Below are 42487 nucleotides of genomic sequence, written 5' to 3' on the forward strand. Positions count from 1 at the left end.
TTCACCTACGACGACATCCTCTTCACCCAGCTGGGCGTGGAGCTCCCCTTCGACATCCTCGAGGACATCGACGAGGACGACGATGAGGATGACTACGACGACGAGGACGACGACTTCATCGAAGTCGACGAATAAGAGGACATCTTCTCGCTCAGGAGATAAGTGTGGGTGACATCGACGTTGATACAGACCTCCTACGATGGCAAGCAATATCGTGGATAACGGAGAGCAGGCACTCAGCGAAGTCTGTCAGCTCATAGCGCCAGATGTTGGAAACGCATCATCGTCGTGCGCGAGCGTAGCTGCAATGTTCAATGATGCCGCAACGTGCCTCGAGCAGCGGACACGTGAACTTGCTGCTCGTATCCGAGCTGTCGCCGACGATTTTGACTCGAACGAGGGCCGCTCGACGGTGACTATCGCTGCGTCAGGTGAGGGGGGATCGTAATGGCGTCAGTGCAGGGACTTGAATGCGTGTGTCCTGTCGACGCTGCTCCGGTCTATCAGTTCGCGGAGTCTTTGAAAGACCAGAATAAGACCTTTGAAGATGCGCGTGGGGATCTGCACAATGCTCGCACAACCATCACCTCAAGTATGACAAGCCGGGCCACCGATAGCCTCATCGACGAGCTTGATCGGCAAATCGCTCGGATCGATGAGACTGTCACGCACCGTCAAACACTCATCGATGCCACAATGACATTTCACGATGAGATTGTCACGTGCAAAGCTCGTTTCTCAAATATAATATTCCAAGCTTTATGTAACGGGCTCACGGTTGATGACAATACGATTATCGACCCTGCGCTGTCCGGTACTTCGCAATCGGGTGCTGCTTCTCTTAGTCCGAGCTACGAGGTTGCTCGTGAAGCCGCCTATCACGCATACAGCGATTTTTCGGCAGCGGAAGAAACGTATCGGCAGGCCTGTTCATCACTGATTGGAGTCTTGTCGTGGCTCGACGACCACCTCGGAGTTGATGCTGATCTTAAAGCGATCCCGCCGACCATTACTGGTTACGCTTGTACTATCGCTGATGCTTCAGTCTGGGGGACTATTGCTTACCGTCATTCTGTTTTCCGTCCGAGGAATCCTGTCACTGGGACCTTCGTTAGTAAGCAAGAGATGGGAGCTGTGAGGCAGGCCTGGGAACGAACAAAGCCGAACAATTGGTCCGCCTCTCCGGGGCGTGGCAAAGACGCGTTGAAGTTTAAAGGTTGGGCGGCGCAAGGAAGCAGGTACCTTAGCCGTGCAGCCGTCGTTGGCGCAGTCGTTGATGGTGGTATCGCAGCCTGGACTCAGTGGGAAGCTGATTCTGCTAATCCCGCAATGGGGCAGGGAGAGAGAGTCGCGCGAGCTACCACATCAGGTACGTTGTCGGGTGGTGGAGCGCTAGGAGGTGCTCTAGCTGGCGCAAAGTTTGGGGCATTTCTCGGCAGTTTCACTGCGAATCCCATTGGTATCGCCGTTGGTGGTGCTGTCGGTGGAATCGTCGGAGGATTAATTGGGTCCGGCCTCGGGCAGTGGGCAGCTAACGGAATTAATTCATTTATGTCGGATCAGATTCATGGATGAACTAGTCGCTTTTCTCTTTTCCTGTGCGCTTATTGCCGTATGGGGCCTTGAGATGTTTTGCGATTCACCGCGGCTCGACTACTTTCATGCCATTCGACCGACAAAGAACATGACGGCGCTGACCATTCCGAGCTTCGCCTTTGTTATTCTTGTTGTTGCCGCAGCGAAGACTCTCGAGAAGTACTGCGGAAAACTTCCTCACGCGGTATCTGCCGGTGTTCTGGCATTGTGCGCAATTGGTATGTTTGTTTTCCTCATCTCGTTATTTCCGATCAATCTGCCACGCGCCATGTACCCCGAGTACCAAGCCGAGAGACGTCGGCTCAAACGCCTGCAGCGCGAGTACGAACACGATCCCATGTTTATGCGTCGGGGCCCCTCGCTCGCTCAAACGCGCGAATGCCACTGCACGGCGCAGCCCAGCGACGGGGAGAAGACATGGCGCGAATGAACACAGAGTTCGGACGTACCGTGGTGACGGTAACGGACGGCGAATACGCGATTATCGCGCAGATCGCCACGGCCCTGCGGCGAGGAGGTGAGGACGGTCTGCGTGCGCTCTTGTCCACGCAGACCACAGACTCGCGGATGCTCGTCTACGGCGGAGTCGCCACATACGACCACCGACTCAGCGCGCAGATCGAGCAAAACCACCCCGGCCTCGTCCAAGGAATGTACCGCATCGACCTGTACCGCTTTGACACAAACGGTCCGTCACGCGCTGCCATCTACCCCAGCGAGAACAGGTGGAGCGCCGCAACCTCACACAAAACGGAGCGACGGATCACGAGCATCGAACCCGAGGACGGCCTGTCGATGATCATCTCAATGCTCGGCCTGGCGGCACGCACGGGAGAGACCTATCCACCCCACACATTGCCCCTCAGCGTCCTTCACCTTCTCCATGAGTCAGCTGAATCTCCCGGAGGATACCCCGTGCCTGCGCCCACCATGGTACGTGCAGAAAAGCCGCTGCTTGCCATGCGCAAGAAATACCGCTCCGACACGCGAGCGGCCAGCGGTCGATACCCGAGCCGCACACCACTGTTCACAGCCATCACCGAGCGCAGCTGGAGCCTGTCGTACGCGGCACTGTGGGATAACGAAGCGGGAGACTACACGGACATTATCCACCTGTTCGCCATCCCCGATTGTCTCTACGAATACGGGGCGCCGAGCGATGTACGCAACGGTACAGAGCTCCTTGAACTCACGCCCGTGTCGAGCACCGCAGCTGTTACGCGCGTGATTTCATGGCTTCCTCACAGCCCCACGCTCGACGCACTCTACAACGCTGTATCGGAGGAACTATCATGATGGACATGCTCCCTGACGGCTGGGCACTCATCGACCCAGGCGAAGCCCGGTCGGGCAGCCCCCTCGCCGACATATCAGCGACTCCTGGCATCCAACGCGTCGGTGTCGCCGTACAGGGTTCGGACGATTGGCACGACACCGTCGTGCTCACCAGTACCGATGTCCCCGATGATATGACCGACCGGCAGTGGCTCTCCGCCGCAGTGGATGAGAGCAGTCGCACGCTCCCGGGTTCGTACGTTGTCGACGTTACCCCCTGGAGTATGGATGCCGACACAGCCATCGTGGCGACGCTCGTCTCAATCGTCGACGGCCGAAGCCTCACCACTTTCCAATGGACCTGGGTAGCAGGTGAGCCTCGCCGCGTGTCCTACTGCCTGACGGGTACATGTCGAACCGAGGACTGTGGGTTGGCGCTCGACACCTTTGTTGACATTCTTGGCACGATCGGAGAAGGCCAATGATTCACATCCTCCCGGGTGTCGACGCGCCCTACGCGCTCATGACCCAGGCTGACCTGAACGCGCTAGCAGCCGCGGGACAATCAACGCGCACCTTCGAGTCGAAACCGACAGATCAACCTGGGACCAGCGACGAGCACGTCACGGCGCACATTGGGGACACCCTGGCGAACACATGCACGGTCGTCACCTCTTGGACTGCGACGGCTACCGCCATGAGGCGCTTCCAGTTTTTCATCGGGGAAACTCACGGCGTCGTTGTTCGGTGCGAGGGAGGAAATCAATACCCACGCGGAGACGATGACATCTCTGTGTGGCGGCTGGAGGCCTGCGAGGTCCCCAGCGCTTTCCTGGCATGCAGCGAACTGCGTCGGCGAGGAGCAGACCTGCCCTTCCCGGTGATTGTGCCCTCATCGCTGATGGCGGCACTAGAGAGCGCTCACCTGCCGACAATCGCCTCCAACATGAGGTCTTTTGCGCAGGGAATGCACGAGTACGTCAGAGAAATCGGGGACGAGGCAACCGACCAGTTCGCTCATGACATTCTTGCGGATGAATGGGCAACACAGTCAATCGTGTTCGATACGAGCGCGCGCAACAGCAACGAAGACGTGAGCAGTCTCTTCCTCCTATCAACTACGCACGCGCTGTGCGCACTCATCTCCGACGATGAGTTTGCTGCCATGTATCCCGGCATGGACGCAATAGACCTGCCACGGCGATTGTTTGAGCGTCATTCCCGCGTCGTGGCCTGTGCGATGAGGCCCATGCTCGTCTGGACAAGAATCGCCGACAAGCTGGTCGTCTGATCCGGGTTGCTACTGGGCGACCTCGGACAGCACCTCGCGAATCGGGGCGGGCAGGGCCGCAGTGTACTCCAGAAGCGTGTCAAGCTGGCGCACGGTGCGTGGGCCAACGAGGGCGGAGCTGACACCCGGGTAGTCGCGCACCCACGCCAGCGCCACGTCCGCAGTCGAGCGGTCCAAGCCGGAGGCTGCACGATGCGCCGCCTCGATGACCCCTCGGGCAAAGCCCGACAGGTACGGTTCCACCATGTGGCGCAGATGCGGGGACGCGGCGCGCGAGTCAGCGGGGGTGGAATGACGATACTTACCCGTCAACGCACCCCCCGCCAGCGCGGACGCCGCTACGACACCGACCCCCCGGCTGGCGAGCTCGCCCACTGTGCCCGCGTATTGGGCATCGACCAGTGAGAAAGGCGTCTCGACGAGCGTGATCGGCGCACTGGCGCCCACAACGCCGCGCGTCACGGCCTCGGCCAACTGCCAGTGCGAAGCACGCGAGAGACCCACATAGCGGGCGCGACCGCTACGGTAGGCCAGCGTCGCAGCATCCAGTGTTTCCTCGAGCGGCACCTCGGCGCGGGGTTCCACCAACCATACGTCCACGTAGTCGGTATTCAGGCGTGCCAAAGCATCATCCAGGCTGCGCAGCAGATCCCCGCGCCCCGCGGCACCCACCCAAGCCCTATCGGCTCCGCGTCGCATGCCACCACGCCAGGCGAGAACCACGCGGTGTCTGCCCACCGAGGCCACGGCCTCGGACACAACATCCACGGCCATCCCGTCCCCGTGGGATGGAGCGCATTCAACGAGGGAGCCGCCGGCGTCCACGAAGTGCGTGAGCATTTCGATGGCCTCAGGAGCATCGGTGTCGCGCCCCCACGTGAGGGTTCCCAAACCGATCTCTGACAGATAGAGGCCGGTGCGCCCGCATTGCTTTGAATTCATGACCCCTAGCCTAGCTGAGTCCGAGCCAACCACCGCGCATGCTCAGCCGGCATCGGGGGCGTGGCGCCCCCGAAAATCGGGCAGAGGGAACGCACGCCACACCAATTGCACAGCGGATTCTTGCGCGGAGCGAAGGAATCGTTGGCTATATCGGAGGCGATGCGTGTCCACAGTTCATCGATGTGGTGTTCGAACGCGCGGATGTCCTCGGAAACCGGGTCGAAGGTAATAACCTGACCCGCGCGCAGGTACACCAGCTGCATGCGCGCTGGCAGTACGCGAGTGCGTGCCAGGAGGAGCGCATAAAAGCGCATCTGGTACAGGGCTTCGTCGACGTAACGCGGACCAGGTGCCTTACCGGTCTTATAGTCGACCACGCGCAAACGACCGTCGGGGGCTGCGTCGATTCGATCGATAAATCCGATGAGGCGCACGCCTCCCTCAGTCGTCGTGCGAACGCGCTGCTCGCGGGCGGCAGGAGCGATCCACTGGGGCTGCTCAATCGCGAAGTAGCCGTCAATGACCCCGCGGACGTCGGCGAGCCAAGCCTCGCGATCCGCATCATCGACAAAAAGCTGAGCAATCGCCGGTGCTTTCGCGACAACCGTCTCGTAAGCGGGTGTGACCCGCGAGCGGGCGGCCTCGGGGGTGCGCTCGTTCGGAGCAAGCCCAAACAGCTCCTCAAGGACAGCGTGCACGACCGTGCCTAGAGCCTTCGCGCGTGTCTCTGGTTCGCGGTAACCATCCAGGACATGCAGGCGGTACTGAAGCGGGCAGCGTTCGTATTCCTTGGCGCGCGACGCAGACAGTGCGGGCTCCCACGTACGCGGACCGGGCAAGGGGGCGATCAGGTCTGTCATGAATACCACGCTAACCCCCGCCGCCCCCATCTGCGTCCTGCAAGGGGTGCGAAGGTTCGAGGCGCTATTCTTTACGTAATGACTATTCAGCGTAATAATTTCGAAACGGCCACCGACTTTGGTCAGTCCGTCCGCCGGGGTCTCCTTTCCGAGGGCGACCGCGTTCAGGTCCGCGATCCGAAGGGGCGCTTCCACCAGGTCATCCTGGTACGTGGCGGACGCTTCCAGTCTAACCGCGGCGGATTCAACCACGACGACGTGATCGGCCGCCCGGACGGTCAAGTCATCGTGACAGACGAAGGCCGCCAGTTCCAGATCCTGCGTCCCCTCCAGGTCGACTACGTCATGTCGATGCCGCGCGGAGCCGCCGTCGTCTACCCGAAGGACGCCGGCGTCATCACCCACATGGGCGACATTTTCCCAGGTGCCACGGTCGTCGAGGCCGGGGCCGGGTCGGGTGCCCTGTCGATGGCGCTCCTGGACGCCGTCGGCCCGCAGGGGCACCTGATCTCCGTGGAGCGTCGCCAGGACTTTGCCGACATCGCCACGGCGAACGTGGACCTGTGGTTTGGACACCGTCATCCCGCGTGGGACCTGCGCGTCGGCGACGTCGATGCGGTGCTGTGGTCCGCCAAGCAGGGTAGCGTGGACCGCGTGGTCCTCGACATGCTGGCCCCCTGGGAGAACATTGAGGCGATTACCCACGCGCTCATTCCCGGCGGTGTGCTCATCTGCTACGTGGCAACCGTGACCCAGATGTCGCGCCTTGTGGAGGATCTGCGTGCGTCCGAGCGCTTCACGGACCCGATTGCGTGGGAGGACATGCGCCGCGAGTGGCACCTTGACGGCCTGGCTGTGCGCCCCGAGCACCGCATGGTCGCGCACACCGGATTCCTCGTCGTCACCCGACTTCTTGCCCCCGGCGTCACGCCGCAGGAGCGTTCGACCCGCCCCGCTAAGGCCGCGGAGGGCCAAGGTGGAGCCTGGGACGACGAGGCGGACTGGTCCCTGGAGAAGGTTGGCCAGCGCGTGAACTCTGAGAAGAAGGTCCGTAAGGTGCGCCGCGACGTCGTCGCGCAGGCCGACACGTGGGCCAGCGAAGGACGAGAGGCACAGACCGATGAATGACACCGACCAGCGCCTCTCGCTCGAACGACGCGTCGTCTCGCTGGAAGAGAAGAACGGACGCCTCACGAGCGCCCTGACGGCCGCACGCACGGAGCTGATCCGCCTCCAGGGCGAGTTGGCTGACGTGTCACGCCCGCCGCAGACGCTCGCGACCTTCGTGCGAGCCTTCCCAGCCGCGCGCCAGATCGAGGTCGTGACGGGCGGCAAGCGCATGCGCGTGGCGGTCTCGCCCAAGCTCGACGTCACCGACCTGTCCTACGGGCAGTGGGTACGCTTGGACGACACGATGATCGCGGTTGCCGCGGACGATTTCGCGCGCAGCGGGCAGGTCGTCTCCGTCCTGGAGCTGGTGGGTACCGACCGCGTGCTCGTCGCCGCCGAGGGCGGCGCGGAGACTCTCTTGGAGCTCGCCGGGCCGCTACGACACGGCAACCTGCGCCCCGGGGATTCCCTCGTCGTGGACGCACGCTCGGGTATCGCGCTCGAACGCATCGTGCGCGAGGACGTCGAGCAGCTCCTCACCCCCGAGGTGCCCGACGTGACCTACGGGGACATCGGAGGCCTCGACGCTCAGATCGCGCAGGTACGTGACTCCATCGAGATGCCTTTTAGTCACCCTGAGCTTTATCGCCGTTTCGGTCTTCGCCCACCCAAGGGCATCCTTCTGTACGGCCCGCCCGGGTCGGGCAAGACACTCATCGCCAAGGCGGTCGCGAACTCCCTGTCCCGGCGTGGCGGGGCCTCGACGTTCTTCCTGTCGATCAAGGGTCCCGAGCTGCTCAACAAGTTCGTGGGAGAAACAGAACGTCAGATTCGCGCGATCTTCGCCCGTGCGCGCACGCTCGCAGCCGGAGACACTCCCGTCGTCATCTTTTTCGACGAGATGGAGGCTCTCTTCCGCACGCGCGGCACGGGAGTATCTTCGGACGTTGAGACGATGATCGTCCCGCAGCTCCTGGCCGAGATGGACGGTGTCGAATCCCTCGACAACGTCGTCATTATCGGCGCGTCCAACCGCGCGGACATGATCGACCCCGCCGTCTTGCGCCCCGGGCGCCTGGACGTGCGCATCCGGGTGGACCGCCCCGACCGTGCGGGCGCGCTCGACATCTTCTCGAAGTACCTGACCCCTCGGGTCCCGATCCACGCCTCCGAAGTCGCCCGCTTCGGCAGCCTCGACGAGGCCGTGGCGGGGATGATCGAACGCGCCGTGGACGCGCTGTACACCCGCGATGAGACGACCGCTTTGTTCCTCGCGACGCTCGTGAGCGGCGAGCACAAGCGCATCTACCTCGCCGACCTCGTGTCCGGAGCGCTCATCGCTGGCATCGTGGAGCGTGCTAAGAAGTATGCGATTAAGGATGCACTAACGGGAACTGCGTCGGGTCTGACCATGGATCACCTGTTGCGCGGCGTGCACGAGGAAATGAACGAATCGTTAGAGTTGGCAGCGACGTCCTCGCCGGAGGACTGGGCTCGCACGAGCGGACTCGCGCCCGAAATTGTCAGCGTGAAGCCGATTGGAGCAGTGAGATGAGCAGCGAACGCATCATCGGGACCGAAACCGAGTACGGCGTCTACCGCCCGGGCGACGCGTGGGCCAACCCGATTGCTTTGTCCACCCGCGTTGTGTCCGCATACGGCGAAATTTCACGTATTGGCACCCCGTCTGAGGGCGCTGGCATCGTGCGGTGGGACTACACGGGCGAAGACCCGCTCAACGACCTGCGTGGGATGCGCATGTCGCGCGCCGCCGTCGACCCGTCTCTGCTCACCGATGACCCCTATCACTTGGCCCCTTCGGGAGGCTCCGAGCCCATCGCTCGCCCCACCGCGGAGGAGCTCGCTCTACCTGCGGCAACGACCGCGGTGCTTACCAACGGCGCGCGACTCTACGTGGACCATGCACATCCGGAATACTCGGCTCCTGAGACCCTTGGGGCGCGCGACGCCCTCCTGTGGGATCGGGCGGGCGAAGTCATTGCTCGACGCGTCATGGAGCGTTTGGATGCCCTCGGTGAGGAACCCATTGTCCTGGTGAAGAACAATACGGACGGCAAGGGCGCGGCCTACGGGACCCACGAGAACTATCAGATGCCTCGCATCACCGACCTGGACACCATCATCCGTGGCTTGATCCCCTTCATGGTTACCCGACCCGTGATCTGTGGCGCGGGCCGGGTCGGGCGCGGGCAAAAGAGCGAGGTACCGGGCTTCCAGATGTCCCAGCGCGCCGACTTCGTCGAGAACGAGGTCGGACTTGAGACGACCTTCAACCGCCCGATCATCAACACGCGCGACGAACCCCACGCCAACCCCGCACACTTCCGCCGCCTGCACGTGATCGGCGGCGACGGCAACATGTTCGACGTGTCCGCCTTCTTGCGCTTCGGGACGACCTCCTTGGTCCTGTGGGCCATCGAGCAGGGCACCGACCTGCGCTGGGATGCGCTCGTCATGGACGATCCTGTCCAGGAGACGTGGAACGTGTCCCATCACCCTGACCTTGACTACACAATCGGCACAGCTGGTGGCTCGTACACGGCAGTTGAGCTTCAACAGATCTATCTGGACCTCGTCCTCGGTGTTTTTGAAGAGACTGGAACCACACCTACGGCGGCGGACCGGGAGATCCTCACGCTGTGGCAGTCCGTCCTCGACCGCATGCGCGCTGACCTTTTCTCGGTGGCAGCAGACGTTGAGTGGGTCGGAAAGTACCAGATCGTCAAGCGCCAGAAGGAACGAGCTGGCTTGGAATGGAACGATCCGCGCCTGGCTGCCATCGACCTGCAGTGGGCGGACCTGCGTCCCAGCCACGGCCTCGTCCATCGTCTCGCGAAGGCCGGCATGGTCACGCGCCTGGTGACGGACGAGCAAGTCGAACGTGCCGCCGACGTAGCACCAACGAACACGCGCGCGCACGTGCGAGGGTGGGCGGTCGGGAACCGCCCGGACCTGGTCAAGGCCTCGTGGTCATCGCTCGTCTTCGACCCCGGGGAAGGTGACCTTCTCCGATTCCCGATCGCCGATGCCCGCGACACCTCCACACGCTGAGACGACGACAGAAAGAAGAACACACCATGTCGAACCAGATTTTTGCCGGCGGCCCCACGCCCGACGACGACGCCACCGAGGCGGCGGGCCAGGTGCAGGCACGTACCGCATCGATTGATTCACTCCTTGACGAGATCGACTCCGTCCTCGAGACGAACGCCGAAGCCTTCGTGCAGGGTTTCGTCCAGAAGGGCGGCCAGTGACGTGAGGCGGAGAGTTTTCGGCATCGAAACGGAGTACGGGCTGACGGCCGCGTCCCCGTCCGGGGCGGCGCCGATGGACGCCGAGCACGCCGCTCGCCAGCTGTTCGAGCCGCTCTTACACCAGGGCCGTTCCTCCAACCTGTTCCTTCGTAACGGCGGACGCCTCTACTTGGACGTGGGCGCCCACCCCGAGTACGCAACAGCCGAGTGCGACCGCCTGGAGGACCTTCTCGAGCAGGACCGCGCGGGTTCCGTCATACTCGCCGACCTGGCGGTCCAAGCCGACGAAGCGCTCTTAGAGCTCGGCACCGACCTGCACATACACCTGTTCCGCAACAATCTGGACTCCCAAGGCAACTCGTATGGCTGTCACGAGAACTATCTGCTGCACCGACGCCGTGACTTCCGCCAGGTCGCCGACGCGCTCGTCGCTTTCTTTGTGACACGTCAGATCCTGGTGGGCAACGGGTGGATCAACACGTCTGCTGCCACGCCGCGACTACAGTTTTCTCAGCGAGCGGACCAGATGTGGGATGCCGTCTCTTCCGCGACGACCCGCTCGCGTCCGATCATTAACACGCGCGACGAGGCCTTGGCCGATTCAGGCGCATACCGGCGCATGCACGTGATCGTTGGTGACACAAACGTTGCTGAGCCGACGACAGTTTTGAAGGTCGGCATGACCGATCTTCTCATCCACGCCATCGAAGACGGACTCCAGATCGAGGATCTCGCGCTCGCTGATCCGATGCGAGCGATCCGAGAGATCAACGCGGATCTGACCGGCTCCACGCCGATAGAGCTGGCCTCGGGCCGCACCACCTCGGCCGTCGCCCTGCAGCGCGAAATCCGCGAGCGCGTGCTCGCTCGCATCCCCGTCGCCGAGCTCGACCCGATGCGCGCCTACGTCGTCGACCTGTGGGGTCGTGGCCTCGACGCGATCGCGAGCGGCAACTGGAGCGGGGTCGACACCGAACTCGACATCGCCATCAAGCGCTCACTGCTCGACTCCTACTGCGCGCGCACCGGCGCTGCCCTGAGCGACCCGCGAGTGGCCCGCCTCGAACTGTCCTATTCGGACATCACGGCGCAGGGTCTGCGTGAGCGCATGGAACGCGCCGGCCTCATGCGACGCCTCACGACGCCGGAGGGGGTGGCCCGCGCCACCACCGTTGCGCCGACGACGACACGCGCTCACCTGCGCGGTCGCATCATCGCGGCGGCGGAGGATGCACGCGCTGACCTCAGCGTCGATTGGGTGCACGTACGCCTGGACGATTCCACGGCGATTCCGCTCTCCCTGCAGGATCCTTTGGCCACTTCCGACCCGCGCGTTGATGGACTCATCGAGCAGATCAACGCGTCGTCTCCTACGATTCCCGCATGAGCCCTGCTGCACAGACCCCTGACTCCGTGAGTCCCCGACGCTCGAAAGGCTCCTCGCGGCGTGCTGCTGCGAGAGGCGGACGCTCCCGGGGTGCCTCGCGTGCCTCATTGCTGGGACGCCTTGTGATCGCGTTGGTTCTCATTGCTGCGGGAGTCGGCGTCGCCTGGTGGGCCGTCCAATCAACGGATCGGTCCCAGGTTGAAGTCCCAGCCGAGACCAGTGCCCAGTCGACGACGTTGCCTCTCTTCGAGCGGGTGAGTGTGTCCGGTCGCGTGGGCGCAACGCCGACTATTGAAATCAAGGCTCCTTTGGAGGTTGACGGGACGAAGGCAACCACCATCGTCGACGGCAGCGGTCGCGACATTACAGAAGGGTCGCCTGTTCTCGTTGCGATTACGGCATTCGATGGAGCGAGCGGACAGACGCTGTCAGAATCGGGACGTCCCCAGCTGAGCCTAGGAATCGTCGGCACGGACGCGATCGGTGATGAGCTGACGCGCATGGTCGTGGGCAAGCGCGAGGGTTCCCGTCTGGTTGCTTTCCGGACTATTGCGGCCGGAGCGGGCGCGCCCGGCTCGAGTAGCAATATCGAGGTTGATGTCATCGACATCCTGCCCAACATTGCGGTCGGCACCAGTGTGGATGCAACGGTGGGTCCTTTGAGCGTTGAGATGAGTCCTGAAGGTCCCATCGTCACGCACTCAGCGACCGTGCCCGACGGTGTGACGACTCAAGCCCTCATCAAGGGGGACGGTGTGCAGGTGCACGAGAGCGATCGGGTCGTCGCCCAGTTCACCGTGCTGGGCTGGACAGACGGCGTTGTTCGTGTATCCACGTGGGAGACGGGCATCCCGCAGGTCATTAACCTCGGGACTGCTATGCGTGGTCTTCAGTCGGCTCTGGTTGATCAGAAGGTTGGGTCGCGTTTGGCCATCACGATTCCACCGGACCTGGCGGCCGGTGACGACACGCTGTGCATCGTTATTGACATCCTGGGTACTGAACCGAATCTGTCCGGAGCCGCACAGTCCTCCTCGTCCTGATCGTTCACCCCGTGAGAGACGGCAGGCATGGGCACTTGGCCTTGTGGGACACTGGGGGACATGCTGAGATGGATGACCGCCGGAGAATCGCACGGGCCCGCACTGCTTGCCATGATCGAGGGGCTTCCTTCGGGACTGCATGTCACGACTGATGACCTGCGACGTGCCTTGGCCAGACGCCGCTTGGGCTATGGGCGCGGTGCTCGTCAGAAGTTCGAGACCGACGAGGTGTCGATCCTCGCGGGTGTACGTCACGGGGTGACCACGGGTGCTCCCGTTGCTATTCGGATTGGAAACTCGGAGTGGCCCAAGTGGGAGACCGTCATGAGCGCGGACCCCGTGGATCCCTCGGCTCTTCTCATTGATGCCGGTGCCGGCGACGAGCGCGAGGTCGCGCGTAACCGCCCGTTGACGAGGCCTCGCCCGGGTCACGCCGACCTGCCCGGCATGCTCTCCTACGATCTGCCCGAGGCTCGCCCCGTCCTCGAGCGCGCCTCCGCCCGCGAGACCGCCGCGCGCGTCGCCCTCGGCACGCTGGCCGAGGCGCTCCTCGATCAGGTGGCCGGCGTTCGCCTCGTCTCTCACGTCGTGGCCGTGGGCGCCCAGCGTGCCACGTCGCAGGCCGTGCCCACGCCCGCCGACGAAGAAGCCCTGTGCGCCGCGTCCATGCGCACGCTCGACCCGGCCGACAACGCGCGCTTCGAGGCCGCCGTGGACGAAGCAAAGCACGCGGGGGACACCATCGGCGGCATCGTCGAGGTCATCGCCTACGACGTGCCGGTGGGCCTGGGAACGCACGTGAGCGCGCGAGAACGCCTGGATGCCCGCCTCGCGGGCGCCCTCATGTCCATCCAGTCCGTCAAGGGCGTCGAGATCGGCGATGGATTCGCCCAGGCCGCCCTGCTCGGTTCCGCCGCGCACGACGAGATCGTGCGCGGGAAGGACGGGCATCTGACACGCACGTCCAACCACGCGGGCGGCATTGAGGGCGGCACTTCCAACGGTGCTCCCGTCGTCGCGCGCGCCGGCTTCAAGCCGATCTCGACCGTCCCGCGCGCCCTGCGCAGCGTGGACCTGGCGACCGGTGAGGAGGCGGTGGGCCTGCACCAGCGCTCCGACACCTGCCAGGTCGTTCCCGGCGCAGTCATCGCCGAGGCCGAGGTGGCCCTGGTGCTGGCCGACGCCCTCTTCGATCACGCGGGCGGACGTTCGGTGGGCGAGATGCGCCGCAATCTGGCCACCTACCTGAATGCCGTGGGGGAGCGCGCATGAGCGTAAACCTACCCATCGTGCTCGTCGGTCTGCCCGGCGCCGGTAAGTCGAAGGTCGGTCGCCTCCTGGCCTCCCGCCTCGGTGTGGACCACGTGGACACCGACGATCTCGTCGAAGAGCGCCAGGGGCGACCCATCGCCGACATTTTCGCCATCGATGGCGAGGCCGCCTTCCGCGTCATGGAAACCGACGCGGTCGCTTGCGCGCTCACGCGCAGCGCGGTCGTGTCTCTGGGTGGGGGAGCGGCCGCCACGCAGGCCGTGCGCGACCTGCTCGCTGGCCACACCGTCGTCTACATTGACGCTCCCCACAATGAGCTCGTGCGCCGGACCGCGTCCAAGACCCATCGTCCTTTGCTCGCGACGGATCCCGACGGGGCGCTGCGGCGCCTGCGCGAGGCGCGCGAACCCCACTACCGCGCCGTCGCCACGCTGACCGTTCCCAGCGGTCCGGGCCCAGCCGACGGCGTCGTCACCGACATTCTCACCCACCTGGAGCACTCATGAGCACCACCATCGAGGTGACCGGCGTCCAGCCGTCGACCATCACCGTCGGACGCGATCTCGGTTTCGATCCGATCGTCGCCGCGCTCGACTCGGCGGCGACCAAGGCCCTCATCGTCCACGCCCGCCCGCTCGCCGCCCGCGCGCAGGCCCTGGCCGAGCATCTGCGCAGCCTCGGGTACGAGGCCGCCACTGCCGACCACCCCGACGCCGAGGCCGGCAAGGCCATCGAGGTCGTGGCCGACCTGTGGGACACGTGCGGGCGCCTGCAGCTGGGCCGCAAGGACGCGATCATCGCCATGGGCGGGGGAGCGACCACCGACATGGCGGGTTTCGTAGCCGCCACCTGGCTGAGAGGCGTGAGTCTCATCAACGTTCCGACCACGCTGCTCGGCATGGTCGACGCGGCCGTCGGCGGCAAGACCGGCATCAACACGTCGGTAGGCAAGAATCTCGTCGGTTCGTTCTACCCGGCCCGCGCCGTCGTCGCCGACATGAGCCTGTTGTCCTCGCTGCCGCGCGAGGACCTCGCCGCCGGGGCCGCCGAAGTCATCAAGTGCGGTTTCATCGCCGATCCGGTCATCTTGCGCATCGTGGAGGAGACTGACCCTGACGTGCTCCTCGATCCCTCCAGCGAGCAGCTGGCCGAGATCACGACGCGCGCGGTCGCCGTCAAGGCGAGGGTCGTCTCTGCCGACCTGACCGAGGGGGGCCTGCGGGAGATTCTCAACTACGGGCACACCCTCGCCCACGCGATCGAGCGCGCGAACGACTACACGTGGCGCCACGGGGACGCGGTCGCCGTCGGCTGCTGCTTCGCCGCGCGACTCGCTCACGCCCGTGGGCAGCTCAGCTCCGAGGATGTTGCGCGCCACGACGAGCTCTTCTCCCGCGTTGGCCTGCCCACGCGCTACGAGGGACACACCCTCGAGGAGCTGACGCACATCATGGCCTCGGACAAGAAGGTACGCCGAGGCGTCTTGCGTTTCGTCCTCCTGGACGGCATCGCGAACCCGCGCACCGAGGCCGTCGAACCCGGCGAGCTCACGGCTCCCGCAGAGGCGATCGGAATTCGCCCGTGAGCATGATCGTCCTCATCGGAGTGACGGGATCGGGCAAGACGACGGTCGGTCGGCTCCTGTCTGAGCGCTACGGCATGCCTCTCTACGAGGTCGACGCCGCCGTCGAGGAGAGCCTGGGCGCACCGATGCGCACCCTCGTCGTCGGGCGCGACCCGCGCCTGGCCGAGGCCGCCCGTGCGCAGGCCGCGCACCTTTTAGACGCTAACGAGGGCATTGTCACGCTCGGGGCCTCCCAACCCCTCGACTCCGCCACGGCCTCGGCAATTCAGCAAGCACGTGCCGCGGGCGCGCATGTCGTCGAGCTCGGCGCCGATCTTTCCGCGGTATCTCGCCGAGAAAACCTGGGCGCACCGCGGTCGGTGGGACTTGGCGCACCCCGCGCGGTCCTCACCCAGCTGATGACACAGGCACGCGAGGCGTATGCGGCCGTGGCCGACACAACAGTCGATACGAGTACCCGCACCCCGCAAGAAGTCGCGGATTTCGTCGCCCGCGCGTGTAAACTGACCCCTGATTACTGATTCCTTCTCAAGTGAGGTACCCCTGTGGCAACGACAAATGATCTGAAGAACGGCCTCGTCATGGTGATCGACGGCCAGCTCTGGCAGGTTGTCGAATTCCAGCACGTCAAGCCCGGCAAGGGTCCGGCCTTCGTGCGCACCAAGATCAAGAACGTGCTGTCCGGCAAGACCGTCGACAAGACCTTCAACGCTGGCCTGAAAATCGAGACCGCGACCGTCGACCGCCGCGACATGACGTACCTGTACCAGGACGGCACCGACTACGTCTTCATGGACCAGTCGACCTACGAGCAGATCAACGTTCCTGCCGAGACCGTGGGCGATGCCCGCAACTTCATGGTCGAGAACCAGGACGTCATCGTCTCCCAGCACGACGGCACCGTCCTGTTCGTTGAGCTGCCCGCCACCGTCGTCCTGACGATCACGCACACCGAGCCCGGCCTGCAGGGTGACCGTTCCTCCGCCGGTACCAAGCCCGCGACGCTCGAGACCGGCTACGAGATCCAGGTCCCCCTCTTCATGGAGGAAGGCACCCGCGTCAAGGTAGACACCCGCGACGGCTCGTACTCGGGTCGCGTGACCGAGTAATGTCGAAGCAGCATCGCTTCACCTCGCGCACGAAGGCCCGCAAGCGCGCTGCCGACGTGGTGTACGAGGCCGACCAGCGCGGAATGGGGTCAAACCCCGACGTGCTGCGCGACCTGCTGCGCGAGCGCCGTGTTATCACGGCTGCGCAGACTCCGCTCCCGGATTTTTCGATCCAGATCATCGCTGGTGTGGCCGACAATCTGCGCCGCATTGATTCCCTGATTTCGGCGCATGCCCGCGTGCCCGGCTTGGATCGTATTGCTGCTGTCGATCTGGCCGTCATGCGCGTAGCCGTGTGGGAGATGCTGGAGAACGACGAGGTGTCGCCGATCATTGCTATCGATGAGGCGATTTCGATTGTTCGCTCGATTTCGACTGATACGTCGCCCTCGTTCGTGAATGCGGTCCTGGATGCGATTCGCAAGGATCTAGCTTCTCCCGCCTGGTCGCGCAGGCGTGGTGACGACGATGAGGGACCTGTGGTTGTTTCCTCGGAGAGTGACGAGGCCGTGTCAGGACCCGTCGATCACGGTGAATCCGATGGGTCTTTGCCTGTGCAGGAGGCACCCGTCCGAGCGCTTCCTGAAGGTGCAACGCCTCTCGATGGCGGAAGCGTCGAGGACGAGCTTGACGAGCTGCTCGAGGAATACTGAGCCGACGCCTCGACGACACAAGTGCATGGGTGTGGCCGCCACGGTTGTTCGTGGCGGCCACACTTGTATGCGTCGGCGTTGTGATCCCTGGTCGGGCGCCCTCACAGGGAGACGCGCGTGGTGCGCACGTCCCAGTACTCCGGGCCATCGACGAGGACCTCGAAGGTCCATTCGCCGGGCAGCTGCATGATCTGCGCGAGCAGCGGGCGCGGCAGGTGGGGAGCGCGGATGATGAACGCCTCGCCGGCGTTCATCGACCCGGCTGCGCCCAGCACCGCCGCGTGACGGAGCCGGTGGGGGATAGCGGTCGCATCGATCGTGGGCTCGCCGCCGTCGTGTCCTCCGCACCCGCAGCCGCCGCCGTGGACACCGGGAGTGGGCAGTTCTTCAATGGTCATTGCGTGATCGTCCTGTCTGTCGACGTTGGATAGGTGCGCGTGATCGCACGGTATCAATTTTAACGGCTCTAACCCTTTCATTCCCTTCGTAGGTGACGGGCGTACTGTTTGCGCGAGGCGTCGATACCCGGTAGGGGTATGCTTCTATACCCCTACCGGGTATATCCCTCATAGCCTCACGCCCCGGCGTCCACCACGGGGACATGCCCCACACCGCGCGCACCCTCGACACGCCGCCTCATATGCCTTCCCACGTGGCCTTTCACACGTACGCCCCCTTCAACGCATTGTTTGTCCGACGCGTAGTATTGACGTGGAACACATCCTTTAATGACCGTCCTGTGAGGCGGGGAAGGAGCACGCAGTGGGATCACTGCACGCGGACCGCGCATCGCGCGGCAAAGAAGTACTCGGAGCGGGTGACGTTGCCCGCTCTCTCACCCGAATCGCCTACGAGATCGTCGAACGCAACGGCGGCAGCGACAACCTCATCATCGCCGGCATCCCCACACGCGGGGCGACCCTGGCCCGTCGTCTCATCAACAGGCTTCGTGACGTTTCCGCCGGCAATGCCGATCTCGCCATCATCGATACAACGATGTTCCGCGATGATCTGGCCAGTCAGCCTCTGCGCGCCCCCAAGGAAACACTGATTCCAGTCACCGGCATCGACGGAAAGACAGTTGTCCTGGTGGACGACGTTTTGTACACCGGACGGACAATCAAAGCCGCACTCGACGCACTCACCCGGATCGGTCGGCCCGCAGCCGTCCAACTCGCCGTCCTTATTGACCGCGGCCACCGCGAGCTACCGATCCGACCGGACTACGTCGGCAAGAACCTGCCGACCTCGCGGGATGAAAGTGTCACCATCCTGCTCGACGAAATCGATGGACGCGACGGCGTCCTGCTAGGGAAGGGCCTGTAAGCGATGAGCCTGAGCCATCTCATTTCAATCCGTGACTTGACACGCGAGGAGGCGATCCTGATCCTCGACACAGCGGAACGGATGGCCGCCACGCAGCGCCAGAGCGTCAAGAAACTTCCGACACTCCAAGGCAAGACGGTCGTTAACCTCTTCTTCGAAGATTCCACGCGCACGCGCATCTCCTTCGAAACCGCAGCGAAGCGCCTCAGTGCAGACGTCATCAACTTCCAGTCGCGTGGCTCCTCCGTCTCTAAAGGCGAATCCCTCAAAGACACTGCCCTGACACTGCAGGCCATGGGGGCCGACGCCGTCATCGTGCGTCACTCCTCCTCGGGCGCCGCACATCGGCTGGCCCACGCCGGTTGGATGAACCTTCCCGTCCTGAATGCCGGCGACGGCACCCACCAACACCCAACACAGGCTCTGCTCGACGCAATGACGTTGCGAAGGCACTTCGGTGCACCGGACTTGGCTGGCCGCGTCCCCGAACCTGGCACCGGCCTCGACGGCGCCCACGTCGTGATCGTCGGCGACATCCTGCACTCGCGCGTCGCCCGCTCCAACGTCGACCTGCTAACCCTGCTGGGCGCTCGCGTCACACTTGTGGCACCCCCGACGCTGCTGCCGCTCGGAATTGAAACCTGGAACTGCGATACCTGTTACGACTTCGACGAAGCCTTGACCACCGAACCCGACGCAGTCATGATGCTGCGCGTGCAAAGAGAACGCATGTCGAGCGCGGGCGGAGGTTTCTTCCCCTCACCAGGCTCCTACCACGCCGAATACGGCCTCACCCCCGAGCGATTCACCAAGCTGCGCGCCGACGCAGTCGTTATGCATCCTGGCCCGATGAACCGCGGCCTTGAAATCTGCGCCGCGGCAGCCGATTCTCCCCACTCTGTCATCGTCGAACAGGTCGGTAACGGCGTGTGCATTCGCATGGCTGCCCTCTACCTGCTCCTCGCATCGGAAGGACACAACAATGACTGAGCAGACCCGCGACATCCTCATCAAGGGCGCATCCCTGTTGGGCGGGGAGCCGACCGACATTGCGTTGTCCAACGGTGTCATCGTCGCAATTGGCGTCGGTACCGCAGACACGGTGCATGACCCGCGCGTTATCGATGCGGACGGTCTCATTGCTTTGCCCGGCCTCGTCGACATTCACACCCACCTGCGCCAGCCCGGCGGCGAGGACGCAGAGACCGTCTTTACCGGCACACGCGCGGCAGCCGTCGGCGGATATACCGCCGTCCACGCGATGGCGAACACGACCCCCACTCAGGACACGGCCGCCATCGTCGATCAGGTGGCGCGCCTGGGCGAGGAAGCTGACTGGGTGGAGGTGCGTCCCGTCGGCGCCGTCACGAAGGGCCTGGAAGGCAAACACCTCGCGGCCCTCGGATCGATGGCTCGCTCACGCTCGAAAGTGCGCGTCTTTTCCGATGACGGCAAATGCGTCTCAGACCCCGTCCTCATGCGTCGTGCCCTCGAATACGTCAAGGGATTCGGCGGCGTCATCGCCCAACACAGCCAGGATCCTGACCTGACTGAGGGATCCCAGATGAACGAGTCAGCACTATCCGGCGAGCTGGGACTGACTGGATGGCCGGCGGTCGCCGAAGAAGCGATTATCGCTCGCGACATCCTGCTGGCCAAGCATGTCGGCTCGCGTCTACACGTGTGCCACCTCTCCACAGCGGGGTCAGTCGACATCGTGCGCTGGGGCAAGGCTCAAGGCGTCGACATCACCGCCGAGGTGACCCCCCACCACCTGCTGCTCACGGAGCAGCTGGCAGCCACCTACGACCCGCTCTATAAAGTTAACCCGCCGCTGCGCCGCGCAGAGGACGTCGAGGCGGTACGTGAAGGCTTGGCCGACGGCACGATCGACGTCGTGGGGACGGATCATGCCCCACATCCTCTTGAGATGAAGGACTGCGAGTGGCAGGCCGGTGCTTGTGGTATGACGGGACTGGAGACGGCGCTGCCGATCGTCATCGAAACGATGGTGAATACCGGTCGTATGACCTGGGAGGATGTCGCGCGCGTCCTGTCAACGGCACCGGCGCGCATCGGTCGCGTCGAGACGCAAGGCCGGGGCCTGGTTGTAGGTGCCCCCGCCCACGTCACACTCGTTGATCCCGCTGCGCGCATCACTATTGACCCTGCCAAACAGTGGACCCGCTCGACGAACTGCCCGTTCCGCGGCATGGAGCTGCCCGGCCAGGTACGCTTCACGATCTATGGCGGCGTGCCGACGGTCGCCGATTCCACCCCGATCGCCAAGGAGGATCGATGACCACGACCGATATTGCTCTGCTCGTCCTGGAAGACGGCACAGTCTTCAAGGGGCGCGCGTGGGGGGCGCGCGGTCGCACGCTCGGTGAGATCGTCTTCTCGACCGGCATGACGGGTTATCAGGAGACGCTCACCGATCCCTCATATCACCGCCAGATCGTCGTTATGACGGCACCACACATCGGCAACACGGGTGTCAACGACGAGGACCCGGAATCCTCTCGCATCTGGGTAGCGGGCTTTATCGTGCGTGACGCGGCGCGTCGAGCGTCGAATTGGCGTGCCCGCCGCGAACTCGAGGACGAGCTAATCGCCCAGGGTATCGTCGGCCTCGCCGACGTGGACACCCGTGCGATCACGCGCCACATCCGTGAACGTGGTGCGATGCGCGCTGGTATTTTCTCGGGAGATGCGCTACCTGCGGGTGCCCAGTACATGGGGGACGAGGCCCTGGCTTCGCTCGTGCGGATCGTCTCGGAGTCGCCCGTAATGAGCGGGCAGGCCCTGGCCGCCGAAGTATCCACGGATGAGACCTACGTGGTTGAGCCTCTAGGTGACTACGAGGGTAAGGAACCCCTTGCACGCGTTGTGGCGGTCGATCTTGGCATCAAATCGCGTACGCCCTACCACTTGGCGGCGCGCGGAGCTCGGGTCTATGTCGTGCCTTCGACGGTGTCCTTCGCGGACATTGAGGCGTTGCATCCAGATGGCGTGTTCTTCTCGAATGGCCCGGGTGACCCGTCGACCGCTGACCGTGAGATTGGCGTGCTTCGCGGCGTCCTGGATGCTGGTATTCCCTACTTCGGTATCTGTTTTGGTCATCAGCTCTTCGGTCGTGCACTCGGCTACGGCACGTACAAGCTGAACTATGGGCACCGTGGCATCAACCAACCCGTGAAGGACCTGGAGACGGGACGCGTGGAGATCACCGCGCATAACCACGGTTTCGCCGTGGATGCCCCCGTGGGGGAACCGTCGGTGGCTCCCTTTGAGTCGGGTCGTTACGGTCGCGTTGAGGTGTCGCATGTGGGCCTCAACGACGGCGTCGTTGAGGGGCTTCGTGCGCTCGATATTCCCGCTTTCTCCGTCCAATACCACCCCGAGGCAGCCGCCGGCCCACACGATGCGGCGCTGCTATTCGACCGTTTCATGTCGCTCATGACCGCCGCGAAGGAGACCCACTGATGCCCCGCAGGAATGATCTGTCATCCGTCCTCGTCATCGGGTCTGGTCCCATCGTCATCGGTCAGGCGTGCGAGTTTGATTACTCGGGTACCCAGGCGTGCCGCGTATTGAAGGAGGAGGGGCTGCGCGTCATCCTGGTCAACTCCAACCCGGCGACGATCATGACTGACCCCGGTATCGCGGATGCAACCTATGTCGAACCCATCACGCCCGAGGTCGTGGCTTCGATTATCGAGAAGGAACGCCCCGATGCGCTGCTGCCCACGCTGGGCGGCCAGACTGCTTTGAACACGGCGGTCGCCCTGGCTGACATGGGTATCCTGGAACGTTTCAACGTTGAGCTGATCGGTGCCTCAATCGATGCGATCCGTGCTGGCGAGGACCGCGAGGAGTTTAAGGAGATCGTCGAGCGTTCCGGCGCCGAGGTCGCGCGTTCCTTCATCGCTCACACAATCGAGGAATGCCACGCGGCTGCCGCCGAGCTGGGTTACCCTCTCGTTGTGCGTCCCTCCTTCACGATGGGTGGTCTTGGCTCCGGCTTCGCCTACACGCCAGAGGACCTCGAGCGCATCGCCGGCCAGGGATTGGCGGCTTCTATTACGACCGAGGTACTCCTGGAGGAGTCGATCCTCGGTTGGAAGGAATACGAACTCGAACTCATGCGCGACAAAGCGGATAACGTCGTTGTCGTGTGTTCGATCGAGAACGTCGATCCGGTCGGCGTGCACACGGGCGACTCGATCACGGTTGCACCGGCATTGACCCTGACTGACCGCGAGATGCAGCGTCTGCGCGACATCGGCATCGCGGTCATTCGCGCGGTGGGCGTGGACACGGGCGGCTGCAATATTCAGTTTGCAATTCACCCGAAAACAGGCCGTATCATCGTCATCGAAATGAACCCGCGCGTGTCGCGTTCCTCAGCTCTGGCCTCGAAGGCGACGGGCTTCCCGATCGCGAAGATCGCCGCACGCCTGGCTACCGGCTACACGCTCGACGAGATCCCCAACGACATCACGGGTTCGACCCCGGCCTCGTTCGAGCCGACACTCGACTATGTGGTCGTCAAGGTCCCGCGTTTCACCTTCGAGAAGTTCCCGGCCGCTGATCCCACTCTCACAACGTCGATGAAGGCCGTCGGCGAGGCCATGGCGATCGGTCGTTGCTTCACGGAAGCACTGCAAAAGGCACTTCGTTCCATCGACAAGGGCGGTGTTCAGTTCCATTGGGATGGCCCCGCACCTACCCCCGAGGAGACGCGTGCGCTTGTCGAGTCCGCTGGCGTTGGAACCGAAGGACGCCTGGTCCAGGTCCAGCAGGCGATTCGTGGCGGCGCCACCCTGGAGGAGCTTTTTGCTTCGACCAAGATCGACCCATGGTTCCTCGACCAGATGTTCCTCCTGGACGAGGTCGCGACGCGCATCCGCGATGCGGAAGCACTGACGGGCGATGTCCTCGCTGAGGCGAAGCGCCACGGTTTCTCTGACCGTCAGATCGCGGCCATGCGAGGCTTGTCCGAAGACACGGTGCGCGAGGTTCGCGGCGCCTTTGGTATCCATCCTGTCTATAAAACGGTGGACACCTGCGCCGCAGAGTTCGCTGCCCGCACGCCCTACCACTATTCGACCTACGACCAGGAAAATGAGGTGCGCCCGCGCGAACGCGAGGCTGTCATCATCCTGGGGGCCGGCCCCAACCGTATCGGCCAAGGCATCGAGTTCGACTACTCGTGTGTGCACGCTGCCATGGCACTACGTGAGCACTACGAGACAATCATGGTTAACTGCAACCCTGAGACGGTCTCGACCGACTATGACATCTCCGATCGCCTCTATTTCGAGCCCCTCACACTCGAGGACGTCCTCGAAATCTACCGCGCAGAGTGCGCGGCGGGTCCTGTGAAGGGCATGGTTGTCCAGCTCGGTGGGCAGACACCGCTGTCGCTGGCAGCAGACCTGGAGCGTGCGGGTGTACCGATCCTGGGTACCAGCCCTCGAGCGATTGACTTGGCTGAGGACCGCGAGGAGTTCGGCAAGGTGCTTGAGGCCGCGCGGTGCCCTGCTCCAGCGCACGACACCGCGAATACAGCCGAGCAGGTGGTCACTGTGGCCGAGCATGTCGGCTATCCCGTGCTCGTGCGTCCATCCTTCGTGCTTGGCGGACGCGGTATGGCGATCATCAACGATGAGTCGGCTCTGCGCGAGTACCTCGCAAGTCACGACGCGGATCTGTTGTTCTCGCGTGGCCCCCTCCTCATCGACCGATTCTTGGATGCGGCTATCGAGATCGACGTGGATGCCCTATACGACGGCGATGAACTGTTCATGGGCGCGATTATGGAGCACATTGAGGAGGCCGGTATCCACTCAGGCGACTCGTCGTGCGTGCTTCCTCCCATGACGTTGTCCGCTCGTGAACTCGAACGCATCACTGCCTCGACCGCGGCCATTGCGAAGGGCGTCGGCGTGCGAGGCCTCATCAACATCCAGTTTGCGCTCCTGTCCGACACCCTCTATGTCATCGAAGCCAATCCGCGCGCCTCCCGCACTGTTCCCTTCGCCTCGAAGGCAACCGGCGTGCAGCTGGCCAAGGCCGCGGCTCTTATCCAGGTGGGTGCCTCCATTTCTTCGCTGCGAGAGCAGGGTGTTCTCCCCACAACGGACGCGCGCAAAATCCTTGAGGGTGGGTCCATTGCAGTGAAGGCAGCCGTCTTGCCCTTCAGCCGCTTCCGCACGGCCAAAGGTGAGATCGTTGATACGATGCTCGGCCCCGAAATGCGCTCGACAGGCGAGGTCATGGGCATTGACCGCGACTTTCCAACGGCGTTTGCTAAGTCACAGCTGGGCGCATCCACGGACATGCCGACGTCGGGAACGGTCTTCATTTCGATCGCGGACACCGACAAGCGTGCAATCGTGCTGCCCGCCGCCCGCATGGCGGAAATGGGCTTCACGATCCTGGCGACCTCGGGTACTGCCTCAGTGCTGCGCCGCAATGGCATTCCGGCTCGCGCTGTGCGCAAGTCTTCGGAGGGACGCGGCACAGACGGCGAACCCACGGTCGTCGATCTCATCAACGATGGCCTCATCGACATGGTCGTCAACACGCCGCAGCGCTCCGCGCCGCGTAACGACGGCTACCAGATCCGCGCGGCTGCTGCAGCGCAGGATCGCCCTGCTGTGACGACGCTACAGGCCTTCAACGCAATGGTCCAAGCCATCGAGGTCCGTATGCGCGGCTCCTACGCCGTGCGCTCCCTGCAGGAGTGGGACGCGATCCGATCGGAGGAGACACGATGAACACACCGTCCACAACTGCCCCCAGTTCTCTAGGATTCGGTGACCGTCTCTACGCTGCCATGCGTGAGTATGGTCCCGTGTGTGTGGGGATTGACCCGCATGCATCTCTCCTGGCTCAGTGGGGTCTTGACGACGATGCGACTGGCGTGCGGGAGTTCTCTCTTCGCGTTGTCGAGGCCCTCGGTGGGCGGGTGGCTGCGTTCAAGCCGCAGGCTGCCTTCTTCGAACGCCACGGCTCCCGTGGCGTCGCTGTCCTAGAAGAAGTGATCGCCGCCTGCCGCGAGGTAGGGACCCTCTGTATCGTCGACGCTAAGCGCGGAGACATCGGCTCGACGATGGCCGGCTACGCCGATGCCTATTTGTCAGATGGCTCCCCGCTCGCCGCCGACGCAGTGACCCTGTCCCCGTACTTGGGTGTGGGTTCTCTGGCTCCTGCTCTTGAACTTGCCAAGGCTACTGGCAGGGGAGTGTTTGTCTTGGCACTCACCTCCAATCCTGAGGGCGCTTCCGTGCAGCACGCGCGGGGGCAGGACGGTCGCTCTGTCGCAGGTCAGATCGTGTCCCAACTGGCGGACTTTAACGCCTCATGTGACAAATTACACCTCGGTCCTGCAGGTGTCGTCATTGGGGCGACAGTGGGCGACGCTGTGCAGCGTCTGGGTATTGACCTGCCTGCCCTCACGGGCGCATTTTTGGCTCCAGGAGTGGGCGCGCAGGGCGGTGGCCCAGCGCAGGTCAGGGAGGTTTTCGCAGGAGCGGAGGACGCCGTTGTGGCCTCGTCGTCCCGGGCAATCCTGCGCGGCGGACCCAGCGTGCTTGGTCTGCGCGACGCCTACCTTGCAACTGTTGATTCACTACAATAGGCTGTCGATTTAATCGGAAGTCGGCGTTTTGGGATGGCGCATGTGCTTTGAAAGGTGACATAGTTTATTTACCGAAGATCCCAACGGAGGAGATGATCAGAATGGCACTACCTGATCTCACGCCGGAACAAAGGGCGCAGGCCCTTGAGAAGGCAACCCAGGCACGGCGGCGTCGCGCCGAGGTTAAGAACGCACTCAAGGCGCGCTCAATGAACCTGTCTGAGGTTTTGGAACTCGCTGAGTCAGACGAGGCCGTAGCGAAGATGAAAGTCGTTTCGCTCTTGGAGTCGTTGCCGCGTGTCGGTACGAACACGGCCGCCGTCCTCATGGACGAGTACAAGATCGCACAGAGTAGGCGAGTACGAGGCCTTGGCCCCGTCCAACGCAAGGCACTGGTTGAACGCTTCGGCTGATACTGGTACACATGGCACAATTGAGTCATGACTCAGGCTCAATTGACAGTCCTTGCTGGCCCAACCGCCGTTGGAAAGGGAACCGTCGTCGCTGCGCTGTGTAAGCGCTATCCGAACCTGAAAGTGTCGGTTTCGGCGACGACTCGCAATCCTCGGCCCGGTGAACTGAACGGCGTCCACTACTACTTCGTCTCACCTGAACAGTTCGACTCCATGATCGAACGGGGAGACATGTTGGAGTGGGCGCTTGTTCACGGGAAAAACAAGTATGGCACTCCTCGTGGCCCTGTCGACGAGGCGCTCGCAGCGGGCGAACCAGTCTTGCTGGAGATCGACCTTTCGGGCGCCCGCCAGGTACGCTCCAACAGGCCTGACGCGCAGTTTATTTTCTTGGCCCCACCCTCCTGGGATGAACTGGAGCGTCGCCTCATCGGGCGCGGCACTGAAGGGCCGGAGGAACAAGAACGTCGCCTCGCGACGGCTCGCATCGAGCTGGAGGCTGCATCCGAGTTCGACCACATTGTGATCAACGACGATGTCGAGCGCGCGGTGGGTGAGCTGGCCGCACTCATTGGCCTAGAGTAGTATCTATCTGAATCTGCCACTGAGAGGAATACACGCATGTCCGGAATTGTTGCCCAGCCCGTGGGTATCACATCCCCGCCCATTGACGATCTGCTGGAGCACGTCGATTCCAAGTACGCGTTGGTTATTTTCGCCGCAAAGCGTGCTCGCCAGATTAACTCCTATAATCTGCAGCTTCAGCAGAACATGATCCAGTTCGTGGGACCTGTCGTCGACGTCCAGCCCGACGAGAAGCCGCTGGCTGTGTCTCTGCGGGAGATCAACGAGGGCCTGCTCTCTCTCGAAGCTAACCCCGAGGCCTGACGTGGCAACGATCGTCGTCGGAGTCACCGGCGGCGTCGCAGCCTTCAAAGCACCGATCGTGGTCCGCGAGTGTCAACGCGCGGGCCACGACGTGTATGTCGCAGCGACGCGCGCCTCGTTAGATTTTGTGGGGCGATCGACCTGGGAGGGCATCACCTCTCGTCCTGTCGCCGTCGACATCGCGGGGGAGGGACGCGCGGAGCACGTCGAGCTTGCGCGCATCGCCGATCTCATTATCATCGTGCCCGCGACCGCGAACACGCTCGCGCGCTTGGCAGGGGGGTTCGCTGACGATATGGTGTCGCTGACCGTGCTTGCCTCAAACGCTCCGGTCGTTGTGGCACCTGCGATGCATTCGAACATGTGGCTGGCCCCTGCCACTCAGGCAAACGTGAAGACGCTGCGTGAGCGCGGCATTCACGTCATCGATCCCGACACCGGCGCCCTCGGATCAGGCGACACAGGAGTCGGGCGTCTGCGCGCGCCCGAGGAGATCGCTCGCCGTGCCCTCGAGGTCCTCAACGCATCGGCGCTCACTGATACGTCTTCGTTGCTCGCAGGCCGCACCATTGTGGTAACCGCCGGAGGCACACGCGAACCTATCGACCCGGTGCGTTTCCTCGGCAACAAATCTTCTGGCCGTCAGGGCCTGGCCATTGCCGTGGCCGGCGTCCGCGCAGGAGCAACCGTGCGCGTCATCGCTGCCAACATCGACGATTCCATCATGGCGCTTGTGCCGCCCTCGATTGGCGTTACGAGGGTGGGCAGCGCACTGGAGATGCGTGAAGCGACAATGTCGATGGTGACAGATGCCGACGCTCTCGTCATGACCGCCGCCGTCGCCGATTTTCGCCCCGAGACCATATCTGCCTCGAAAATTAAGAAAGATCCGACGACATCGGATGCGCCGATCCTGCGCCTCGTGCGTAACCCGGACATCCTCTCCGAGATCGGCCACAGCGATGAGCGACCACCCCTCGTCATCGGTTTTGCGGCTGAGACTGGAACAGACGAAGAGATCCTCGCCTATGGCGCTGACAAGGCTGCGCGCAAGGGGGCAAACTTCATTGCCTTGAACCGTGTAGGTGCCTGCGTCGGTTTTGGTGATGTTCCCAACGATGTTCGTCTTCTGGATGCCAGTGGGACCGTCGTGGGTCGTTACACCGGCTCAAAGGAGGAGGTTGGCGCAGGTCTGGTCGGCCAGATAGCGGCTTTCCTTGATAGCCTTGAACGGTGAGTCAACAGCTTTTCTCTTCTGAGTCCGTCACCGAAGGTCACCCTGACAAGGTTTGCGACCGTATCTCCGACGCGATCCTCGACGCGCTCCTCGAAGCGGATCCTCATTCACGCGTTGCCGTCGAGACGATGGCAGCGACCGGCCTCATCCACGTTGCCGGTGAGGTCACGACCGAGGCCTACGTCGAGATCCCCGAGATCGTGCGCCGTGAGATTCTTTCGATTGGTTACGACTCCTCGCGAGTGGGCTTCGATGGCGCCTCCTGCGGTGTCTCCGTCTCACTTGACGGGCAGAGTCCCGACATCGCCGGGGGTGTCGATGAGGCTCTCGAGGTGCGCGGTACTCAGGGCGGCGATCCTCGCGATCGTCTCGGTGCGGGCGACCAGGGCATTATGTTTGGTTATGCGGCAGTTGACACTCCGGACCTCATGCCTGCCCCGATCTGGCTGGCGCATCGTCTCGCCAAGCGTCTAACCGACGTGCGCAAGCAAGGCATCGTGGAGGGGCTTCGCCCCGACGGCAAAACACAAGTAACCCTCGCGTACGAGGGCGATCGACCCGTCGGAATCGATACGGTTGTCGTATCGACCCAGCATGATGAGAACCTCACCCAGGCTGCCATTGCGGATGCCGTGCGCACGCACGTCATTGACCCCGTTATCGAGGAGTCAGGCCTGAAGCTCGCCACCGGCACCATGGTGGCACTGATCAACCCGTCGGGGCGCTTCGTTTTGGGCGGCCCCGCTGCGGATGCGGGCCTGACGGGACGCAAAATCATCGTTGATACCTACGGCGGCATGGCGCGTCACGGTGGTGGCGCGTTCTCCGGCAAGGACCCGTCCAAGGTTGACCGTTCCGCGACCTATGCCGCCAGGTGGGTCGCTAAGAACGTCGTGGCAGCGGGCGTGGCTCGACGCTGTGAGATTCAGCTGGCCTATGCGATCGGGCGGGCTCACCCGATCGGCCTGTACGTCGATACTTTCGGGACATCGACTGTGCCCGAGGAACGCATCGCCGACGCGATCCGCGAGGTATTTGACCTACGTCCGCTGGGCATGATCGAGGATCTTGACCTGTTGCGTCCGATTTACCGCGACACTGCTGCCTACGGCCATTTCGGTCGCGAGCAGTTCCCCTGGGAGGTAACCAACCGCGTTGACCAGCTGAAAGCCGCACTCGCATGACAACCATTGCACAGCAGGACGATGATTACGTGCCATCTTGGGATACCGAGGAAGCGCGACGCTCGTGGAGGAGACGCACAAGCTTGGAGATGATTGTCTCCGGCTTTATCGGCCTCGTCACGTCGTTCGTGCTATCGATCGAGGCGTGGCAGTTGGCGGCCGATTCTTCTACACGCTTTGGCTGCGATGTCTCTTCTGTCCTGTCCTGTTCTTTCGTCGCTCAGACGTGGCAGGCACGCATCCTGGGTTTCCCGAATGCGTTCCTCGGTATCTTCTTTGAGGCCGTGGTACTGGCGATTTCGGTCGCCATTGCTGCCGGTGTGCGTTTTCCTCGCTGGTACATGGCGTGCACCAATCTGCTGTACACGGTTGCCTTGTTTTTTGCGTTCTGGCTTTTCGGGCAGTCCTATTTTGTTATCCAGGTGCTGTGTCCATGGTGCCTGCTCATAACGCTCACGACGACGCTGGTTTTTGGCGGTATTACGCGTATCAACATTCGTGATGGTGTGATCCCCTTTCCGCATTCTGTGCGCAGGTTTGTCTCCCAGGGACTCGATTGGGCGCTCTGGGGTTTGATCGTCTTCGGCGTGCTCGCGATGGTTGCCGCCAAGTACGGGCTGAAACTTTTGGGCTGAGTGTGGACCGCACATGAGTGTGGGTTATGTTTGACTAGGCTCATGATGTCGATGCAAGGTTTGCTTGACGGATTCGATCCGCCTGCGACGCACAGTGCTGAGATCGCCCGCGTACTCGTTGATGTCGATTTGGCGCACATGGATCGCCTGCTGGACTACGTCATTCCCGACTCACTCCTGGACCAGGCCGTGGTGGGTTGCCTGGTTCGCGTGCGTTTTTCAGGGGCACGTGTTGACGGGTGGATTATTGAGCGAACACGACGGGAGGTTAGCGAAAGCACTGGACGCGTTGAGTCGGTTGTTTCCGGCACGCCCGTTCTGACCGCGTCCCTGTATGAAGCCTCGCGTCGTGTCGCGCAGCGTTTTCTTGCGACGACCTCGCAGGTTCTGTCGGCGGCTGTGCCTTCCCGGCATGCGCGCGCCGAGAAGGAGGCGCTTGCGTGTCCTACGCCTGCGTGGCCAACTATCGTTCGAAAGGACGCTGGGTCGGGTTGGCGAGCATACTCCGCGGGGCATGCGCTGTTGGCGCGTCTTCGTGCGGGGGAATCTCCCCGAGCAGTGGTGACGTCCTTGCACCCGCACTTGCGCGCGTGCCTGGCGGATGCCGTCGGCGCCACCGTGTCGTCGGGCCGCAGCGCCGTCGTTATCAGCGCGACGAGCGAGCAAGCCTCACGTGTGGCGTGTGACCTCGAAGAGGACCTCGGGATTCCAGTGGCACTCAGCGGTGCAGAAGCGAGTCCGGAGCAACGCTACCGCGTTCATGTCGATGCAACTCTCGGTCGTGTTCCCATCGTAGTAGGGACGCGTTCGGCAGTGTGGGTACCGTGTGCGCGTCTGGGACTCATCGTGATTATTGATGACGGTGATGATCGTCAACGTGAACGCCGCTTTCCGCGCTGTGATGCGCTCGACGTTGCTGTGCAGCGCTGCGCGGTCGAGGGAAGTGGACTCCTTGTCCTTTCTGCCGCGCGTTCGGTCAAATCACAGGCGCTTGTGCGCTCAGGTTGGGCGGCGAGTCTCGACCCCAATGCCCAGGCATTGCGTGAGGCTACTCCCCGCGTGCACCTACACGGGGAGACGGAAGCGCATAGTGAGGGAGCCGGTGGGCGTATGCGTATCCCGCAGGCGGCACTGCGGATGATCCGTCAGGGGCTGCGTGAGGGGCCGGTCCTTATTCAGGTTGCAGCCGCAGGATACTGGCCGACGGTCGTGTGTCGCCGATGCGAGCAGCGTGCGCGTTGCCCACGTTGCTCGGGTCCGCTGGCCATGGGCGCTGACTCAGCCCTAGTTTGCGCGTGGTGTGGCCGTGCCCCTGACTCGTGGCGCTGTCCGCACTGCGCGGGTCGGGAGCTACGCGGCGGTCGAGTGGGATCCTCGCGCACTGCAGAGGAAATAGCGCGCAACCTTCCGGGCACCTCCGTCCTTGAGTCCTCCGCAGCGCACCGTATCAGCCGCACGTTGCCGTCGCGTCCGGCAGTAGTCGTCTCGACGGCAGGTGCCGAACCCGCTGTCGAGGGCGGCTATGCCTGTGCAGTGATCCTTGATGCCGCAGCGCTCGCCGGCAGACCGGAGCTGTGGGCTCCCGAGGAGGCTGCCCGTCGCTGGCTCAACGCGCTCTCGCTTGTCCGCCCGGGGCACCCGAGCCTCGTGGTGGGCCGGATTCCAGATGCTCTGGGTCAGATGCTGGTGCGTTGGTCACCGACCGACTATGCGCAACGACTCTTGGACGAACGCGAGGCCCTCGGTTTCTTTCCTGCTTGTACCATGGTTGCCCTTGATGGTCCGCCCGCCCAGGTGCGTCAGGTCGCTGATCAAGTCGTGCGTGAGGGCGGGGCACAGCTCGTTGGTACCGTCGCGGTGCCAGCCTCACACGAGGGGGAGGAACACCAGGTACGGACCCTCGTGCGTACGTCCCTGCCCGACACGGCAGCGATGCTTGCTACCCTGACCGACATTCGACGTTCGCGCAGTGCGCGAAAGGCACCACTGGTCAAAATGAGCGTGAACCCACCGGAACTCTTCTGACGGTCGGACCGACCGGTGCCGTAGACTGACGCTCGTGCGCATTATTTTTGCTGGAACACCCGACGCTGCAGTACCCACCCTTCAAGCACTGCTCGATTCTCCTCACGAGGTAGCCCTAGTCATTACCCGCCCACCTGCCCGGCGCGGGCGCGGCAAGACGGCGTACCCCTCGCCGGTGGCCTCTGTGGCTGCACAGGCAGGCGTCGAACTCATGGAGACAACGTCCCTGAAAGCACCTGAAATCGGTGAGCGTATCGCCGCGGTTCGCGGCGACCTCGGCGTCGTTGTTGCGTATGGCGCCTTGGTGCCACCGAACGTGTTAGAAACGCCTACACACGGATGGTTGAATTTGCATTTTTCTGACTTGCCTCGTTGGCGTGGAGCCGCGCCCGTGCAGTGGGCGATCCGCGAAGGAGATCAGAGCACGGCATCATGTGTCTTTACTCTCGAGGAGGGCCTGGACACGGGCGATGTCTACTCTCGCGTGGAGGTCCCGATCGGTCGCGAGAGCGCGGGGGAACTGCTAACGGCGATGGCCGAGTCCGGAGCATCTCAGGTACTCGACGTGATCGATGCGGTTGCTGATGGCAGCGCCATCGCGATCCCGCAATCCACTGAGGGGGTCACGTATGCCCGACGCCTCGAGCATGGTGACGGTTATGTGTCCTTCACTCATGATGCTCAGCACGAGGATCGCGTTATCCGCTCTGTCACCCCCAACCCGGGTGCCTACACGGTGCTGCCGGGTGGGGTACGTATGAAGCTGGGAAAGGCTATCCCCGTGGAGCGTGATGATCTCGAGCCGGGGCAACTTGACGTCACGAAGAAGCACGTGAGCGTCGGGTGCGAAGGCGGCGCGCTGATTCTCGGGCAGGTGGCTCCCGCCGGCAAATCCTGGATGGACGCCGCCGCATGGGCGAGGGGCGCCCGTCCAGATGCACGGATGCGCCTGGGTGGCGCGGGGGAAGAACAGTTATGAGTGAACGCAAATACGCCGACGGCTATCGCAAGTTGCGCCCGGCGGACGAGCCGCGCCGCATCGCCTACGAAGTGCTCTACGAGGTGTGCGCTCAGGGCGCATTTGCAAACATTATGTTGCCTAAAGCGTTGCGTCGGGTCCGCCGTGAGGGCAACTTTTCCGATCGTGACGCGGCCTTTACGTCCGAGCTTGTGCACGGAACGCTGCGCGCGATCGGTCGCCTCGACTGGGTGATCGCCCGCCACGTCAACCGACCGCTGGTTGACCTCGATCCGCGTGTCCTTGTGTTGGTACGCATGGGCGCTCACCAGCTGCTCGACATGCGCGTACCTGATCATGCTGCTGTGTCCGCGACTGTTGACGTCGCGCGCGAGCACCTGACTGATGGTCCTGTTCGTTTTGTCAACGCCGTCCTGCGCTCGATCACGCGCGAGAGTAGCGACGAGCGCGAGGCCGCCATGGCCGCCATCGCGGACGAGGACGAGGCGCTGGGCGTGCGCTATTCGCACCCCACGTGGATGGTTCGAGCTTTCCGCGAGGCGCTCGCCGCACACGGTTACTCGACTGATGAGCTTGAGGACGTGCTAGCTGCCGACAATGAGGTGCCCACGGTCACTTTGGTGGCCCGTCCGAGTCTCATGAGCATTGATGAGCTTGCCGACGAGGCCGAGGATATCCTCGACACCCGCGTGGCCCTCGGTGCCATCTCCCCGCGCGCCGTACTGCTCGAATCGGGCGATCCGGCGCGTCTTCCCTCCATTCGCGATGGGCGCTCGGGGGCGCAGGATGAAGGGTCCCAGCTTGCCGCTCTGATCGCCGCGCATGCGCCGCTGGATGGGGGAGCGGATGAGCGCTGGTTGGATCTGTGCGCGGGTCCGGGTGGAAAGGCGGCGATGCTTGCGGGGCTGGCGCAGGAGCGCGGGGCTCGCGTGACCGCCAACGAGGTCCATCCCCACCGTGCCCGTCTCATCGAACGCACGACGCGACTCTACGACTCCATCGAGGTGGTCAGTGGGGATGGGCGCAGCTTCGGCGGCGGGCGCAGCGCCTGGCCGCTCGCCTCCTTCGACCGCGTCGTCGTCGATGCTCCGTGCTCGGGCATGGGGTCGCTGCGCAGGCGGCCCGAGTCGCGGTGGAATCGCACTCCCGCGGACGTGGAGGAGCTGACGAAGCTGCAGGCTGAGCTCCTGGACCGCGCCGTCGCACTCACGCGCCCCGGCGGCGTCCTGACCTACATCACGTGCTCGCCGCACGCAGCAGAAACCCGCGACCAGGTCGCGCGTCTGCTCGAGGGCGGCGACGTCGACTTGTGTGACACCGTCGCCCTCGCCGACGAGTGCGCTCCGTTCCCCCTCGGTGTGCCAGACGCAGCGGGCCGCCTATCCGGCGTTGCGGGGCGCACCCTGCAGCTGTGGGATCACCGGTTTGGCACGGATCTCATGTTTGTGGCGTGCCTGCGTAGGCGCTAGCATGTGCGTTATGAATGCCACAATTAGCCCGTCGATCCTGAACTGTGACATCGCCGATCTGCGCGGCGAGCTGTCCAAGATCGCCAGCGCCGATGTTGCGCACGTCGACGTCATGGACAACCATTTCGTGCCGAACCTGTCGTGGGGGCTCCCGGTCGCTGAGGCCGTTGTCAAGTCCGGTATCCTTCCGGTGGACGCGCATCTCATGATTGAGGATCCGGATCGTTGGGCACCGCAGTATGCGGAGGTGGGCTGTCATTCGGTGACTTTCCACGCCGAGGCCGTGGCTGCTCCACTGCGATTGGCTCGGGAGCTGCATCGCCTGGGAGCGCGCGCGGGTCTCGCGCTCAAACCTGCGACGGACATCGCGCCCTTCGTGGATATTCTCAACGAGTTCGACATGATCCTCATCATGACTGTTGAACCGGGTTTCGGAGGCCAGTCCTTCATTGAGCAGATGATCCCCAAGATTGAGCGCACCCGGGCGGCCATTAACGCCGCCGGCCTGGAGGTCTCGATTCAGGTGGACGGCGGGATCTCGCGCGCGACCATCGAGCGCGCGGCCATCGCTGGTGCCGATAATTTTGTTGCAGGCTCGGCGGTGTTTCGCGCGGAGGACGCCCACCGCGAGGTGGAGGCGCTGCGCGAGCTCGCGAACGCCCACACTCACTGAGCGCGACTGTGTGCACGAGCGGGATGGGGCGCTGCCTCGTCCCGTTCGTGCACCGTGAACTCCTCTCGCAGCACCACGCTACGCGTGGCACAATGGCAAGCGAGTACTCCGGGGTCGGTGAAAGTCCGAACCGGCGGTGATAGTCCGCGACCCGCCCTCACAGAACGAGGGCGGTTGAGCCGGTGAAATTCCGGCACCGACGGTTAAAGTCCGGATGGGAGGAGTGCATGAGGCGCATCCGTGCGTCTGCTGTGCTGCGTGTACCCCCGGTGTCGGAAAGTAAGTCGTGGCATCTCGGAACAAGCCTCGTGGCACTCTCGCCGTGGCAGCACCGATTATCTTCCTGGTCCTCGTGTTGGCAGGGTGGTGGCTTTCGACGACGCTTACCGGTATCGAGGCATGGCGTTTGCCCACCCCTCAGTCTGTCGTCTCGAAGGGGTCGGTTGTTCTCTCGCTCCCGACAACGTGGGAGCGGATTCGGGTCACGGGCGCCGAGGCCATTGCGGGGTGTCTGCTCGGTTCAGTTGTCGCTCTGCCGTCAGCCTATGTGATCTACCGCTCACGTTTGTTGGCCGCAGCGGTCGAACCCTTCCTTGGTGCGACGCAGGCGTTGCCCGCTATCGCTATCGCTCCCATCCTGGTCCTATGGGTCGGATATGGTTTCGTCGCCATCGTCGTCCTGTGTGCCCTCATGGTTTTCTTCCCGATTCTCGTCTCCACAGTCGTTGGTCTGCGCCACATCGACCGCGAGCTGCTCGAAGCCGCAGCCCTAGACGGGGCTACAGGGTGGTCAATGGCATGGCACATGGAGTTACCTCTCGCGGCTCCCGCCATTTTGGGTGGCCTGCGCAACGGATTCGCGCTGTCGGTCACGGGCGCCGTCGTGGGAGAGATGGTGATGGGAGGAACAGGCCTCGGACAGGTACTCACTCAAATGAGAAACAACGTGGACACCGCTGGAATGTTTGTCGTCATCATCATTTTGTGCACGATGGCGACCCTTCTGTACACGCTCGTGTATCGGATCGAGCGGTCTAAGCGTTACGACATCACGCAGTGAAGGAGAACCCCTTGAACACGTCTCACGCTCTTCGCCTCGTTGCACTCGGCGCGTGCGCCTCGCTTGCCTTGGCGGCGTGCGCCCCCGGTGGGTCGGCCACTCAGTCGGGTTCCAAGGACGCCTCGACGGTCACGATCGGTCTGACCTACATTCCCAATATTCAGTTCTCACCCGTGTACGTGGCCGACGCGCAGGGGTTATACAACGATGCCGGTGTCAGTGCGACGATCCGTCACCACGGGTCGCACGAGGGCTTCTTTACCGCACTCTTGGCGGGCGAGGAGGATGTCGTGATCGCTTCCGGTGACGAGGCCGTTGCAGCCGCCGCGCAGGGCTTGGACATCGTTTCGATCGGTCAGTACTACGCGTCCTACCCGGGTACGGTCATCGTGCCCGCGAATTCCGCTATCACAACGCTAGCGGATCTCAAGGGGAAGACTGTCGGCATCCCCGGCGAGCATGGCGCGAACTATTACGCGACGCGCGCTGCAATGCAGGAGGCCGGGCTCGGCGAGTCGGACGTGACGATCTCACCGATCGGCTACACGCAGCAGGCTGCGATTGCGTCAGGTCAGGTTGACGCGGTCGTCGGCTTCACCAACAACGATGCCGTTCAGATGCGTCTGGCCGGTCTGGAGATTCGCGAGATTCCGCTCGATCCTTCCCACACACCGCTTGTGAGTGCTTCGATTATCACGACGCACAAGTGGGCGCGGGCCCACCCCGAGCAGGCGCGCGCCGTCGTCAAGGCGACAACCGACGCGATGAACGCGATTGCGGCCGACCCGCAGATCGCTATCGACGCCACGAAGCCTTGGGATGACTCGCTGGCGAGCGAGGACTCCCTGGCTGCCGCAAACGCGGTGCTCGCGGCGACCGTACCCCTGTGGCTGGGTGCGTCCGGTCATGCGACCGGCATGCAGGACCTGACCACGTGGGCGCAGATGGTTACCTTCCTGAGTTCCCTCGGTGAGCTCGAGGGGTCCGTGGATCCTACGGCGGTGGCGACGAACGAGTACGTCACGGCGAGCGAGACACAGTCCTGACACCTGGCGGTGAGCCGTCCCGAAGGACGCGCACGTTTGGACGTAGGGTAGGCGGGTGAGTACCGCCCCTAGCGCCAACGTGCGCGTCCTTGAGCTTTTTGTCGAGCTCCTCGGTGCCCGACCGGGACGCACGAAGGCTCAGCTGCGCGCACTTCCCGGCTATCGAGGCCTCGCCGATGACGCCTTCGAGACTCAGTTTCAGCGTGATAAGGATGCGCTGCGCGACGCCGGCGTGCTGCTGAGGATCGGGCGGGGGGAGCACTACAGCATCGATCGGGATTCTTTTGCCCCCGACATCGAGGTGGGGGCCACGGACCGCGCGCTGCTCTCGCTTGCGGCGCACGCGTGGGACCGCGGGGACGTTCTGGCCGATTCCGTTGACGCCAAGGCGGCGGCATCCTCGGAGGAGGAGGTGTCCGCGCCCGTGATCCGGCTCGGCTTGACGGGGCTGGAAGCCGCGACTGCTTTCGCGCGCGGGATCCGCGAGCGCCGCGTCGTCAGCTTTGAATATCCGGGGTCGGGGGATTTGACGCAGCGTGCGGTGGAGCCGTGGGCGCTGACCGTGCAGGGGCGGGCGCTGTACCTGTGGGGGTGGGACTTGGATCGGTGCGCACAGCGCACGTTCCGTGTCTCGAGGGTGCGCTCGGGTGTGGATTTTCTGGGGGAGAGCGGTGACGCGTCGGTCGCTCCGCCAGGTCCGCCTCCGCGTGTCTCGTCGTTGGTGTCTCCGCTCGTGTGTGTGCGCTCGGGCAGCGCGGCGCGTTCACTTCTCCTTGGGTACGAGGCCGTGGCTGAGGGGGTCGGTGAGTGTTCTCCACGGGAGGGTTGGGAGTCCATGGCGTTGGAGGATGGCGAGCTGGGCACGTGGATTGCCCGCCTGCTGCCGGTGGCCTCCGACGTCGTCGTGGAAGGTCCTGAGGTGCTTCGAGAGGCGATGTTGGAGCGTTTGCGCGCGGCGGCTTCCTGGGGAGGCGGCGATGCCTGAGAACGTGTCCCTCGCTTTCGTGCGGTTGTCCTCAATGGTCGCGTGGATTGCCGAGCATCCTGGCGTGCACGTGGACGATATCGGCGCGCATTTTGGTCGCACGCGCCGCCAGGTGCGCCGCGATATTGAGTACTTGGCATCGGTCGGTGATTCTCTGCCTGGTCAGTCGTTTGAGGTCGACTGGGGGCTTTTCGAGGAGGAGCAGCGCGTGTCGCTGCGCTCAACGTTGGGCGCGAGTGCGCCCTTGCGTCTGTCCGAGGTTGAGGCTCAGGCTCTTCTAATTGGACTCTCGGCAATCGCGCCGCTTCTGGCACCGGACGTGGTCGTGCACTTGCCTCACGCTGCTCTCGTCGTCTCCGCGCTGGGTGGGCTGGGGGAGACGGGCGGCTCGGGCACGATTGACGCGTCGCCCGCGTCGGCCTCGTCAAGGATCGTGGAGGCGCTGCGTGATGCCCTGGAGCGGCGTGAGCGCGTGTCCTTCGACTATGTGTCGACCCGCGGCCAGGTCTCGCATCGCGTCGTTGACCCGTGGTCGTTGGAGGCCTCGGCGACGGGCTGGCTGCTGCGCGGCTGGTGTGATACGGCCCGCGCTCCGCGCACCTTCGCGGTCGCGTCGATCTCGGATGTGAGGGTGAATGGCCCGCGCCTGCAGGCACCGCGCCGGGTGCGCGACGACGCACCCACCTGGACGCTCGACGTGGACCGCGCTGCCCGCTGGATCGCTGACGAGTACGGTGGCACCATTGTCGCTGAGCTAAGCGAGGGCGGAGCGCGCATCGACGTACCCGTGTGGAACGCCGAGTGGGGCTTGAGCCTCCTCACTGACATCGCAGCCCACGTGCGCGCGGTTTCTCCCGACCGTCGGGCCGAGGCCGGGGCACGTGCCCGCTCCATCATCGACGTGTGGACCCAGGAGGACCAATCGTGAGCCCGAAACGACGCCGACACCGCGCCACCGACAAACGGGTCGAACGCGCTGAGGAACGCACGAGCGTCGGCGAGGGCAGTGCGGCCCAGCGCTACGCCGCTTTCAAAGAGAACGCCCGCGCGGCCTCGTCCCTGCGCGGACGCTGGGTGGCGGGACTGAGCTTTACTCCCGATCCCTTCCAGCTTGACGCGCTCGACGCCGTCGAAGCAGGTTCCTCCGTCCTGGTGGCGGCACCCACGGGCGCAGGTAAGACCATCGTCGGCCAGTTCGGTGCCTACGTGGCCCTGCAGCGCGGCATGCGTGCCTTCTACACGACGCCCATCAAGGCCCTGTCCAACCAGAAGTACCTCGAGTTGTGCGACCTCTACGGGGCGGACAACGTCGGCCTGGCGACCGGCGACACGTCGATTAACTCCAAAGCGCCGGTCGTTGTCATGACGACCGAGGTGTGCCGCAACATGATCTACGCTGGGTCACCCCTGGATGACCTGGGCGTCGTCGTCCTCGACGAGGTGCACTACCTGGCCGACAAGATGCGCGGACCTGTGTGGGAAGAGGTGATCATTCACCTGCCCGCGCACGTGTCGATCATTGCTCTGTCGGCGACCGTGTCGAACGCGGAGGAATTCGGGGCGTGGATCCGCGAGGTGCGCTCGTCCTGCGAGATCATTGTTTCGGAGCAACGCCCGGTGCCCCTCTACCAGCACATGATCGTCGGGGAGGAGATCTTCGACCTGTACGCGCCTACCGGCAAGCGCACACTCAACCCCGAACTGGTGGCCGCTACGAACGATTCGGGAATGCGCGGCGGGCGTGGGTCACGCTCGTGGAATCGGCCCGTGCGTGTACGCCGAGAGTCACGGCCCTCCACGCTCATCTCGCTGGACCGAGCCCACCTGCTGCCCGCGATCACCTTCATCTTCTCGCGCGCGGGCTGCGAGGATGCCGTGCGACAAGTGCTGCTCACGCGTATCACGCTGACGACGCGCTCGGAGGCTGCCGAGATCGAACGCTACGTCGACGAGGTCATCGCCCTGATCGCCCCCGAGGACGCCGTCGTGCTCGGTGTTGACGCTTGGAAGCGTGGCCTCATGCGCGGCATCGCCGCCCACCACGCCGGCATGTTGCCCCTCATGAAGGAGGCCGTCGAGCACTTGTTCTCTGAGGGCCTCATCAAGATGGTCTACGCGACCGAGACGCTCGCCCTAGGCATTAACATGCCCGCGCGTACCGTCGTCATCGAATCGCTGACGAAGTGGAACGGGTCGGCGCACGTCTCGCTCTCCGCCGGCGAGTTCACGCAGCTGTCAGGACGCGCGGGACGCCGAGGCATCGACACCGAGGGGCACGCGGTCGTCTCCCACCGCGGGGGAGTGGCACCCGAGGAGGTCGCGGCGCTCGCGTCCAAACGTACCTATCCGCTGATCTCTGCGTTCACGCCGACCTACAACATGGTCGTCAACCTGCTGGCCCGCTCAACGCGCACACAGACCCGAAAGGTCTTGGAGTCCTCGTTCGCACAGTTCCAGGCTGACTCGGCCGTTGTGCAGCTGGCCACGCGCCTGACTGAATTGGAAGCGCAGCGCCGCTCAACCGCCGAGAACCTGACCTGTTCGATGGGTGATGTTGGCGAGTACCTCATGTTACGCGATCGCATTACCCAGGCCCAAAAATCGGGTGCTCGAACCCGCAAGCGTGAGACGCGTGATCAGTCACGCAGGGTCCTGGCTGCCGCGCGCGCAGGCGATGTGTTGGCCCTGCGCCGTGGACGTAAGGTTCGCTTGTGCGTCGTCGGCGCGAAGGCCACCACGGCCTCGGGGCGAGTTGAGGTATCCGTCATCGGTGAGGATGCCGCTTGGCGTGCGCTTGCTCCAGAGGATGTGTCAGGTGGGATCGCCGTCGTCGGGCACATGTCGATCCCTGGCGGTTCGGCCCTGCGCCGCACGAAGGAACGTACCCGCATCGCCGGAGAGTTGCGCTCGGGTGCGGCCAAGGGATGCTACCCACTGCCCGCCCAGGCCTCGGTCGAGGCGGATACGATCGGAAAGCTGCGCGCGGCCATGCGCGCCCACCCCGTGCACCGCTGTCCTCACCGCGAGGAGCATGCACGCGCGGGAGCGCAATGGGCACGCATCGGACGCGAGATCGATCTTCTGCGCCGCTCCATCGACTCTCAGACGGGTTCGGTGGCGGCCCACTTTGACCGTGTGTGCGCGGTCCTTGAGCGCCTCGGTTTTCTGGACGGCGACCGGGTGACGGCGTCGGGGGAGAGGCTGCGCCGCATTTTCGGCGAGCGTGACCTGGTGATCGCGATGTCACTCAACGAGGGCGCGTGGAACGACTTGGACGAGGCCGAGCTGGCCTCGATGGTCTCTGCCCTGGTGTACGACTCTCGCAGTGACGACGACGCCAACGAGCTGGCTCCCACCGGTGTCGGCATCCGTCTGCGCACGGCGTGGGAAGAATCCTTGGGGACGCTTGCGCGCGTGCACCGCGTAGAGAAGCAGTGCGGGTGCGACCCGACGCCGTCCTTGGATGCGGGACTCATGTCTGCGACACTCGCGTGGGCGCACGGCTCGACGCTGGCCACCGC

Annotated in this window: 41 protein-coding genes, 1 pseudogene and 1 riboswitch; of the genes and pseudogenes, 39 read left to right on the forward strand and 3 right to left on the reverse strand. The window is 63.8% G+C overall.

The window, feature by feature from the left end; genetic code table 11:
• The 6 genes and pseudogenes from RYL44_RS04170 to RYL44_RS04195 all read left to right on the forward strand — a co-directional run.
• Positions 1–135: pseudogene (locus RYL44_RS04170) on the forward strand (DNA primase); the annotation flags it as partial.
• 384 nt (positions 136–519) lie between these two features.
• Positions 520–1575 carry a hypothetical protein gene (locus tag RYL44_RS04175; RefSeq protein ID WP_314975179.1) on the forward strand — a complete coding sequence of 352 codons (1056 nt, stop codon included), beginning with the start codon at positions 520–522 and terminating at the stop codon, positions 1573–1575.
• A complete protein-coding gene (locus RYL44_RS04180) occupies positions 1568–2026 on the forward strand; it encodes a hypothetical protein (protein WP_073983266.1) in 459 nt (152 codons plus the stop codon). Before RYL44_RS04175 ends, RYL44_RS04180 begins: the two co-directional genes overlap by 8 nt.
• A complete protein-coding gene (locus tag RYL44_RS04185; protein ID WP_276738346.1) occupies positions 2014–2892 on the forward strand; it encodes a hypothetical protein in 879 nt (292 codons plus the stop codon). The genes RYL44_RS04180 and RYL44_RS04185 overlap by 13 nt, the downstream gene beginning before the upstream one ends.
• Positions 2889–3356 carry a hypothetical protein gene (locus tag RYL44_RS04190; protein ID WP_073983268.1) on the forward strand — a complete coding sequence of 156 codons (468 nt, stop codon included), beginning with the start codon at positions 2889–2891 and terminating at the stop codon, positions 3354–3356. The genes RYL44_RS04185 and RYL44_RS04190 overlap by 4 nt, the downstream gene beginning before the upstream one ends.
• Complete coding sequence (locus RYL44_RS04195) at positions 3353–4162, forward strand: hypothetical protein (RefSeq protein ID WP_073983269.1); 810 nt, start codon at positions 3353–3355, stop codon at positions 4160–4162. The genes RYL44_RS04190 and RYL44_RS04195 overlap by 4 nt, the downstream gene beginning before the upstream one ends.
• A gap of 9 nt (positions 4163–4171) precedes the next feature.
• On the opposite strand, the gene RYL44_RS04200 is transcribed toward RYL44_RS04195, so the two are convergent.
• Together RYL44_RS04200 and RYL44_RS04205 are read right to left on the reverse strand one after the other, a co-directional pair.
• Complete coding sequence (locus RYL44_RS04200; protein ID WP_314975180.1) at positions 4172–5104, reverse strand: aldo/keto reductase; 933 nt, start codon at positions 5102–5104, stop codon at positions 4172–4174.
• Between the two features lie 5 nt (positions 5105–5109).
• Positions 5110–5964, reverse strand: coding sequence for a RecB family exonuclease (locus tag RYL44_RS04205; RefSeq protein ID WP_073983271.1), 855 nt, complete (start codon positions 5962–5964; stop codon positions 5110–5112).
• Positions 5965–6042: 78 nt separating this feature from the next.
• Between RYL44_RS04205 and RYL44_RS04210 the strand changes: the two genes are divergently transcribed.
• From RYL44_RS04210 to nusB, 12 genes are read left to right on the forward strand one after another with little or no spacing between them, the layout of a single operon-like run.
• Positions 6043–7092 (forward strand): tRNA (adenine-N1)-methyltransferase, encoded by a 1050-nt coding sequence (locus RYL44_RS04210; RefSeq protein WP_314975181.1) that lies wholly within the window; start codon positions 6043–6045, stop codon positions 7090–7092.
• Positions 7085–8629, forward strand: a complete 1545-nt coding sequence (arc, locus tag RYL44_RS04215; protein WP_314975182.1) for a proteasome ATPase — start codon at positions 7085–7087, stop codon at positions 8627–8629. Before RYL44_RS04210 ends, arc begins: the two co-directional genes overlap by 8 nt.
• Positions 8626–10146, forward strand: coding sequence for a depupylase/deamidase Dop (gene dop / locus RYL44_RS04220; RefSeq protein WP_314975183.1), 1521 nt, complete (start codon positions 8626–8628; stop codon positions 10144–10146). Before arc ends, dop begins: the two co-directional genes overlap by 4 nt.
• A 26-nt stretch (positions 10147–10172) precedes the next feature.
• A complete protein-coding gene (locus RYL44_RS04225; protein ID WP_073983274.1) occupies positions 10173–10349 on the forward strand; it encodes a ubiquitin-like protein Pup in 177 nt (58 codons plus the stop codon).
• Position 10350: 1 nt separating this feature from the next.
• Entirely contained in the window at positions 10351–11736 is a 1386-nt protein-coding gene (gene pafA / locus RYL44_RS04230; protein WP_073983275.1) for a Pup--protein ligase, read from the forward strand.
• Complete coding sequence (locus RYL44_RS04235) at positions 11733–12779, forward strand: FKBP-type peptidyl-prolyl cis-trans isomerase (protein WP_073983276.1); 1047 nt, start codon at positions 11733–11735, stop codon at positions 12777–12779. Before pafA ends, RYL44_RS04235 begins: the two co-directional genes overlap by 4 nt.
• 60 nt (positions 12780–12839) lie before the next feature.
• Positions 12840–14051, forward strand: a complete 1212-nt coding sequence (gene aroC, locus RYL44_RS04240) for a chorismate synthase (RefSeq protein ID WP_314975184.1) — start codon at positions 12840–12842, stop codon at positions 14049–14051.
• Positions 14048–14557 carry a shikimate kinase gene (locus RYL44_RS04245; protein WP_276738322.1) on the forward strand — a complete coding sequence of 170 codons (510 nt, stop codon included), beginning with the start codon at positions 14048–14050 and terminating at the stop codon, positions 14555–14557. The genes aroC and RYL44_RS04245 overlap by 4 nt, the downstream gene beginning before the upstream one ends.
• Complete coding sequence (aroB, locus tag RYL44_RS04250; protein ID WP_314975185.1) at positions 14554–15636, forward strand: 3-dehydroquinate synthase; 1083 nt, start codon at positions 14554–14556, stop codon at positions 15634–15636. Before RYL44_RS04245 ends, aroB begins: the two co-directional genes overlap by 4 nt.
• Positions 15633–16157 carry a shikimate kinase gene (locus tag RYL44_RS04255; protein ID WP_314768655.1) on the forward strand — a complete coding sequence of 175 codons (525 nt, stop codon included), beginning with the start codon at positions 15633–15635 and terminating at the stop codon, positions 16155–16157. The genes aroB and RYL44_RS04255 overlap by 4 nt, the downstream gene beginning before the upstream one ends.
• 24 nt (positions 16158–16181) lie before the next feature.
• On the forward strand, positions 16182–16745 hold the full coding sequence (gene efp, locus RYL44_RS04260) for an elongation factor P (protein WP_009055954.1): 564 nt from the start codon (positions 16182–16184) through the stop codon (positions 16743–16745).
• Positions 16745–17398 carry a transcription antitermination factor NusB gene (gene nusB, locus RYL44_RS04265; RefSeq protein WP_314768657.1) on the forward strand — a complete coding sequence of 218 codons (654 nt, stop codon included), beginning with the start codon at positions 16745–16747 and terminating at the stop codon, positions 17396–17398. The genes efp and nusB overlap by 1 nt, the downstream gene beginning before the upstream one ends.
• Positions 17399–17499: 101 nt before the next feature.
• On the opposite strand, the gene RYL44_RS04270 is transcribed toward nusB, so the two are convergent.
• Positions 17500–17796, reverse strand: a complete 297-nt coding sequence (locus tag RYL44_RS04270) for a DUF2249 domain-containing protein (RefSeq protein ID WP_227237258.1) — start codon at positions 17794–17796, stop codon at positions 17500–17502.
• Positions 17797–18160: 364 nt separating this feature from the next.
• Here RYL44_RS04270 and pyrR point away from each other — a divergent pair, with 364 nt between their 5' ends.
• The 21 genes from pyrR to RYL44_RS04375 all read left to right on the forward strand — a co-directional run.
• On the forward strand, positions 18161–18724 hold the full coding sequence (gene pyrR / locus RYL44_RS04275) for a bifunctional pyr operon transcriptional regulator/uracil phosphoribosyltransferase PyrR (protein ID WP_073983280.1): 564 nt from the start codon (positions 18161–18163) through the stop codon (positions 18722–18724).
• A gap of 3 nt (positions 18725–18727) precedes the next feature.
• Positions 18728–19714 (forward strand): aspartate carbamoyltransferase catalytic subunit, encoded by a 987-nt coding sequence (locus RYL44_RS04280; RefSeq protein ID WP_073983281.1) that lies wholly within the window; start codon positions 18728–18730, stop codon positions 19712–19714.
• Entirely contained in the window at positions 19707–21026 is a 1320-nt protein-coding gene (locus RYL44_RS04285) for a dihydroorotase (protein WP_314975186.1), read from the forward strand. Before RYL44_RS04280 ends, RYL44_RS04285 begins: the two co-directional genes overlap by 8 nt.
• Complete coding sequence (carA, locus tag RYL44_RS04290; protein WP_314768663.1) at positions 21023–22210, forward strand: glutamine-hydrolyzing carbamoyl-phosphate synthase small subunit; 1188 nt, start codon at positions 21023–21025, stop codon at positions 22208–22210. Before RYL44_RS04285 ends, carA begins: the two co-directional genes overlap by 4 nt.
• Positions 22210–25509 (forward strand): carbamoyl-phosphate synthase large subunit, encoded by a 3300-nt coding sequence (gene carB / locus RYL44_RS04295; RefSeq protein ID WP_314975187.1) that lies wholly within the window; start codon positions 22210–22212, stop codon positions 25507–25509. Before carA ends, carB begins: the two co-directional genes overlap by 1 nt.
• On the forward strand, positions 25506–26372 hold the full coding sequence (gene pyrF, locus RYL44_RS04300; protein ID WP_314975188.1) for an orotidine-5'-phosphate decarboxylase: 867 nt from the start codon (positions 25506–25508) through the stop codon (positions 26370–26372). The genes carB and pyrF overlap by 4 nt, the downstream gene beginning before the upstream one ends.
• Positions 26373–26473: 101 nt before the next feature.
• Complete coding sequence (gene mihF, locus RYL44_RS04305) at positions 26474–26785, forward strand: integration host factor, actinobacterial type (RefSeq protein ID WP_314975189.1); 312 nt, start codon at positions 26474–26476, stop codon at positions 26783–26785.
• 27 nt (positions 26786–26812) lie between these two features.
• The gene (gmk, locus tag RYL44_RS04310) at positions 26813–27370 is read left to right on the forward strand and encodes a guanylate kinase (RefSeq protein ID WP_073983286.1); all 558 of its coding nucleotides are present in this window, start codon (positions 26813–26815) and stop codon (positions 27368–27370) included.
• 36 nt (positions 27371–27406) lie between these two features.
• Complete coding sequence (gene rpoZ, locus RYL44_RS04315) at positions 27407–27673, forward strand: DNA-directed RNA polymerase subunit omega (protein WP_003792400.1); 267 nt, start codon at positions 27407–27409, stop codon at positions 27671–27673.
• Between the two features lies 1 nt (position 27674).
• Entirely contained in the window at positions 27675–28910 is a 1236-nt protein-coding gene (gene coaBC / locus RYL44_RS04320) for a bifunctional phosphopantothenoylcysteine decarboxylase/phosphopantothenate--cysteine ligase CoaBC (RefSeq protein WP_073983287.1), read from the forward strand.
• Positions 28907–30094 carry a methionine adenosyltransferase gene (gene metK / locus RYL44_RS04325; protein WP_073983288.1) on the forward strand — a complete coding sequence of 396 codons (1188 nt, stop codon included), beginning with the start codon at positions 28907–28909 and terminating at the stop codon, positions 30092–30094. The genes coaBC and metK overlap by 4 nt, the downstream gene beginning before the upstream one ends.
• Positions 30091–30729 carry a vitamin K epoxide reductase family protein gene (locus RYL44_RS04330; RefSeq protein ID WP_073983289.1) on the forward strand — a complete coding sequence of 213 codons (639 nt, stop codon included), beginning with the start codon at positions 30091–30093 and terminating at the stop codon, positions 30727–30729. Before metK ends, RYL44_RS04330 begins: the two co-directional genes overlap by 4 nt.
• 42 nt (positions 30730–30771) lie before the next feature.
• A complete protein-coding gene (locus RYL44_RS04335; RefSeq protein WP_073983290.1) occupies positions 30772–32754 on the forward strand; it encodes a primosomal protein N' family DNA-binding protein in 1983 nt (660 codons plus the stop codon).
• A 34-nt stretch (positions 32755–32788) separates the two neighbouring features.
• Positions 32789–33733: a methionyl-tRNA formyltransferase gene (locus tag RYL44_RS04340; RefSeq protein WP_073983291.1), complete on the forward strand. Its 945-nt coding sequence runs from the start codon at positions 32789–32791 to the stop codon at positions 33731–33733.
• Positions 33730–35202 carry a transcription antitermination factor NusB gene (locus RYL44_RS04345; protein ID WP_314975190.1) on the forward strand — a complete coding sequence of 491 codons (1473 nt, stop codon included), beginning with the start codon at positions 33730–33732 and terminating at the stop codon, positions 35200–35202. Before RYL44_RS04340 ends, RYL44_RS04345 begins: the two co-directional genes overlap by 4 nt.
• Before the next feature lie 10 nt (positions 35203–35212).
• Complete coding sequence (rpe, locus tag RYL44_RS04350) at positions 35213–35875, forward strand: ribulose-phosphate 3-epimerase (protein WP_073983556.1); 663 nt, start codon at positions 35213–35215, stop codon at positions 35873–35875.
• 100 nt (positions 35876–35975) lie between these two features.
• Positions 35976–36105, forward strand: a riboswitch (FMN riboswitch).
• A 56-nt stretch (positions 36106–36161) separates the two neighbouring features.
• The gene (locus RYL44_RS04355) at positions 36162–36935 is read left to right on the forward strand and encodes an ABC transporter permease (RefSeq protein ID WP_073983293.1); all 774 of its coding nucleotides are present in this window, start codon (positions 36162–36164) and stop codon (positions 36933–36935) included.
• 11 nt (positions 36936–36946) lie between these two features.
• Positions 36947–37981: an ABC transporter substrate-binding protein gene (locus tag RYL44_RS04360; RefSeq protein WP_234968716.1), complete on the forward strand. Its 1035-nt coding sequence runs from the start codon at positions 36947–36949 to the stop codon at positions 37979–37981.
• A 55-nt stretch (positions 37982–38036) separates the two neighbouring features.
• Positions 38037–38966, forward strand: coding sequence for a helix-turn-helix transcriptional regulator (locus RYL44_RS04365; protein ID WP_073983295.1), 930 nt, complete (start codon positions 38037–38039; stop codon positions 38964–38966).
• Complete coding sequence (locus RYL44_RS04370) at positions 38959–39894, forward strand: helix-turn-helix transcriptional regulator (RefSeq protein WP_073983296.1); 936 nt, start codon at positions 38959–38961, stop codon at positions 39892–39894. Before RYL44_RS04365 ends, RYL44_RS04370 begins: the two co-directional genes overlap by 8 nt.
• The coding region (locus RYL44_RS04375; protein WP_314975191.1) for a DEAD/DEAH box helicase at positions 39891–42487 on the forward strand (2597 nt) is incomplete at its 3' end. The genes RYL44_RS04370 and RYL44_RS04375, both read left to right, overlap by 4 nt.

Source organism: Actinomyces bouchesdurhonensis (assembly GCF_963540955.1).
Lineage (GTDB): Bacteria > Actinomycetota > Actinomycetes > Actinomycetales > Actinomycetaceae > Pauljensenia > Pauljensenia bouchesdurhonensis.

What these genes read in the sequence shown, in the direction of transcription:
- nusB (WP_314768657.1), top strand. Translation starts at nt 16,745, where the DNA reads ATGTCGAAGCAGCATCGCTTCACCTCGCGCACGAAGGCCCGCAAGCGC.
- RYL44_RS04280 (WP_073983281.1), top strand. Translation starts at nt 18,728, where the DNA reads ATGAGCCTGAGCCATCTCATTTCAATCCGTGACTTGACACGCGAGGAG.
- RYL44_RS04225 (WP_073983274.1), top strand. Translation starts at nt 10,173, where the DNA reads ATGTCGAACCAGATTTTTGCCGGCGGCCCCACGCCCGACGACGACGCC.
- carA (WP_314768663.1), top strand. Translation starts at nt 21,023, where the DNA reads ATGACCACGACCGATATTGCTCTGCTCGTCCTGGAAGACGGCACAGTC.
- RYL44_RS04245 (WP_276738322.1), top strand. Translation starts at nt 14,048, where the DNA reads ATGAGCGTAAACCTACCCATCGTGCTCGTCGGTCTGCCCGGCGCCGGT.
- RYL44_RS04210 (WP_314975181.1), top strand. Translation starts at nt 6,043, where the DNA reads ATGACTATTCAGCGTAATAATTTCGAAACGGCCACCGACTTTGGTCAG.
- RYL44_RS04285 (WP_314975186.1), top strand. Translation starts at nt 19,707, where the DNA reads ATGACTGAGCAGACCCGCGACATCCTCATCAAGGGCGCATCCCTGTTG.
- RYL44_RS04185 (WP_276738346.1), top strand. Translation starts at nt 2,014, where the DNA reads ATGGCGCGAATGAACACAGAGTTCGGACGTACCGTGGTGACGGTAACG.
- mihF (WP_314975189.1), top strand. Translation starts at nt 26,474, where the DNA reads ATGGCACTACCTGATCTCACGCCGGAACAAAGGGCGCAGGCCCTTGAG.
- pyrF (WP_314975188.1), top strand. Translation starts at nt 25,506, where the DNA reads ATGAACACACCGTCCACAACTGCCCCCAGTTCTCTAGGATTCGGTGAC.
- RYL44_RS04180 (WP_073983266.1), top strand. Translation starts at nt 1,568, where the DNA reads ATGGATGAACTAGTCGCTTTTCTCTTTTCCTGTGCGCTTATTGCCGTA.
- dop (WP_314975183.1), top strand. Translation starts at nt 8,626, where the DNA reads ATGAGCAGCGAACGCATCATCGGGACCGAAACCGAGTACGGCGTCTAC.
- RYL44_RS04195 (WP_073983269.1), top strand. Translation starts at nt 3,353, where the DNA reads ATGATTCACATCCTCCCGGGTGTCGACGCGCCCTACGCGCTCATGACC.
- gmk (WP_073983286.1), top strand. Translation starts at nt 26,813, where the DNA reads ATGACTCAGGCTCAATTGACAGTCCTTGCTGGCCCAACCGCCGTTGGA.
- RYL44_RS04270 (WP_227237258.1), bottom strand. Translation starts at nt 17,796, where the DNA reads ATGACCATTGAAGAACTGCCCACTCCCGGTGTCCACGGCGGCGGCTGC.
- aroB (WP_314975185.1), top strand. Translation starts at nt 14,554, where the DNA reads ATGAGCACCACCATCGAGGTGACCGGCGTCCAGCCGTCGACCATCACC.
- arc (WP_314975182.1), top strand. Translation starts at nt 7,085, where the DNA reads ATGAATGACACCGACCAGCGCCTCTCGCTCGAACGACGCGTCGTCTCG.
- aroC (WP_314975184.1), top strand. Translation starts at nt 12,840, where the DNA reads ATGCTGAGATGGATGACCGCCGGAGAATCGCACGGGCCCGCACTGCTT.
- rpe (WP_073983556.1), top strand. Translation starts at nt 35,213, where the DNA reads ATGAATGCCACAATTAGCCCGTCGATCCTGAACTGTGACATCGCCGAT.
- RYL44_RS04370 (WP_073983296.1), top strand. Translation starts at nt 38,959, where the DNA reads ATGCCTGAGAACGTGTCCCTCGCTTTCGTGCGGTTGTCCTCAATGGTC.
- RYL44_RS04345 (WP_314975190.1), top strand. Translation starts at nt 33,730, where the DNA reads ATGAGTGAACGCAAATACGCCGACGGCTATCGCAAGTTGCGCCCGGCG.
- RYL44_RS04335 (WP_073983290.1), top strand. Translation starts at nt 30,772, where the DNA reads ATGATGTCGATGCAAGGTTTGCTTGACGGATTCGATCCGCCTGCGACG.
- RYL44_RS04235 (WP_073983276.1), top strand. Translation starts at nt 11,733, where the DNA reads ATGAGCCCTGCTGCACAGACCCCTGACTCCGTGAGTCCCCGACGCTCG.
- RYL44_RS04190 (WP_073983268.1), top strand. Translation starts at nt 2,889, where the DNA reads ATGATGGACATGCTCCCTGACGGCTGGGCACTCATCGACCCAGGCGAA.
- RYL44_RS04330 (WP_073983289.1), top strand. Translation starts at nt 30,091, where the DNA reads ATGACAACCATTGCACAGCAGGACGATGATTACGTGCCATCTTGGGAT.
- RYL44_RS04200 (WP_314975180.1), bottom strand. Translation starts at nt 5,104, where the DNA reads ATGAATTCAAAGCAATGCGGGCGCACCGGCCTCTATCTGTCAGAGATC.
- carB (WP_314975187.1), top strand. Translation starts at nt 22,210, where the DNA reads ATGCCCCGCAGGAATGATCTGTCATCCGTCCTCGTCATCGGGTCTGGT.
- RYL44_RS04205 (WP_073983271.1), bottom strand. Translation starts at nt 5,964, where the DNA reads ATGACAGACCTGATCGCCCCCTTGCCCGGTCCGCGTACGTGGGAGCCC.
- rpoZ (WP_003792400.1), top strand. Translation starts at nt 27,407, where the DNA reads ATGTCCGGAATTGTTGCCCAGCCCGTGGGTATCACATCCCCGCCCATT.